Genomic DNA, 54272 nt, shown 5'->3' with positions numbered 1-54272 from the left:
GCTCTTCCGCCTGTCATTGCGATTGATGAATATAAAGGTGATACAAATGAAGGGAAATACCAGGTGATTATCGCTGATCCTGTTAACCGTCGACCGCTAGATATTCTCCCGAATCGTAAAGTAGAAACCGTTAAAAAATACTTACAGGAGAAAGGTCATCAAGTGGAAATAGTCGTTATGGATATGAGTCATAGCTTTAAATCAGCTGTGAAAAAAGCTCTTGGAAAGCCGATCATCATCGCGGACCGGTTCCATTTTTGTCGTTATATTTATTGGGCATTAGAAAAGGTTCGTAGACAAGCTCAAAAAGAATTTCACGATTATGATAGAAAAGAAATGTAAGCAAATGAAACATGTCTTTAATAAGAGAAAGAGAGATTTATCGAAGAAGCAACAGTGGTATTTAGAGAGGTACCTTTCCATGTCTAAGGAGCTGAAACAAGCTTACGAGCTTAAAGAAGCTTATTGTGAATGGTTTGAAATGGCCAAGCAAAAAGGGTCTACAGATATGATTTCCGTCAAAGAAGGTCTTTATAAGTATTATGAGAAGGTTGAGGCTTCTGGTATTGATGCGTTTCGTTCTGCCATCGAAACATTTAAAAATTGGCAGTCAGAAATCTTCAATAGCTTTGCGTTCGGTTATTCAAATGGTTTTGTGGAAGGGTTGAACAATCAAACAAAGGTAATTAAGCGTAATGCATTTGGGTTTCGCAGATATGATCGTTTTAGGATGAGGGTTTTACTCCATCATCAATGGAAAGGAATTCAAAGTCATATAGGGTAGGGAGTAGGCACATAGCCTACCCCAACATTTGATTTAGAACCATAAAATGCAAAGAAGATAGCCAAAAGGCTATCTTCTTTATTTCTAATCTATAGCAAGAAACAGGCAACTGATAACCTCAACTATCTTTTCTTAGGGCCGCCACCATTATTACCTCCGCCATTATTGTTACCGTTTCCTCTCGTCTTTTCGACCACAGGTTCTTCTACTGGTTCTTCTTCAACGACAGTTGTAGGTTCAACAACGGGTTCTTCTTTTATTGGTTCAGGTTCTGTTGGTGCTGGGGGTTCCGTATCGATTGGTTCTGAAACAGGTTGATTGACAGGGATGAATAAAACTTGTCCAAGAAATAACATGTCAGATGTTAAGTTGTTCGCTGACTGAATAGCATCGACTGTTGTTCCATATTGAAGGGATAGTCTCCACAACGTATCACCTGAAACTACCGTGTGATACACACCTGAGGTTGGCGTATCCTCTTCTTTTTGTACATCCTCGATGACATCGTGACGGTATAAATCCCACTGATCCATGAGTTTACCGACTACTTCTTGATAATAATCCCCGCCTAAGTGATTGTAGCCAGCGTTTGCAATGTCATATAGATACTCTCTTGAAGCATCCTCAACATTCCAACCGTTTGCTATTCGATCTTGATAGTTTTCTATCGCAAAATGATAGCGTTGGTTGACTAACAGATTACCCGTTAAAAATTGTACAGAATGCTCATAAGAATCGAAATGACGGTACCAATTATCTCGTCTTTGTGTTTCATCAAAAACGATTCGATCAGGACCATAGTTAGCAATTACAGGTATTGATCTATCAAAATCTTCATCAGGCTGCCCTTTTAACTGCCATGCATTAGGTGGGTTAAATCCCCATACTTTAATGCCGAAAAGGTTGTTTGCAAAGTGGGCTGTTCTTGTTGTTCCATAACCACTTTCAATAATCGCCATACCGATAATCGCACTTGCTGGCATGCCGTATTGTTTGCTTGCCTGAATTCCGTATTCCGTCATTTGGTTCACGAAGGCTTCTTTTTCGTCTTCCGTCGGGGCTTGAGTTTTACCTAAATAGGCATGTGAGTTTCTCCCTAAGTCTGCATCTTCGAACGGAAGAGGACGAAACAGGCTTGAAGCCTCTACATTTGTTGTTTGTCCAAGTGGAATGAAAGAAGGCTGAAAAACTCCTAAACTAAGAAAAGAAGCTATGATAACAGCAGTTGTTATTCTTTTAATTGACAATATAATAACCCCTTTCAAGATGTATAAGATATGATGTTGTCTTTTGGACAAACAAGTGATCACGCTAAAAAGAAGCGCTAAGATTAATTATAATTATTTAATAGAGCTTGCCTAGTAGTGAAAAATTGGAAGTTTCATAGATTGTGATTTTATATGAAAAAGGGGTATAAGGAGATGGGGGAAAGGTCAATGCATCCCTCAATAAAAGCGTTGCTGGGAATGACAAGGTAGCCTACCACGGACGGAATCTCCCCTCTTTTCAAACAAAATGCTCATAGGTCCCTAGGGGGGCTGTAGAAGCTGCTTTCACATGTATTCCGCGGGCATAATGAATGCGTTCACTTAAGTCTTGTCTCTTTGTGAAAAATAAGGGAGATGTCACGTTTTGTTGAAAAGTCACCTTAAGAACCTTCACATTAGACTGGTCGACTTTTAAAGAATAGAAGGAATTGGAGGAATATGAAATGGTCAATAAGCAGGAGTATCAATTATCATGAATCTTATAGTAGAGGGTGGAGGAGAATAGAAAGATGTCAATTCCTAAAGCGGAGTGGTTATGGGCAAGAGCATTTATGACATTTTTACAAGCGTCATAGTGACATTTCGATTAGTAGAAAACACAATCGCTCACAACTCCTAATAAACAAATAAAAATCTCCTACTACCTGATGGGGATAGAAAGTTCACAGCTAAGCCTCAGGCACTTTTCGAAAAAAGTTGACATTTTTTAAATTTTGAGAGGTTTCTCATCATAAATGTCGAAATCTTATATAATATATGGCTTATTCTTCCACAAGGGATTTATTGCAATAAAGTACGTAGATTAACAAACTTTCATAGATTGATTAACTTTTATTCGACAAATAGATTTAGGAGATTGAATGATGGGTAATATATTTAAAAAAAAGTGGTTTAAAAAAGAAGAAAAACAACAAAAAGAAAAAATCGAACAACAATTGGAGAAAACAGAGACATCGAGTGATCACTATGATGCTGTAATTGGACGAATGGCAGCTTTTTTTGCCCATGAAATTCGAAATCCTTTAACATCAATTATGGGTTTCACACAAGTGCTAGAAAACAAACCGAATATCAAAGAGAACCCGGATACTTCTCATTATATTTCTATTATTAAGGAAGAAGCAACACGGATGGAATCGTTAATTCAAGAGCTTCTTAGTTTGTCGAATTCGCACATACATCAAGACAATCTCTCGCTTATTGATGTGAATCATAGTATTGAAAAGATTGTAACCATCTATCAAGTCCACGCTGCTGAAAAAAACATTGAAATAAAAGCGGATTTATCCGATGAAACGTATATTTTTGGGAATGCAAACCGTTTTGAAAGAGTAGTCATCAATTTAATTAAAAACTCAATCGAAGCGATTGAAGAGCATGGGGCTATTGATATCAAAGTTACAAGAGAGAATAAATGGGTTACGATATCAATGATTGATACTGGACCTGGTATTCCTAGTGATCAACTTGAGCAAGTTTTTTATCCGTTCTATACGACTAAAGACGAAGGGACAGGGATTGGACTATCTATATGTAAAACGATTATTGAGACGTTAAGAGGAACACTAGAGATTCAAAACAAACCTCCTAAAGGTGCACATGTGATGATCAAAATTCCAGAAAGTCAGAATTCCCCCTTTAACAAATAAGCAATAACTGTTCATAGTAGTAGATAGGAGAAAAATCAATATGAACTATATCGTACCGTTTATAGTATCCTCATTTGAATGGATTGCCCTTTTATCGATTCCCATCGTCTTTCTAGGGTACTATTATCGTAATTATCTCAAACCAATAATTTTATTAGCATTTATTATGAGTTTGCTTTCGATATTGCTACGGATGACACCATTGCATGTAGCAATCATTATTGGGATCCAAATTTTGATCTTACTATTTCTTGTGAAGTTTTTCTTTAAAGTTAACTTTATGCAAGCTTATGTCATCACTAGTATGGGATATGGGTTTTATAATTTTGTACAAATGCTAATTATCGAAGCCGTTGTTCAAGCTTTGGAATTTCCATATGTTCAAATTTATTTTTCTTTACCAGTCACAGCAACGATACAACTATTTACCGCGGCTCTTATTTTAGGGATATGCTATGGTGCCCATTTGATTAAATTCGAATTGAGTGAGCTACGATATTTGATAGAAGATCGATCAATGAGTAAAAGCTCAAAAAACATCCTAGTTCTCCACTCTGTCTTAATGTTTGTATTTATCTGCCTAATTAACTTTATTTTCCTGACCGAAAATTTTGTTTTTAAATTTTTTACAATCATCATTACGCTAATTCTCACGTTTGTTATGTTGACAGTCTATATCATTATACATAGCCAATTTCAGCAGAAGAGGATCACAGAAGCAAAGAAGTTTTATTTAGATCAAGAACAACAAACAGCAACGATTGTAAAGAAATTGAGTGAAGATTATCAAGGACATTTCAAAGCCATCTCTAAGCTTTGCGAGAGTGATTCCTCTCATTTAATTAAAAAGTATTTGGATGAAAACCAGTTGTATCATAATCCAGCTCCACCTCCAGGTTTACTGGAAACTAACCATCGCTCTGGGTTAGGTCAGTTAGATGAAATGCTTTATGCGCTTCTTATTAATAAACGAAAACTAGCTGCTTTTCTCAACGTTTCTATTGATGTTACAACTGACATTAAAGATGAAGTACAAATTACTTTAGAGCAAGTAAGAAACCTTAGTATTATTTTAGATGATTTAATTTTAGTTCTTTACCAATCGCCCGAAGACCGAGAGAAACGAATTGATTTTCATATCGAAATTAACAATCAAGGGATTCTTTATGAGATATCTAGTCCTATTCATATAAGGGAAGAGCAATCCGCAGAAATGCAGCTATATGATGCCCTTTTACGATTCAAGAAAGGTGATGGGACTGTTCATACGGAATTGAAACCTGTCCATATACGCATCTATGTCCCTTTAACAAAAAGTGGGGGTGTTGAGTTTGTTTGAGAGATGGGCGATGGCCTGTGCCGACCATATAAAAAAGTCTAATCCTGATGAAACAGAGCCGCATGATATTCTTGTATTCGGATTTACGATCGTCATTAATTTGTTGTTTACTTTTTTATTAGCACTAGTATTGGGTGCATTACTAGGTGTATTGGCATTAACATTACAAGTGATCCTATCATTTATGCTCCTTCGTGTTTTAACTGGAGGAGCTCACCTTGAAAGCTCGCTTGCTTGTTCAATTGCGTCTCTATTTTTAATTAGTGCTTTTGTGTGGCTACCTGTCTCTCCTTGGCTCATGTATGTTTATTTTATTAGTACGATCATTTTAATAGTCTTATATGCACCTTACTATGAGCCACATCAAGTACAGCATTCAACAGAGTGGGAGAGGAAAAAGAAATACGCTGCTATCGGTTCTGTTTGTATGGGTATGCTTATCTATCTACTTTTTGGACAACCTGGTTTTGTTTTTGGTTCACTACTACAAGCTTTGTTACTAACACCAGCTAGTATTACATTAACGTATAAACTCAATACATTGATCAATAATGGGAGATGAGAATTGTGAAAAAAGCTGCAAAATACGCATCACAAATGACGCTTGCCCTATCTAAGGTATTTGTTAGTGCTTCTAGTCCCGCATTACATGCTCCAAAAATTCCCGAAAGCTTAAAGAAAGCGAAATAAGAGATATCGCATAGAAGTACGATTTAGTCTCATATAAAGAGGAAGGCTTCTTGACTGAAGTTTGTTCAAAATTTGAACAACAGGATGAGAGGAAGTTACTGTCGATGAATGTATGGCAAAAGTAACAGGCAGGCCTATTCATAAAGGGCACGGAAAAAGTGAATTTCACACTTTTTCCGTGCCCTTTCACTTATGATAGAGAAACCCGTTCACAAAGTACGTGATGATTTCTACATCGTCTTCAGTTACCTCACGCTCGAAATACGCGGACATGTCTGTTTTGATTTTCTCTAGATCTCCTTCATGTTTCTTTGTTAATCTAGCACTTGTTTCCAATATTGAAACAAAGCTAGCAAATTTAGCCTTTGTTAATGGTGCTGGGTGATGAGAGAGAAAGTAAATTTCTGCATCATAACCTTTGATCGCCTCTAGCAGCTTACTCATCTTTTCAATCGTATAGTGCCACTTTTCTGCGTACATATTTGCATAAAGGCAGTCACCGAGAAACAGCGCTTTTTCCTCTGGGATATAGAGGAGATTCGAGTCAGGTGAGTGATCTCCGCCGATATGTTCAATGATACAAGTAATCCCACCGAGATTTAGTTTTAGTTGCTTTTCAAAAATAATCGTCGGATCTGGTATGATAACCTCTCGCTTACTTCCGAGCTCTAGTTTTATCGCGTCTGCACAAAACGGAATTTCAATCCCTGCTTCGACACGTTCATCTAACGGCTTGTCTTCCCATGAAAACTTCTGTAGTTCATTTATTTTATCACTGGTGATGACATTGGCGATGGATGGCATATCCATTTCATACAAGCCAAAGACATGATCCCAATGCCAATGGGTAAGAGCGAGAAGATCTCCGCTAACATGATAGGAAGCTAATTGCTCTTTGAATCGTTTAGCATGACGAGAAGAATTCCCAGCATCAATCAACAGTGTTTGCTCGTCTCCGACGACCGCTGCCAATATCGGGCGATCTGTTTTTTGATATGGAGGGAGGTATAAGAGGCGATTGGAAAGCTTTTGTACTGTTTGCATGTATTCGAACTCCTTCAAGAATGGTTGTACCGTTATCATTATATCCTAATTCTAAGCTGACAAACCAACCTTGCAGTGGCTGGTTCTACAACGATAGCGTAGGGAGCTGTTCAAGTACTGACAGCGTTCAACAAGGCCACCACAACAAACAAAAAAGCCCCCACCAACAGATGTGTTGATGGGAGCAGCTTGGACTTATGATTGCTTTAAAAATTCGATTTCTACTTCATTTCTTCGTGGTTCACGTTTGAACAGATATTCGCCATTACGAATCGATGCTAGTACTTCTGCACGCTCACGGATCGCTTCATAGGCATCTTGTGCGTCTAAGACGATAAAGTTAGCTGGTTTGCCGGCTTCAATGCCATATTCATCGTTCACTCTCATAATGTTTGCTCCGTGGTAGGTGATCAGGTCAAACGCCTTATTAATTTCATCAATGTGTGTATAATGAGCGAGGTGGATCCCATTGTCTAAAATGTTCATCATGTTTCCATTCCCTAATGGGTACCAGTAATCGGCAATTGAATCTTGAGCAAACGCGACATGATTTCCGTTATTTAAGAGCTCTTTTACTCGTGTGAGGCCACGGCGTTTAGGGTAATTGTCACCTCGACCTTGTAAATGGGCATTTTCAGTAGGACACGAAATAAAATTAATTTTTGATTCTCTAAATAAACCTAACATTTTATTCGCATAACTGTTCTCGACCGCACCAAAGCTACATGTATGACTGGCTGTCGTATATTTCCCATAGTTTTTTTCCATAACAAGCGCATTTAACACTTCTAGAAAGCGACTATTTGGGTCATCATTTTCATCACAGTGAATATCAATCATTACGTTATATTTTATCGCCAGGTCTACGATGCGTCTTAATGATTCAACCCCATGCTCATAGGAAATTTCAAAGTGAGGGATCCCTCCGGCTACATCAGCTCCCATTTCAAGTGCTTGTTCCATTAAAGCTTCGGCCCCTTCATATCTGAAGAATCCTTCTTGAGGAAAGGCTACAAGTTGTAATGTAACGACATCTTTTAATTCTTCACGTAGTTTGATTAAAGCTTTCATCCCTGTTAAGTTTGGATCGGTAATATCTACGTGTGAACGAATGAATTGGATCCCTTTATTTACTTCTTTTTGAATTCCTTTGATTGCTCGCTTACGTACCATCTCTTCGGTCAATGATTTCTTATTATCACTCCAGCGCTGAATCCCTTCAAATAATGTACCTGAGACGTTTGCATTTCCTTCGCCTAGCCCTGAAAAGATATAATCTAAATGTAAATGAGGATCGACATAAGGTGGCAATACTAAACGGCCCTCTAAATCAATCACTTCATCCGCGTTTTCTAAATCATGACCTATTGCTTTAAATTGACCGTTTTCAACTAGAATTTCATTAGAATCTGGCTCTCCATATATCGTCGCATTAATAAATTTTTTCATAGTTACTGACTCCTTTACATCCTTTTAATTACATTTGTAAATAGAACTTTATCCATAATGGTGCCAGGCACCCCAAAAAGGGTGCCTGGCACCATTATTAATTTCGGCGACCCCTAAACTCCTTTTGCAAATTTTTAGGCGATAAATTATATTCCTTTTTAAAGAGTCTATAAAAGCTAGAATAATCTTGAAAACCGCATTGAATGGCGATCTCTTCAATGGAGAGCTCGTTCTTCTTAATTAACGTAACAGCTGTGGCTAGCCGTTTCAATAATACATATCGATAAAAGGGCACCTTCATATGGGTCTTAAAATAATGAGAAAAATAATATTTACTTAAATGAAAATGACTGGAAACGTTGTCCAAATTCATATCTGGATCAGTCAAGTGCGTCTTAATATAATCAATGATTGCGTTTAAGCGTTGATCGTGTTCATTTCTTAAATGATTAGTTGGCTCTCCACTAGCAGGATGTAAGATCATTTGGAGACCTTGAAATAATAGGTAATGTAAGGCAAATGAATGGTGATCACCATTTTCTTTTTTACGATCACTTATTTCTTGAAATAGTGAGAGAATCTCCTTTAAGTTTTTGGCATGGAGGTGAACAACATAAGAACCTTGAGTCTTATGGTAAATAAGGCTTTCATTCATGGAAGGAGAAATCGATAAAAATTCTGCCAATAGCGATTTGCTGATGGTGGATACGATTCTCTCATAGGTATTAAAGTCAGTCACTTTTGCTTGATGTACTGCGTACGGGGGAATGATGACAACGTCCCCTTTGGTGAGGGAATAGGTTTTACCTTCACAAAAAAATTCACATTCTCCTCCTAAAAATACGAGAATCTCCATTGCGTCGTGACTGTGCGTTCGAAATAGCGGCTCAATCTCGGAATAGTTCTCCAACGATTTGTCTGGTTGCCTACTCCAATAATGTGATCTATACTTTTTGCTCCAGTAAAAAACCTCAAAATTCTTATTGATCACTGGCATAAATGTAGATTCTTTCATATAGTGCTCCTCTTTTTTATAGCAAGATATACAATATTTTTAGCAAAAACAGCAATATATTTTATTTGTTTAATTGATATTATATCACTATATATGACAGTTAATAAATTTCCGATGAAATGTAAGCCCTATCTTTTTGGGGGGAAGGGTGCAGGACACTTGAGCCTCAGCGATAATATTGTCCTTTCATCTGTTCAACTGGGTGATCATTTCACCAGTGGATGAAGTCGTCACGATATCTGATGATGGGGCTGACATTCATCTGTATTAAGAGCATGCAATTTCATTTGAAGAATAAATCGTTCCCTTTCGATGTCAACGAAGGGAAGTTAACATTAAAACCGATTAGGGGGAGTTCACGTGCATAAGCAACCAGAGTTACAAGTGAAAACGAAGAAACTCATTGAACAGGATGGTTTCATTTTTAAAGATTTAAATAATAATGGAAAGCTTGATCCATATGAGGATTGGCGTTTAAGTCCGAAAGAGCGTGCAGAGAATCTTGTTTCTTTGATGACTATCGACGAAAAAATCGGGATGATGCTCATTAATTCACGTAAAATGGGTCTTGCTCAAGAGGATAAAAGCAAGACAAGCCATGATGGTGTATTAGATGAAAGTATTATTGAAAAAGGTGAAACGATTTTCGCTGTTAGCAAAGTCTATGGAACGACGCATACGATTGAAAACAGGCACCTACGACATTTCATTTTAAGAGATAACTTCAGTCCAGCTGAGATGGCGGAATGGGTGAACAAGCTAAATGAAGTAGCGGAGGAAACACGCCTAGGGATTCCTGTTATCATTGCCTCAAACTCTAGAAATGAAAATGGAGAAGCTGTTTTCGGCATGAATGATGCCATTGGGATCTTCTCTACCTGGCCAGGAACGTTAGGGCTGGCAGCAGCGGCAAAGGGCGATATAAAAAATGGTGGCGATGCCTCTTTAATTAGTGATTTTGCAAGAATCGCGAGGAAAGAGTGGAATGCGACTGGTTTAAGAAAAGGTTATATGTATATGGCTGATGTTGTTAGCGATCCGAGATGGCAACGTACGTATGGTACGTTTGGAGAGGATCCGGAATTTATTGCAGATGCGATTGGGCGCATTATTGACGAATTCCAAGGAGAAACACTAGGAAAAGATAGTATCGCGATGACAACGAAGCATTTCCCAGGTGGGGGATCGAGAGAAAATGGGTTTGACCCTCACTATGCAGAAGGAAAATGGAATCTATATCCAACGCCAGGCAGCTTAGAAAACTATCACCTCCCACCTTTTAGGGCTGCGGTTGAACATGGGACATCTTCTATGATGCCTTATTACTCGATTCCAAGTATTAAGAAAAGTGTCGTTCAGGAATTTGAGGAGGAAGATATTCCATTCGAAGAGGTTGGATTTACATTTAATCACTATTTCCTAAATGATATCCTGCGTGGCAAGCTTGGATTTAAAGGCTATGTAAATAGTGACAGTGGGATTATCAATAACATGAGCTGGGGTATGGAAGATCGAAGTGAGGCAGAACGTTTTGCTAAAGCGATTAATGCAGGAACTGATTTGGTCGCCGATACAAACGATATTGAAAATCTTAAATTGGCTGTCAGCAAAGGCTGGATAAGTGAAAAGCGAATTGATGAAGCTAATGTACGACTTTTAACAGAAATGTTTGCATTAGGTCTATTTGATGACCGTACGTACAATGAGCCAGAAAAAGCAACAGAGGTGATTAGTACAGAGGAGCATTGGGACAAAGCGTACGAAGCTCACAAAAAATCAGTGACTGTACTGAAGAATTCAAATGAAACCTTACCATTGACAGCGGACAAGCTCGATGGGAAAAAGGTTTATGTTGAAGTGTTCCATAAGGAAGCGGAAAGAGCCACTTTCTATACAGACAAAGCGAGAACGGAAGCGGAAACGCTTGGACTCTTTACGTTGACAGATAACTACGAAGAAGCCGATACTGCCATTCTGTTCTTACATCCTAAATCTGGATCATACTTTAATGCCACACCAGGGCTGTTGGAGCTTGAGATCTGTGAGGACAAAGTCAACTACGCTCTGGATGGCTCATTGTATCAGGAAACAACCCTTACTGGGATGGACCATCTCCAAGAAGTAGCCGATAGCATCCATAGCCGCGGCGGAAAGGTCGTCATGAGTGTGAATGTCATCTTGCCATGGATCTTAGGAACTGTAGAACATATGGCTGATGCATTGATTGCAGGCTATGACACCTTCTTCGATGCACAGTTTGAAGTGATCGCTGGACATCATAAACCAACAGGTGTCTTACCTTTAACCTTACCGGCAAGTGAAGAGGTTATTGCTGTTTACCAAAATGGCGAATGTGTATCACCGAATGATGTACCAGGCTATGATAAAGACAAGTATATGCCAGCAGGAATGACCTATGCCTACAAAGATCGTGACGGCAATGTTTATAAGCTAGGTCATGGATTGAGTTATTAAGGATAGGGGTGCCAGGCACCATGACATGGCACCATGACAAAAAGCAGAAGGTTAACACTATGAGTTAACTTCTGCTTTTTTTGTCTAGCTCAGGCGCCATCGGCTCGAGGTCACTCAGATTATTTTGTGGATAAGTCTTGATGTGCGGTGCCAGGCACCACAATAAAAATATATAGAAAAAGTTTTATATACCCATAAAAAAATACCGAATTGTCATCAACCCCCAAATGTAAGCGCTATTTTAAAAAATCTAAAAATTTAAATTGACTGAAAACTGAAATTATATTATTATTTTACTATTCTATCATAACGAAAATTCATACTATCAGAGAAAGTAAGGTGTTCCTTATGTCGCAGATGTTAGCTTTAGTCATTTTAACTTTTATTTTATTTATTGGAGATTTTGTATCAACGCGCACAAAGGCCTGGGTACCATCGGTTTTCGTATGTGCGGCGCTGTTCCTTATAGGATATTGGACATTCTTCCCTCAAGATATCGTAGCGATAGCGGGTATCCCGCCGGTCGTCGCGACGATGGCAATGTATCTACTAATAACCAATTTAGGAACATTGCTTTCCCTTAATGAATTGAAAAAACAGTGGAAGACGATTTTGATTGCCCTCTCTGGGATTCTAGGGGTTGTTGCGATCCTAATGACAGTTGGAACGCTTTTATTCGGCTATCAAACGATGATTGTTGCGGTTCCACCATTAGTAGGTGGCGTTGTTTCTTCATTAATTATGTCGGAAGCAGCTGGTGCTGCAGGGCTCACCACTCTAGCGGTATTTGCCATTGTCATCTATGTCATCCAAGGTTTTGCCGGCTACCCAATTACATCGGTCCTCTTAAAGAGAGAAGGAAAACATCTATTAAATCTATATCGCAATGGACAACTTGAAAAGAAGCAGCTCACTGAGGAGGAAGAAGTGGCTGCCACAGTGGAAGCAGGTGCAACGAGATGGAAAATGCCTGAAAAGTATAATACTAATTTCTATAAATTTTTCAAGCTTTCTCTAGTAGCTTACCTAGCTTACCTTACGTCGACGTTACTAGCACCAGTTGTTGACATTAGTCCATTCATCCTTTGCTTATTGTTCGGGGTCATTGCCTCCAGTGTCGGTTTCCTTGAAAAGCAAATATTGCAAAATGCAAATGGTTTTGGCTTTACCCTTCTTGCGTTAATGCTATTCATCTTTGATGGGTTAAACCAAGCAACTCCAACGATGATGTTGGGTATCTTGTACCCGCTTATCGGTACGATCATTATCGGTCTGATCGGCATGTATATCTTCTCTGCGATCGTCGGCAAGATCTTAAAGGTGAGTAAGAATATGGCATTTGCTGTTTCATTAACGGCACTATACGGTTTCCCAGCTGACTACATCATTCCGAGAGAAGTTGTCCATTCATTAACGGAAGATGAAAACGAAAGAGACGTGTTACTGAGTCATATGCTGCCACCAATGCTTGTTGGAGGGTTCATTACGGTAACGATTGTATCGGTTGTATTAGCTGGAATCTTCGTTGGCTTTTTATAAAAAATGGAGGGTTTTATAATGAAGGAATTATTAAAAGAACAGATTACACAACATATAGAGGAATTAAGTAAATATACAGCAACACTAGGTAATGGGACGACTCGGCTTTCCTACAGTCAGGAGGACTTAAAAGCACGAAATTATCTCAAAGGACAGATGGAAGCATCAGGGTTGACGGTTCGTGAAGATGGGTTTGGAAATATCTTTGGAAAACTTGAGGGAACGATCGAGGGGGCACCGAGTGTGCTGCTCGGCTCACATTTTGACTCCGTACCAAACGGTGGAGACTATGATGGCCCTGCCGGTGTCGTGGCTGCACTTGAAGTTGCACATCTTTTTCAAAAAGAGGGCCTCAAACCGAAGTACCCACTTGAAGTCGTAGCACTTGTTGAGGAAGAGGGCTCGCGATTCGGTGGTGGCCTGATGGGCTCAAGGGGAATGACCGGCCTCCTTAGTGAAGAGGAGTTTAAAGGCCTACAAGACAAGGATGGGGTTTCAACGGTAGAGGCGATGAAAGAGATCGGACTTGATCCTACGCTTCCAAAACGAAGAGAACCAGGAACAATAAAATCCTTTTTAGAATTGCATATCGAGCAAGGTCCGATTTTAGAAGAGAAGAACATTCCGATTGGCGTAGTAGAAGCGATTGTTGGCTTAACACAATATCAAGTAACAGTTACGGGACAGGCAGGTCATGCAGGTACCACTCCAATGGACCGACGCACAGACGCCTTACTTGCGGCTTCGAAAATTATTAGCCGCTTGCCAGAGCTCGCGACCGAAGAAGGGAACGGAACAGTGCTTACGGTTGGTCGCATGAATGTATATCCCAATGGTGCAAATGTTATCCCTGATAAAGTGGTGTTTACCGTTGACATTCGCTCGGGAAAAGAAGAACATGTGCAAAACGTCATCAAAAACATGGAAAGAACCCTTGAGGAGCATAACGATAACGGAATTGAAATCGAAGCAGAACAGATGCTATATATTCAACCTAAAGCGTTAAATCAGGGGATTCGCTCGCTTTTAAAAGAGATGAGCAGTGAGCTCGACACTCCGTATTGTTCGATCAATAGTGGGGCAGGACATGATGCCATGGTCTTTTCTGATGTTACTGATGTGGGAATGCTGTTTATCCCAAGTAAAGCAGGGCTAAGCCATTGTCCGGAAGAATGGTCTGATGCACGTCATATTGCTCAAGCGGTTCAAATTTTTTATGAAGCAGCGAAGAAATTAACGGAGGTGCAGTCGTAATGATTCATCAAAAAATTAAAGAAGCAATCAGCGAGTATAAGGAAGAACTAACGGCACTACGAAGAAAGCTCCATAGTGAACCAGAGTTATCTTGGCAAGAAGAAAATACGACAAGATTTGTTTGTGAGTATTTGGAGAACCTAGGAATCTCTTATCGACGGGCAAAACCAACAGGGGTGATTGCAGAAATTACTGGTGGCAAGCCTGGTAAAACAGTAGCCCTTCGTGCGGATATGGATGCCTTATCTGTTGAACAGTTGAACAAAGATTTGCCTTATGCGTCCAAAGAGGACGGGAAGATGCATGCTTGTGGCCACGATGCGCATACGGCGATGTTATTAATTTCCGCAAAGGCTTTGAGTGAGAGCAAAGAGGAGTTACCTGGGAATGTTCGCCTGATCTTCCAACCGGCTGAAGAAGTGGCAGAGGGAGCGAAAGAACTTGTGAAGCAAGGGGCTGTGGAAGGCGTCGACAATGTATTTGGGATTCATATTTGGTCGCAAATGCCAACACATAAGGTCAGCTGTCATCCGGGACCTTCCTTTGCTTCGGCAGACCTTTTTACGGTCACATTTAAAGGAAGAGGTGGCCATGGTGCCATTCCTCAAGACTGTGTTGATGCAGCGGTTGTAGCTTCATCGTTTGTGATGAATGTTCAGCCAGTGATTTCAAGAACGATTGATCCGCAGCAACCAGCGGTATTAACAGTTGGAAAAATGACGGTTGGCACTCGCTTCAATGTGATCGCAGAAAATGCCGTCATTGAAGGAACCGTTCGTTGCTTTGATCCTGCGACACGCGATCATATTGAAGAACAACTCACTCATTACGCAGATCAAGTAGCTGCTCTATACGGGGCAACTGCAACTGTTGAATACATTCGCGGGACACAGCCAGTCATTAATGATGAATCAAGTGCGAAACTTGTTCAAAAGGTAGCAGCAGAAGCCTTCGGTGAAGACGTTATCTATTACGAAAAACCAACCATGGGCGGTGAAGACTTTAGCTTCTACCTAGATGAAGTACCTGGAAGCTTTGCATTAGTTGGTAGTGGTAATCCAAACAAGGATACCGAGTGGGCTCATCATCATGGGAAGTTCAATATCGACGAAGACGCTCTTGCCACAGGGGCGGAGCTGTATGCTCAATATGCGTGGGCCTATTTGAACGACTGAACGACTCTTCTTTGAAAGGGAGAGGTTATTAACATAAAGAATGCGATGAACCCCAAATCTCAAAGTGGTTTGGGGTTTTTATGCGTTTGTGGACTATTGCAATTCACAGTTGTGAGAAATTATAATGAATGGATATCAAATAAACGATTGGAAACTATTTTATGAATAAAGGAGGAAAGAATCTATACAAGTGAAACTGGCAGATATAATTGAAGGAATGGAGCTTTCGAAGATTTAATGACAATGTCATTCGGTTAGGAATTGCTGAACAATGGTATGACTACCGGACCATGGGTGCCAGGCACCATTTTATGGTGCCTGGCACTGCAAGAAAATTAAGGTGAAAAGGTGTGTTTAAATGAGCGATCGTAAAATTGATCTAGCTGATGTAATAGTAGAACTCAAAGAAATGCAGAAGGATTTAAGGGAAAAAGAGAGTCGAATAACCGAAATATTAGAACAGCTAGAAGAGACGAGTGATCAACCGGTAGTAGTTGAAAGCAAGTCGGACCACTCTCAGCTTTTTTATGATGTATTGAATCGTGTAGAAGCGCAAATTTCAGGGCCATCGTTTGCGACGTGGTTTAGCAATTTGGAAGGGTCTTTTGAAAATGATACTCTAACCATTACTTGCAATAACTTATTTCAGCGTGATTGGGTGGAGAACAGGTATAGACCAATGATTGAAGATTCGATTAAGGAAATAACTGGCGGGAACGATATAACTGTAGAGATAGCTTCACTAGATGATCAAGGTAAATTCTTAGCATCAGATCATACGTTACCTAGTAAAAAGGTTGACGTTGAGGCGAAGTTCGATAGTTTAGAATCAAAGCTAGATGAGGTTTTAAGTTATCTTGAAGAAACAAGGGGTAATAAGTAATCTTGGGTGCCAGGCACCATTTTATGGTGCCTGGCACCCAATCATTTCTCCCCGACATACTTCAGCGACTGTATATGCGTTTTCGACAAAACAATAACCTCTTTAATAAACTCTTCTAGAGACTCATGGAACCCTGTTGTAATCCAATTTGAAATCAGCCCGTAAAATCCGAATGCAGTATAGCGGGTGAAATAATCCATATTAACCGGGATGTTGTGGATCGTTTCAAATATGAATTTCTCCTGATAGATGGTTAAAATCGTTTGTTGGAATTTTTTTTGTAAGCCCGGTATGGTGTCCTCGTATTTGATCAGCTCAAAAAAATCCCGGTTTTCACAGATAAAGGAAACAAAGTAGAAGGAATTGGCGTCGAGCTTAGATGTCGATATGGTTCGATCAGGGACATACGGTTTCCCTACCGATTCCTCAACCCCGGTAAACATCGATTCCATTAAGTCCTCTGCTAACTCGAATTTATCCTGATAATGAATATAAAAAGTACTACGGTTATAATCAGCTTTGTCTACAATGTCCTTTACGGTTACGGCGTGGAAGCCCTTCTCCTTAATCATTGCGATCAGTGCAGACTTTAAGTGTGTTTTTGTTCGATTTTTCCTCTTTGTTGTTATTTCCTGATTGCTCATATGTACAACCTCCAACAATTAGACAGAATGATAGAAAGTGTCTATTAAATAAGCATCTCAAAAGATATTGATGATTGGTTCCCGATAGTTACTGGCGTAAAATTAAATTGTAAGCATTTACAAAAGTGTATATACCTTTATTATACAGGAGGTTTTCATAGTGGGTAAATTACAAGATAAAGTAGCAGTCATCACTGGAGGTGCATCCGGTATTGGTGCAGCAACTGCACGCTTATTTGTTGCTGAAGGAGCGAAAGTAGTACTCGTTGACTTAAACGAGGAAAAAGGAAAAGCGATGGAGGAAGAGTTAAAAGGTCTCCAAGCTGAAGCGTTATTTGTAAAAGCAGATATTACGAGCGAAGAAGAAGTAACAAATATTTATAAACAAACAATCGATACATTCGGTAAAGTTGATATTGTATTTAACAATGCAGGAATTGGTCGTACGCTTCCGACGCATGAACTAGAGTACTCTGAATGGAGAAAGACAGTCAATGTTGACTTGGATGGTGTCTTCCTAGTAGCCCGGGGAGCGATCCGTGAAATGTTAAAAGCTGGTGGCGGTACAATCGTAAATACGGCTTCGATGTACGGATGGGTTGGTGCACCTGGAAACGCAGCATACAACGCGGCAAAAGCTGGTGTGGTCAACTTAACACGTTCTCTCGCACTTGAATATGCAGAGAACAATATCCGCGTTAATGCCCTATGCCCAGGATATATTGATACACCGATCATTCCAGAAGAAGTAAAAAATCAGTTGTCAGCGGCGACGCCAATGAAACGTCTTGGAACCTCAGAAGAAATGGCAAAAGCAGTACTCTTCATGGCTAGTGATGACTCGACATTTATGACAGGAAACAGCCTAGTTGTTGACGGTGGATTTACAGCACAATAATAATGAAGGAGCGATAAAGTGATGTTATTCGAAGATAAAGTCGTACTTATTACAGGTGCAGCGGGTGGAATTGGGATTGCTGCTGCAAAAGCATTCGCAAAAGAAGGTGCGAAATTAGCATTAGTAGATTTGAAAAGAGAACCATTAGAAAAAGCGGCAGAAACGGTTGATGCAAAAGAAAAATTACTATTAACAGCTAACGTGGCGAATGAAGATGAAGTGAAAGCATATGTTCAAGAAACAAAAAATCATTATGGCCAGATTGATGTCTTCATTAACAATGCAGGAATCAATGGTGAATTCAAAAACATTACCGAGCAAACAGAGGAAAACTTCCAAAATGTATTCGGTGTTAACGTGATGGGGGTATTCTTTGGGATGAAGTATGTTCTTGACGTGATGAAAGAACAAAAGAGTGGTGCTGTAGTCAATACGGCTTCTAACGGTGGCCTTTTAGGAGCGCCTGGAATGAGTGCATATGTTGCATCAAAACACGCAGTCATCGGCTTAAACAAATCAGCAGCTCTTGAAGTGGCAGAATACGGTGTTCGTGTCAATGCGGTAGCTCCATCTGGTGTAAACACAGAAATGATGCGACGAATTGAAACAAATGCTATGGGTGACAAATCAGAAGAAGCTAGAAAAGCTTTTGAAGCTTCTGTTCCAATGAACCGTTATGCGACGGCAGAAGAAATTGCAGACTTAATGGTATTCTTATCATCTGATAAGGCGTCCTTCCTTAATGGCTCATACTACAGAATTGATGGTGGACAAGGGGCTACATCGGTTTAAGGAGAGTTAATGAGGGTGTAGATGGGTGCCTGGCACCAAAAAAAGGTGCCAGGCACCCATTAACAATACAATGATAGTAATAAGGCTCAAACGATGATGTTTTGGCCTTTTTTTGTTGCTGAGATCTTCGTCTGCGTGACATTTATTACAAAACTTCTAGTTTGCTTGTTGTACAATATAAGGAAAAGGTAAAGAGGGTGGAAACATGGGTGACAAGTTAAAGACTCTGTATGATGAAATTGGTGGGCAAGAAATGATCGATAAGCTTGTAGATGCCTTTTATCCACGTGTTTATGCGGATCAAGAGCTCGAACCGCTATTTCAGGGAGATATAGAAGAGATCAAAAGGAAGCAGCGTATGTTTCTGTCACAATTTTTAGGTGGTCCAGCGCTTTACAGTCAAGAATTTGGACCGCCTGCAATGAAGGAGCGACACCTCGCCTTTGAAATTACACCGAAAAGAGCACAGTGCTGGTTAGATTGTATGAAAGAAGCGTTTCAGGAAGTAGGATTAGACGGTACACCAGCCGGAAAGGCCTTTTATGATCGTTTAGTTCAGGTAGCGGCAATCATGGTTAATAGTCAGGATAAAGAAAACCACGGAAGGTAACCGTGGTTTTCGAGGTGCCTGGCACCTCTTTTAGAAGTTATTCATCATACCACCTTCTCCGTGACACGCATTAAACATTTCCTCTTGCTGATCTGATGATAAGTTTGGATGCATTTGCTCAATAAAAGGTTTCATTTCTTCAAAGGTAAAGCCATCACTCCCATTAGAGTTTGCTGCAACAAATGTTGTACCTCCTAGTAATACGGCTCCGGTTAATACCCCAATGATTATTTTTTTCATAAGTATCATCTCCTTTCTTAACTTAAGAATACTGCTCATAAATGGAGATGCTGTGGTGAACTTATGTGGAAGTTGTGAAGATTGTAGTTTTCAGCCGATCGGATGGTACTATAGAGAACAAGAGGTGATTTGGTGACGAAAATTCTGATTGTTGATGATGAACATATGATCCTTGAAGTGTTAGAGGCTTACTTTGAAAAAGAAGGATGGCAGATCTTTCTCGCTAAGAATGGTGTAGAAGCGTTAAAGAAAATAAAGGAGAATGCCCCTGATATCGTTATTTTGGATCTCATGCTACCAGACATCTCAGGTGAAGAGGTCTGTAGATTAACGAGAAAAGAAAGTGATGTTCCGATTTTGATGCTTACGGCAAAATCAGCAGAAGAGGATTTAATTAATGGAATTGTCATCGGGGCAGATGACTATGTAACAAAGCCATTTAGTCCACGAGAAGTCGTCATTAGAGCTAAGGCGATTTTAAGAAGAGTAAAGAAAATCGGAATAGCGAATAAATTGTCATTCAATCATGGGGATATGAACATTGATCTAGCTAAAAAAGTGGTAGATATTGGTGGCAATTCCGTCATTTTAACCCCGATTGAATACAAATTATTGGTCGGCATGGCAAGTTATCCAGGTCGTGTGTATAGTCGAGCTGATCTTCTTGATAAAGTCCAAGAGGGTGGGGCTTATGTTGAAGGGTATGAACGGAGTGTTGATACACATATAAAAAACCTACGGAAAAAGGTTGAGGCAGATTCTCGTCATCCCGTATACGTTTTGACTGTATTTGGTATGGGGTATAAGTTCGGAGGGACACCAGATGCGTTTGACACTACGTTCTAAAATACTATTTTACCTGTTAATTGTGTCACTTTGTGGGGTTTTTCTGACAAGCTTTTCGATCTTATGGGGGTTTGAAAATCATTTTGATGACTATTTGCAAAAGAATAGGGAGGAAAGCAGTGGTCTTATCGAAGATGTGGCCATCCAATCCTACAAAGAAACAGGTGAACTTGTTGATGACCAACTAGTACATGTCATGCACCAACAGGCCATGACAGATCATTTATTTTATAGAATTTATAATGTGAGTGGTCAACCCGTAGCTGATACAACGATGATGCTCGGAATGCATGGCAATAGAGGGATGCAGTCAGGTGATGATCAGGCAATGGATTACGAGAGTAATTCTTATCAACTAACACTTGATGGCGGGAACATTGGTACGCTAGAAGTTTATTATCCAAAGGAAATGATAGGCGAGGATGTTGCCTTTTTAGATACGATAAAAAAGAACATTTATCTAGCCATTATCGTGACAGTTATTTTAGCGTTTTTGTTTAGTATGTATTTTTCGAGACGTTTAACAAATGGATTTCAAAAATTTTCAAAAGCGATTCAAGAACTACAAGGTCATAATTGGCGAACACGAGTCCCTGTTCAGGAAGTAGCGGATGAGTTGAAGCCACTTGGTGAATCATTTAATCAACTTGCAGAATCATTAGCGAAAGAAGAATCGCTTCGGAAGCAGTTCACCGCAGATTTTGCTCATGAAATAAGGACGCCGTTAGCGACGTTAAGAAGTCAGCTTGAAGCATACCTAGATGGTGTATTTGAGCCAACGACGAAACGATTACATCAAAGCCATAATGAATTGATGCGGTTGGTTCGCTTGGTGAATGAATTGGAAGCGTTAATTGCGGCTGAAAACCCACAAATAAAGCTAAACAAAACACAATTAAATATGCGCAAGTTATTCCTTTTCATAGAAGAGCAATTTCAACCAGCTTTTCACGAAAAGGGTGTTCAATTCACTATTGAAATGCCCAAAGATGATGAGTGGCTAACTGCGGATCATGATCGCGTCGTACAAATGTTAACGAATATCATAAATAATGCTCTTCAATATACCCCATCAGGGAATGAGGTATTAATTAAAGCCGTGAATGCTGATGATTATCTAGGATTTTCTATTGAAGATGAAGGAAGTGGGATTGCAGAAGAAGATCTGCCTTATCTTTTTGAAAGGTTTTACCGTGGAGATAAATCAAGGGATCGGAAAACAGGTGGAATAGGAATAGGATTATCAATTGTAAAGGCGTTAATAGATGCACACGAAGGGAAGATTCAAATCGACAGTAAGGTGGATGTTGGTACAAAGGTGACGGTTGTTTTCCCTAAGGATAAAAGTTGATGTAAAGAACGTGATGAGGTAGAACAAGCGCTACGGTGGTTTAGCCAAGGGAATATAAGATAAGATCGCAATAAATTAAGATCAAGCCCTTTACAAACCATACGATAGGGGGGTATAGTGTATGTGTGAGGTTAACAAATGACTCAAACATTCCTAGAAATTTAATAGAACATAGATACTCCTTGAACGTAAGAAGAGATAAACATTGGGGAACCGTCTGACGGACCGTGCGACATGAAGGGCTATTGCTCAATGTTACTAGAGTTTTTTATAAGAAGGGAAGGTATGAGTTAGTTTCTAAATGGGAGGGGAGAGCTCCATGAGTGAGGAGAGACATATAACCGTTGGTGTAGCGGGGATGACTTGTGCCGCCTGTTCAAACCGAGTGGAAAAGGTATTAAATAAAATGGACGGGGTAGACGCACAAGTGAACTTGACAACAGAAAAAGCAAGCATCGATTATGACCCGTCAACAACGACAATAGAAGATATCGCCGCCAAAATTGAAAAAATAGGGTATGGGGTACAAACGGAAAAAGTCGAGTTCGATGTAACCGGAATGACTTGTGCTGCTTGTTCAAGTCGAATTGAGAAGGTGTTAAATAAACAAGCAGGAGTAAAGCTTGCTAGTGTTAATTTAGCTACCGAAAGTGCAACGATAGAATATAATTCTGGATTAATAGAAGAACAAGACCTTATTGGTAAAATTCAGAAGCTAGGTTACGATGCTAAACAAAAAGCTGATGAGAAAGAGAAACAATCACATAAAGAGCTACAGCTAAAAAACATGAAATGGAAGCTTGTGATATCAAGCATTCTTTCAGCCCCTTTACTGATCACGATGCTCGACCATTTGTTTGGGATGAATCTCCCACATATTTTTATGAATCCATGGTTCCAGCTCGTTCTAGCAACTCCAGTTCAATTTATCATCGGCTGGCAGTTCTATGTCGGTGCGTATAAAAGCTTACGTAATAGCGGTGCCAATATGGATGTGCTCGTTGCACTGGGTACAAGTGCAGCGTATTTCTATAGTCTCTACGAAGGGATGCGAACGATTGGTAACGTTGGTTATCACCCACATTTATACTTTGAAACGAGTGCGATTATTATCACGTTGATTTTATTTGGAAAGTACTTAGAGACGAGTGCGAAGAGTAAAACGACATTAGCTATTTCTAAGTTGCTTAATTTGCAGGCAAAGCAAGCACGAGTGCTTAGAAATGGTGAAGAAGTTATGATTCCTGTTGAGGATGTTAAGGTTAGCGATCGCTTGGTCGTTAAACCAGGTGAAAAAATCCCTGTAGATGGATTTGTGGTGAAGGGTAGAACGTCTGTCGATGAATCGATGATCACAGGAGAATCGATCCCGATTGAAAAGAATATCGAATCAATGGTTATCGGTTCCACTTTGAATAAAAATGGAACGATTGAAATGGAGGCCACTAAAGTTGGTAAAGATACAGCTCTTGCATCGATTATTAAAGTCGTCGAGGACGCCCAAGGGTCCAAGGCGCCGATTCAACGCTTAGTCGATGTGATTTCAGGGTATTTCGTACCGATTGTTGTCGTTATTTCGATTGTTACATTTATTGTTTGGATTTTATTTGTGACTCCAGGCCATATGGAAATGGCTTTAATGGCTGCGATTGCTGTTCTTGTGATTGCATGTCCATGTGCGTTAGGTTTAGCAACACCGACCTCAATTATGGTCGGAACCGGAAAAGCAGCCGAAAATGGTGTTTTGTTCAAAGGTGGGGAACACTTAGAGCGTACTCATCAATTAAATGCCGTTATTTTTGATAAAACAGGAACGATTACAAAAGGGAAACCAGAAGTAACTAACTTCACCGGTGATGCCGAGGCATTGAAACTGTTAGCTAGTGCAGAAAAAGGTTCAGAACATCCACTAGCAGAGGCGATTGTCGCTTATGCGACCGAGCACGAAGTGGAGTTGGTTGAAACCGATGATTTTTCCGCCATACCAGGCCATGGTATTCAAGCATCTATTTCTGGTGAACAAGTCCTTGTTGGTACGAGAAAGTTAATGAATGATCATCATATTGATGTAAGTGATGTTGAAAATGAGTTATTGGAGTATGAAACGGAAGGTAATACGGCAATGCTAGTCGCGATCAATGGACAATATCGAGGAATCGTTGCTGTAGCAGATACCATTAAAGAAACGGCTGTTGAAGCGGTTAGCCAGCTAAAAGAATTAGGGTTAGATGTTATTATGCTCACAGGTGATAATGAACGAACTGCTCAAGCGATTGCCAAACAAGTAGGAATTGATCAAGTCATTGCTGAAGTGTTACCAGAGGAAAAAGCAAATAAAGTTAAAGAAGTGCAGTTAGAAGGGAAAAAGGTAGCCATGGTTGGTGATGGGATCAATGATGCCCCAGCGCTTGCGACTGCAGATATTGGGATCGCGATTGGCACAGGTACGGAAGTGGCGATTGAAGCAGCTGATGTGACACTTCTCGGTGGAGAGTTATTACTCATTCCAAAGGCAATCAAGTTAAGTAAAGCTACGATTAAAAATATTCGCCAAAACTTATTCTGGGCTTTCGCCTATAACAGTGCAGGAATTCCAATTGCCGCCATCGGTTTATTAGCCCCATGGGTCGCAGGTGCTGCGATGGCGTTTAGCTCTGTTAGTGTTGTTTCTAACTCCCTTCGCTTGAAGAGGGTTAAAATATAAAAAACATGGATATTGAAAGGAGAACGAGAGTATGAATACGACATTAAATGTAAAAGGTATGACTTGTGGTCATTGCAAGAAGGCAGTAGAAGGTGCCCTTCATGAATTAAATGGAGTAACAAGTGTTGAAATTGACTTAAGCTCTGGTAAAGTGGAAGTAACTTATGATGAAGCAAAAGTTACCGTAAAAGAGATGAATGAGGCTGTTGAAGATCAAGGCTATGATGTTGTAGCCTAATGAGCCGGGACAAAGGGCTGGGGCAAAAGGTAAACAAACCTTTTGTCCCAGTTTTTTCATTGATCGACATCGTTTTAGTGGACGGGCGCGTAGGTATTTTCCTAGCGATGACGGTCTGTAAAAAAGCTATTTCTGTATGGAATATATTTGTTATAATAAATATCTGTTGAAAAAAATGTCGAATAAAAACAACTTGGGGGGTACAGATGAGAAAGTGGTTTGTTTTTCTATTAATTTACGTAGTCGTTGTGCTAACAACGGGGTGCTCGGAAGAGGAGACGACCTCGATTGTGGATGAAAAGATTAAAATCGGCGTGATGTTGTCGGACGTCGGACTTGGTGATCAATCATTTAGTGATTCGGCTTTTTCGGGTTTAGAACAAGCAAGGGATGAATTAGGCATTCTTTTTGATTATCGGGAATTAGACAAAGTAGGTGACTATGAAACTGGTTTGAAACAATTAGTAGAACAAGGGAATGATCTTATCATCGGGCTTGGTTTCATGATGGAAGAAGAGTTGGTAAAAGTCGCTGAAGCATATCCAAATCAACAATTCGTTCTTGTTGATAGTGTGATTGATCTACCGAATGTAACGAATGTAACGTTCAAGGAACATGAAGGCAGCTTTCTGATCGGGGCGATAGCTGGAATGAAAACAGAATCGAATGTTGTTGGATTTGTTGGAGGAATGGACTCTCCGCTTATTAGAAAGTTTTACAATGGATATAAACAAGGGGTAGAGGCGGTGAATCCACATGCAGAAGTTATCTCAAGGTTTGCCGGTGATTTTGGTGACGATCAACTTGGAGAAAGCATTGCAGACGAACTAATAAAAGAAAGAGTAGATTACATATATCCATCAGCAGGTTTTACTGGTGTAGGAGTTATTCATAAAGCACAAGAAGAAGGGATTTACTCGTTTGGGGTTGATTCCGATCAATACTTTTTAGGTGAAGAAACGGTTGTAACATCAATGCTGAAAAATATTGATGTCGCTATGCTAAACGTTGCAGAAGAGCTATATGAAAATGGCGAGCTCAATGGTGAGGATTTAATATTAGGTTTAAATGAAGATGGTGTAGGGCTTGCACCTATTCGTGTCCTTTCTCTCACACCTGAAGAAAATGACGAAATAAACAACTTGATTAATGATATAACGTCAGGGGTCATTACGGTTAAAGAATAAGTGGAAAGGACGAGGATCATGAAGCTAAAACAAAAATTGATGTTAAATGCACTATTACCTTTAATGATTGCTTGTATCATTATTGGTTTTATCGCTTTTCAGATGACACAGGTACAATCGTCAAATGAGGAAAATGTCGATCAGTTAGTATATGTTGAAAGATTAGCTAGTTCTGTTTTATCTGTTGAACAAGGACTGAGTAGTTTTGCTTTAACCCAAACCGATTCAAGTGTCCACTCTGTTCAAGTAAATGTAGAAAATACGCATGAGATACTTCGCCAATTAGCTGATTTATTGGATGAAGAACAGGCACTAACAGTCGTTCGTAAAATTGAAGAAAAGCTCATAGACCTAGAGAATGATGCTATAATCGCTTTAGAGAATTATAATGTTGCAGAAGCAAGTAGACAATCAATTCGAACAAGTGGGATACAAAATGATATTCACTTATTACAGTTAATGATCGATGAAAATTATCAACAAGCGCAAACAGCGTTAACAACGAATATTGAGTTTATTATTGGATTTGCCATCGTGGCAGGTTTGATTTTATTAGTTGGAACAAGTACTCTCTCTTTCATTATGACAAATAGAATCGTAAAGCCAATTTATGTATTAGCTAATCATGCTGATGCAATTGCGAGCGGTAATCTTAAAAAGACGTTAAATAAGACTACTAGAGAAGACGAAATTGGTCAGTTACATAATAGTTTTGTCCGGATGAATAGTGACTTGAAAGCGTTAATTTCAAACGTATTAGATACTACGCAAAATGTAGCTGCTTCTGCAGAACAATTAAGTGCAAATGCCGATGAAGCATCGAGTGCAACAGAACAAATCTCCAGTGCTATTCAGGAAGTGTCTACAGGAACTGAAGATCAGTTGGTTAATGTTGATCAATCGAATCGTAATGTTGCTCTAATTTCTCATGACATTGAATCAATTTCAAATCAAATTGAACGTGTGACAAAATCATCGCAGGAAGCATCATTTCAATCATCACAGGGGATGGAGACAGTAGGCCGAGTGATTGATCAAATGGATATCATTAATCGTAATGCTGAAAATACGAGTAGTGTGATTGAAGGGTTAAATCAACATTCAAAAGAAATTGGTCAAATTATAGAACTAATTACTGACATTGCTGAACAAACGAACCTGCTAGCCCTAAATGCTGCGATTGAGGCTGCACGTGCAGGGGAGCATGGTAAAGGATTTGCGGTTGTCGCTGATGAAGTGAGAAAATTAGCTGAACAATCGAGCCAATCAGCTCAGCAAATAAATGATTTAATTTTACTTATACAAGAGACAACGAGGAATGTCGTTGACTCCATGGAAGATGGCAATATAGCTGTTAAAGAAGGATCAGCATTAGTTACCGAAGCGAGTCATTCTTTCAGGAGTATTACTACGACCGTTTCAAGTGTAGATGAACGAATGAATGAAGTGACAGTATCACTCAACCAAATTATTAAAAATAATCAAGCATTAATTACGTCCATGGCCAGTGTCTCTGAAATTACAAAGTCAACGTCTAGTCATTCACAAGAAGTCGCTAGTGCAACTGAAGAGCAAACGGCCTCTATTCAAGAAGTTTCAGCTGCAACAAGAGCATTAGCAGATATGGCTCAAGGACTCCAAGATAAAATAAGTAAATTCAAGATTTAATTAAAAAAAGCTTTAGGGGGGGAGTTTGTGTCGGTTCAAACTAAACGTGCATATGAAGACATTGCAGCCAGTGATGGGATTCGAGTATTAGTTGATCGTATTTGGCCACGAGGGATATCCAAAAGTCAGTTAGCAATCAATTTCTGGTATAAAGATATTGCACCATCCACCGACTTGAGGAAGTGGTTCAACCATGATCCGGAAAAGTACCCTATATTTAAAGAACGGTATAAACAAGAATTAAAAGACGATTCACTCAAAAACCAAAAACTTTTAGAACTAAAGAGTTTAGTTAGAGAAAATAAGCAAGTAACCTTAGTCTATGGTGCTAAGGATCGGAACTACAATCAGGCAGAGGTTTTGAAGGAACTTCTATCTGATTCATAACAACTGTAAATCGTTAACCACTGTGAACCAATGATAAAAACCCCCTATCGATAAGACAACTGCTGTCTACATCGATAGGGGGTTTACTTACATAGCTTTATTTCGAGATTTTAAACTGATTTACTTCATTTGTAAGCTGTTCAGCTAGTTTTTCAAGTTGTGTAGCACTGCGTTTTACCTCTTCCATTGAGGTTAGAGACTGTTCCGTTGAAGCCGCTGTTTCCTCTACACCAGAAGCGGATTCTTCTGAAATCGAAGAAATTTCTTCAAGAGAAGTATTGATATTCGTACTTTCTTCGGTAATTTCTTGTAAATGACTTGACACACTTTTTACCATGTCTATCATGTGATTTACCGAATCGCTAATCGAGACAAAGGTATCGCCAGTTGTTGCTATTTGGTTCGATCCCTCATTCACTTCTTCATATCCTTTTTCTAACGCATTAGCTACGTTATTAGATTCTGCCTGGATATTACTAACAATGCTTGTAATTTCACCAACAGATGATGAAACTTCTTCTGCGAGTTTCCTTACCTCATCTGCCACAACAGCAAAACCTTTACCGTGTTCTCCGGCACGTGCAGCTTCAATCGCTGCATTTAACGCTAAGAGGTTCGTTTGCTCGGCGATTGCCTGAATCACCTCAACTAACTTTGAAATTTCTTGTGACTGTTTATCTAATCCTCGAACTTTTTGGACCGTACCTTGAACAATTTCGTCAATGATCTCCATCTGTTGAATCGATTGTTCCATCATTTGACGACCATTTTCCGTTTTTTCAAATACTCCTTTAGATTCTAATGAGACTTTTTCTGTATTTTCATTTGCATCTTTTACCTTTTGCACAAAATCTTCCATCAATTCAGATAAATTGCTGACGCTAGTCGCCTGCTCTTCCACCCCAGATGAAAGGTCTTGCATAGTTGATGCTATTTGCTCACTACCTTCACGCACTTCATTAGCTGACTGAGCAAGTTCTACACTTGCACTAGAGACACTATTTGTCGCATTTGAGACACTCTTTATTACACTTTGTAGATTATCTTGCATTTGGTTTGTTGCATCTGCAAGTTCACCTAATTCATCTTTACGTTTAAGGGTGATATGATCTCTTCGTAAGTCTCCAGAAGCAATCTCCGTTAATCGTGAGGCTAATAATTTTATCGGCTTCCCGATACTACGTCCCATGAATAGACCTATAATAATTGCACCAGCTACAGCAAGTACAACCGTACCAATAATTAAGTAAAACATTCGATCAAAAGCATTTGAACTCTCTGTGTAATGATCTTGACCAATACTAACATTTAGGTCAGTCAGCTGTTGTAAATCTTGTCGAGCCTCTCTAAAATATCCCCCAGAAACAACCATGTTAGTAAGCGCTTGTTCGTATTGTCCACTTATAATATACTGTGCATTTTCTTGAACAGTAGACGAATATTGGTCCCAATTTTGTTGGAGATCGACAAATATTTCTCGTTCACTATCTCTTAAGTTTGAAGAAGCGTAAAGATCTAAATAGTAATTGAGATGCTCTAAGTTATCTAGTGCATTTTGTACTCTACTTGGATCTTCCTCAGCTATTCCTGATAACATTTGAACCCGAGTATTTTCCATGATACGAACGATGTTTGTTAAATACCCTAGTGGCTCCATACGATTTTCATACATTCTTTCGTTGTAATCATTTATCGTGTACATTCCAACTATTGCCACTGCACCTAAACAAACTAATAAAAAAACAATGATTAAATAAGAAGTGATTAGCTTCCCTGTGATCTTCATTTAAACCTCTCCTTATAATGGTTGAAGTGCCCTCGTTAAATTCCACATATGTATATCATAGCTATCAGTATTTTCATTTAGGTCGTCTACTATAGATTTCGGCTATAGTAGGTCATTCTCTGATGTAAGGAATTGTTGATAGTTAATTGGTAAGATGACGCAAAACAGTGAGGGGAATATTATAGTACAAAGAGTTTAGAAATATGGATATTTCTATAGTGTCTTCTAATTTTTTTAGCATTTACACTGATAAAATAGTACTATAGTTACCTCTATTAAAGAAGTGATTACCTTATTTTCATAATTTTAAGTTTTGTAAACGGAGACAAAAAAGTTAGTAAGTAGCCCATATCCAACATGAAGGGGGCTAAAAGACTTTTATAATTATGATAAAAGGCACTTGTATATTTGATTGAAGTGTGAACAAAATCACCTTTCCATTTTTAATAAAAAGTGGTACTATCTACATAATCTTTACATATTATTTACATTGTTTACATAAATTTTATATCCAAGGGGGCCATTCAACTTGTCAGTCGTGTTGTTATCTAATGCAATTCATTACGATAATGCCTTAATCGGTTCAAAAGCTATGAACTTATCAAAAATTAAAACCGTTTTAAATAATATTCCTGATGGGTATGTCGTAACTTCAGAAGCGTTTAAGGAATTTTTATCGTTTAATAATATTCAAACGGATAGTAATGAAAATATCAGTTCAGAAATATTGAGTGCCGAATTTTTCGACGAGCTAAAGGAAGAGATTGTTAAACACTATGAAAATCTCAAAAGTCATGTAAACTATGCGGTAGCTGTACGTTCTTCGTCTGCACTAGAAGACCTTGAAGGTGCTTCATTTGCAGGTCAGTATGAAACGATTTTGAACGTAAAGAACGAAGAAGACCTTTTACATAGTATTAAACGCTGTTGGGCTTCTTATTTTTCATCTTATGTACAAGAATATGCTCAGCATAACAATATTTCTCTTGCAGATGTTCAAATGGGCGTGCTTGTACAAGGGATGGTTAACGCTGATGTATCTGGTGTCATTTTTAGTTCCAATCCGGTAACCCACAATCAAGATGAGATACTGATCAACGCCAGCTATGGTTTAGGAGAAGCGATCGTTGATGGTAGTGTAACACCAGATATGTTTATCATTCATAAACAAAGCAAGCAATTGACGAAAGAATTAGGACTTAAAGAAGTAAAAACAATTCCTACAGAAGATGGGAATGAAACGATTGATGTTCCTACTGATAAGCAGGAAGTATTTTGTATTGAAGAGACGATGATCGAACAATTATATACGCTTACGAAAGAAATTGAATATTACTACAGACATCCAGTCGATATAGAATTTGCTATTCATAATAATCAGATATTTATCTTGCAATCGAGACCTATTACGACGCTACTAGGAGGGAAAGTTTAATGAGTATTTTAATAAGTGGAGAAGAATTTAAGGACTTCAAAACAAATTTATTTATAGCAGAAGAAGAGAAGAATTTATTTTGGCAGTTAGATGGGGCACATTTTCAAAAGCCATTAACTCCATTGTTCTCTTCCTATATAGCGCCTGCAGTATCGGCAGGAACATTAGAAGCCTTTGAAAAGTTGAAATTACCGGTTAAACAATTTCGTGTGAAAATGGCAAAAGGTTATTATTATCAAACCGTTCCGTTACACGATAATGTAGAAGAGCGATTAAAAGAGCATCAAGAGGCAATGACTTCAGTTTTTCCAAGGTTAATGGAAATTTTTAATGAATACGTTGAGGAAACCATTTTACCTTTTTATGAGCGTTTGGATGAATATCAAAAACAAAACTTAACATTGCAAGAGGCGGAACAAAAAGTAATCGAGCTAGATAACATGTACAAGAGAATTTGGTCGATTCATTTTGAAGTTGTTATGCCACGATTATCAATGGGAGTAGCTATTGAAGAGGTTTATGGAGAATTATTAAATACTAAAAACACGGCAGAAGTCTATGATTTGTTATTAGGGACTATGAATAAGTCACTAGAAACGGATCGAGAACTATGGAAGCTATCTCTACTTGTAAAAGGCTCGTCAGTATTAACTAAAATCTTTAACACTACTAACGCCGAGCAATTACAAGCTACACTTGAGGAAGTGGAAGAAGGACGCAAGTTTTTAGATTCTGTTCAATCCTTCCTCGATGTATATGGGTATCGTACAGCAAACAGCCATGAATTTGCAGATGAGACATGGATAGAGAACCCGTTCCATGCTTTGAAAGTTATCAAAAACTATCTTGAAAAAGATTTTGATTTTGAAGCTGAACTGCAGGAGGTTATATCTAAGCGAGAAAAGAAAGTCGGCGAAGCTCTTTCTAAAATGCCAGAGGGCGAACTAAAAGAGCAGTTCAAATCATTACATGAGATGGCATTGAAAATGTGGGGGATCGATGAGGATCATCATTTCTATATCGACGCCATGCTACCTGCAAAAGCTCGTCCGTTCTTATTAAATGTTGGGCAAACGTTAGTAAAGCACTCAGTAATTGAACAGAAAGAGGATGTAGTCTTTCTATATTTAGATGAGCTAGTAGAAGTGTTGAGAAATCCTAAACCATCACATGATCTCATTAAAGAGCGAAAAGAAGAACATAAGTACAATGAATCTCTCACGCCTGCTCCATTCTTTGGAGAACCTCCAGAGGGGCCAGTTGACCCTATAGTTGAGCGAGTATTTGGGAGCAAAACCAATGAAATTAGTGAAGAAATGAAATCATTCTCTGGTTATGCAGGTTCTCAAGGAAAGCATACGGGAACTGTAAAGGTTGTTAGTGGTCAACATGAATTTGATAAAGTTAAAAAAGGGGACATCCTCGTTTGCAAAACAACAACCCCTCCTTGGACCGTGTTATTTAATTTAGCTGGTGCTATTGTCACTGATGTAGGCGGCATCCTCTCCCATGCAGCTACTGTTGCTAGGGAATACGAAGTTCCTTGTGTGATTGGAACAAAAGTCGCAACATCTACACTAAAAGATGGCGACGTAATTACAGTGGATGGTACAAAGGGAGAAGTTATCATCCATGAACAAAACTAAACAAAATTTAATATTGATGGGCATATTAACAGGAACCTTTTTGGTTCCTGTTAATTCTACTATGATAGCAGTTGGCTTACCTACAATTTCGCAAGATTTAAATGTCTCGGTTACTAATGTTACTTGGGTCGTTACAATTTATTTGATTGTTATGGCAGCAGCTCAGCCGATCGCTGGTAAACTAGGTGACATCTACGGCAATAAAAAAGTCATGCTGTTTGGTTTTAGTTTATTTTTCGTCTCATCAATAGCATGTGCTTTTTCATTTAATTTACTTTCTTTAATTGTATTTCGGTCATTACAGGCTCTGGGTGGCGCATTAGCCACACCTAATGCAACCGCTGTGATGAGGCATGTGATGCCAAAAGATAAACTAAGTAATATATTTGGTTTTTTCGGTCTTGCAATGGGGCTAGGTGCGGCAATCGGGCCTATGCTTGGTTCAGGCTTGATCACTCTCTTTAGTTGGGAAGCGATCTTTTGGGTCAATGTTCCATTTCTATTAATCTCAATGACCCTTACGTGGTTTATCGTTCCTAGTGTAGAAGGGATAAGGAATCATTCATTAGATATATTAGGGTCTATATATTTAGGTACAGTCCTAACACTGTTTACGCTAATCGTTACTCATAGAGAATATCTTAATGTATTAACTTTACTTTCACTACTTGTTGCGATAGCTTTATTCATTTATCAAGAGAAAAGGGCGAAAGTGCCACTTATTGAATTTCAAATGTTTAAGAACCTTCAATTTTCTGGTTCGAATATCTCAATATTAATTAATAACTTTGTGATGTACAGTACAATACTTTTCGTACCACTTTTATTTGAGACTTTTCATTTCAATATCAATATGATTGGGGCTTTGTTGTTCGCCTTTTCTTTAGCAATGTCCCTATCGTCATTGCTAGGTGGGAGGTTGGCAAATAAATATGGCAAAGGGAATGTGATCAGCTTATCTTTTGGGCTATTATCGTTAACAACGTTGTCCTATTTCTGGTTTACAAATGAAGTATCTGTGATCTATACGCTGATCGTTCTCATCTTTGGCGGGTTCTCAGTAGGGATTGGTGTTGCATCAATGCAAGCAGCAAATATTGAGTCTGTATCGAAAGAGAAGTCGGGAACAGCGTCTGGTATCTATTCAACATTTAGATATATGGGGGGGATGATCGCCTCTGCGGTCGTGAGTGTCTTAGTAGGCACAAGTATGTTATATATCCTGCTATTAATCTTCTCGTTGGTTGGTCTACTCATTTCCATTATATTGGTCCAAAAATCAGGTGTGGAGCAAAAAAGTACATTAACTGGATAAGAGAAAATTAGATCACGACAACATACGATCCTTCACTCATATGTTGTTTTCGAAAACTTTAATTGATTATAAATAATTCAGCCAATACTTTGAGGAATAATCAGAGTATTGTTTTTTTTGGTCTGAGTAATAGTTTGGATATAGTATCATAGTCTCTTCTCAATTAATTAAAGTAGTCCATTTTGTGTATAGCAAAAATATCATGTATATAGGTTCACCTTTTTAAAAATAAATAAAATTTATTTTAGGCTCTTTCCACCATAGAGTTTTTTTGATATAGTAAACAAAGTCTATAAAAATACATATTAATGAATGATTATTAATAGTTTAGGAGGAAACAGCATGAAGAGATTGTTTATGGCATGGTTAGTACTGGTGCTTGCATTAAGTCCAGTCTTGCCAATGTCACTAACTGGTCAAGCGAGTGAGCAGGAGACTGGATCAGTAGTAGAACAAATGGAGTTAGAAGTGAGTCAGTCATTATTGTCATTGACTGAAGTTCGTACAGTCGATGTGACGTTTGAAGCTGGCGAACTTGTAAATCTAGAAGAAATGGATTGGAATTTTGGAGGTAAGAGTCTTAGTGAATGGAAGAAGTGGGACTCTGAATCTAGTGAATACAGTGGTGAATCTTTTATTCAAGTTGTAGAAGATCCTCATTATGTTGATGATACGACGGTGGAAGCAACCTTACGATTTGACTTACCGTATGACACGGAAGATTTATCTCCACGTACGATTCGTGTTCTATACCCAGAATTAATGGGGGAATATGAGCTAGCACTTGTTGATCCTGAAAGTGGCTTAAAAGCAGCTACGACTGTAAAGCTGAATGTATATGATGAATTCCTTGAATATGATGAGATTAAACCTGCGATTGATAATATTTTTCTAGAAGCAAATGATCAAAATGACCGCTTCTTAGAATACAAGTCGTTAGGGGAATCTGTTGAAGGGCGAGATATTCATTTTGTTGTGTTAGCTAGAGACGAGGAAGCAGTGACGAACTATTTAGATGAAATGTTACCAACTGCGCTTGAAGATCCAGCGGATGTACTTGAAAAGCTAGAAAATGGAACAGCTGGAGACTATCAAATTCCTATTTGGTTTAATAACATTCATCCTGATGAAGTTGAAGGTGTCGATGCACAGGTTGAATTATTAAAGAAGTTTGCGTTAGAAAATGAAGTAACATTTCATTCGACGGATGAGGATGGAGAAGAATCTGTTGTTACATTTGACGTTGATGATGTGCTTGATGATGTAATCTTCTTATTTAATTTCACTACGAATCCGGATGGACGAGTGGCGAATACTCGTGCCAATGCAAATGGATTTGATTTGAATCGTGATAACGCGTACCAAACACAAGTAGAAACAATTGCAGTAAATGAAGAAATTGCAAAATGGACGCCATTATCATTTATTGATATGCATGGGTATGTAGAAGGTTTTCTCATTGAACCTGGGACGCCACCTCATAACCCTAACTTCGAATATGATTTACTTATTGAAAGCATGATGGAGCAAGCGCATGAAATGGGACGCACGGGTGTGGCGAACTCTGATTTAGAGTCTTACTTTATTCCGTTAACCGATTGGGGTAGTGGTTGGGATGATATGACGCCAGCCTACACTGCCATTTTTGCGATGTTGCATGGGTCACTAGGTCACACTGTTGAAGTACCTACATTAAGTCAAGATTCATTATATGCAATGGAACATGTAGGGATCGGTGCAACAAAATACGTGATTGAAAATAAAGATGAATTGTTTAAAAAGCAGCTCGAGATCTTTAAACGTGGTGTGAACTCTGTAGACGACAGAGCCGTTGACGAGTGGTTTGTGAATGCTGACGGAGAAGAAATTGGCCGTGTTCGCGGTGATAACGAAAACTTTTTCCCTGAATACTATGTCATCCCATTTGATGAGGATAGACAGAAAAATAAACTTGAAGCCAATGAAATGGTAGATTACTTGATTCGAAATGGTGTTCAAGTTGAAAAAACGACCACTGCTGTCACTGTAGCTGGAACAACGTATGAAGAAGGGACCTATATCGTTTCAATGAACCAAGCCAAACGTGGTTTCGCTAATGCGATGTTATATACAGGAGACAACGTTTCTGATTGGGATGCGATGTATGATCCAATTGTCGTCAATTTCCCAGCGTTACGTGGGTTTGATGCAGATGACGTTCGTGTTGAGGGTACCTTTACAGGAAAGACAGTCGAAGTTGAGACTGCTGAGACGTTAACAAGTGATGTTGATCAGTCTACTGACAAACAAATACTTTCAAATTCAACAAATGATGTGATTAAGGTTGTTAATAACCTATTAGCGGCTGGAAAAGACGTTGAAGTCGTTGTCGAAGAGAGTGATGTGGCAAGTCAAGGAGACTTCATCGTTTCTACGAATGATCTTCTTCTGTACGCGAGTGATTATGTATTTCATGCGTCACCACTAACAGATGAACTAATGACAGAAACGCTTGTACAACCGCAAGTAGCTGCCATTGGATCAGACCAAAACAAATTTGTTTTACAACAGCTTGGTTTTGAGCTTGTTGATGTAGAAGATGCGGATGTTGTCGTTGATGATACCGGAGCGGTTGACGTAAGTGAATTATCTGGTAAGACGTATGTCGGCATCGGTGGTCGTTCCCTTCAAGCGGTTGAAGATGCTAGCTTACTAGAAGGGTTTGACGTTCAAACGACTGCATTATCTCATGAAGGCCTTGTAAAAGCTAATATGAATTTTCATTTACTAACGTCTGGCTATCAAGCGGATGAATTACTTTATATTACTACTGGTTCATGGATTTCTTCTGTCCCAGCAGAGGCTGAAGTTCTGGCAACGGTCGTTGATACAGATGACTTCTATGTTGCTGGTTGGTGGCCTGGTCATGAAGGAGCTAAGGGGCAGACACTTGCCTTTACAACGGATCTAGAGGACACAACTTTCACTTTATTTGCTAATGAATTAGCGTTTCGTGCTCATACGAAACATAGCTACCCTTTATTAGCCAACAGCATTTTTGCTTCAATGGTTGACGACGCTGAAGTGCAGGAACCATCTATCCCTGCTAACCCGGTATTCCCTGATGTAGCAGAAAGTCATTGGGCACAGGAACAAATTGAATCCTTACATGAAGCAGGTGTCATTAACGGTCATCAGGATGGAACATTCCAACCAAGTCAATCGTTAACTCGTGGACAGGCAGCTGAGTTAATGACGAAGGCACTTGATTTAGAAATGATTCAAGAGCGTGCGACCCCTTCTTTTAGTGATTTATCATTAGATCATTACTATGAACCGTTTGCATCTGCGGTAAAAGAAGCTGGAGTCTTTAGTGGTCACTATAATGGTACATTCGGTGCTAGTGAAGGATTAACGAGGGAACAAATGGCGACGGTTCTCGTAAATGCGTTTGACCTTGAAGCGACAGGTGACGACGTAACATTTACGGATGCAAGTGCCATTGCAAGTTATCATCAAGACGATGTGAAAGTGCTTGCTCAACATGGAATTACGACGGAATCAGAATACCGCCCTACCGATTCAGTGACGAGAGCAGAATTTGCGGCATTCTTATACCGTGTGTTAGGTAATAAGTAGGCATATATGAAGTGATTAGAACTTGAAGTGTCCTTCATCGGTTAGATGAAGGACATTTTTGATGAGATTAGAGCTGTGATTGTCCTTCATAGGTAGTGTGAAGGACATTTTTGATGAGATTAGAGCTGTGATTGTCCTTCATAGGTAGTGTGAAGGACATTTTTGATGAGATTAGATTTGATGAGATTAGAGCTGTGATTGTCCTTCATAGGTAGTGTGAAGGACATTTTTGATGAGATTAGAGCTGTGATTGTCCTTCATAGGTAGTGTGAAGGACATTTTTGATAGGAATAGAGCCCGAACTGTCCTTCATCGCCAGTATAAAAGTTCAGAAGGCTTACTCGCATCTCCTTCATATGATAAGTACACTTGACATTATACCTACTAGGGTATATGATAATCATATCACATCAATTCAATAAAAATAGACATGCGAGTAGGTGGAATATGGTACTTATAGGTTCTATCGTCATCGTCATCTTGATTTTTTTGTATAATAGATATGTGCCAATCATGGGTCTTGAGCACATCGAATTAGAAACTATTGATCAAGACCGTAGTACTCTACTTGATGTTAGGGACTTTTCCGCTGCTTATCATCAACCTGTTGAAGGGGCGATCAATATTCCGTTAGCTTATTTGAAGAGATATTACCGCGATGTGGGAGCGGAAGATGTTTACATTCTCTCAGCTGAAACGATTGATGTAAACATGAGTGGACGGCTTTTATCAAAGAAGGGGATCCGTGTTAAGGGGTATCATTTAATACAAACGTTCACTGCAAATCAATCAACATGTAGAAAGGGGAGCGAGTCGTATGGAATACAATGATCAAATGAAACATCGAGTCAAACGAGTAGAAGGACAGGTTAAAGCGATCTTACGGATGATGGAAGAAGAAAAAGACTGTAAAGATATTGTTGTACAAATGTCAGCAGCGAGGAATGCATTAGATCGAGCGATTGGTGTAGTGGTAAGCACGAACCTTGAGCAGTGTGTTCGGGATCAAATTGTTAAAGGTGAAGATACAGAAGCTTTCATCCAAGAAGCTGTAAACCTACTTGTGAAAAGTAGATAAGTATGGGTACCCACTCTTGTACGATAAGTAAATAGATATATTTCTTTTTATACCATACGAGGTAATTAGGGCGATGGTTGACGTATAATTAACGTTGTACGTCAAAATTTTTTGTTTTCATATATACCCATATCGGTATTTAGGTGAGAGGGAAAAAGGCTAGATTAAACGGCATCGACCATGATACTCGGTCATTTAGCCAACCGTAGCTGAATAAATAGATACTAAACGTGGAGGGATAAAAATGCATTCAGATAAAGTGTTAGATGCAAAAGGTTTTGCCTGCCCGATGCCAATCGTTCGTACGAAAAAAGCCATGACTGAGCTAGAGTCAGGTCAAGTGTTAGAAATCCATGCAACAGATCAAGGGGCTAAAAATGACTTAGCGGCCTGGGCAAGCTCTGGTGGTCATCAGTTGGTAGCAGATGCTGAAGAAAATGGCATCTTAACGTTTTGGATTAAAAAAGGCTAAAGGAAAGGGCTGTTCTAAGAGGTAAATCGTAACCTTTTTTAGGGCAGCTATCTTTTTCTTGAAAGGAGATTGTAAAGTGGATATTACATTTATAATTGTTATCTTTTTGATTGGTTTTATCGGTTCGTATCTTTCGGGGATGCTGGGGATTGGTGGGTCGATTATTAAGTATCCAATGCTTCTCTATATCCCCCCACTATTTGGTCTCGCAGCCTTTAGTGCGCATGAAGTCTCAGGGATTAGTGCGATTCAAGTATTCTTTGCCACCCTTGGTGGTGTATGGGCATACCGAAAGGGTGGCTATCTAAATAAAACTCTAATTACGTATATGGGCGTTAGTATTTTAATTGGTAGTTTTATTGGTGGTTATGGTTCGAAACTAATGAGCGAGGCTGGCATTAATATTGTTTACGGAATGCTAGCTTTAATTGCAGCGATTATGATGTTTGTACCAAAAAAAGGAATTGATGACAAGCCCCTTGATGAAGTGACATTTAATAAGTCACTAGCGGCATCTCTTTCTTTTATTGTAGGGATTGGTGCCGGGATTGTCGGAGCTGCTGGTGCATTTTTATTAGTACCGATTATGCTCGTGTTTTTAAAAATTCCAACGCGGATGACGATTGCATCCTCATTAGCGATTACGCTTATCTCATCGATCGGTACAACAGTTGGAAAAATTTCTACGGGTCAAATTGATTATTACCCAGCATTTATTATGATTGTTGCTAGTTTAATTGCATCTCCACTTGGGGCGATCGCGGGTAAGAAAATGAATACGAAACGCTTACAACTCTTGTTAGCGATCATGATAGCAGCGACAGCGATCAATATTTGGATGGATATTTTGTAGAAATGTTCTTTTTCTAGGTCAGTTTCACCATTGTCATATACACGTTTTATAAAAAAACATGCAAAGTGTGATTTTTATCACATCATACGCAGGAAGATCGGTGTAATATATACTATGTAGGGTATATACCCCATAAGGTAATTAGAGGAGGCTATCATAATGAATCATAAGAAAATTGTCATCGTCGGTGGCGTTGCCGGTGGGGCGACTGCAGCAGCACGTTTAAGAAGAATAGATGAAAAATCAACAATTGTAATGTTTGAAAAAGGTGAATATATTTCATTTGCCAACTGTGGTTTGCCATACTACATTGGTGAGACGATCACCGACCGAGAAAAGTTATTGGTGCAAACCGTTGAAGGAATGTCAAAAAAGTTTAACTTAGATATTCGTAACTTAAGTGAAGTGGTTCGTATTGATCGAGAGAATAAAACGGTCATTGTCAACGATTTACAGTCAGGGACGACCTATGAAGAAACCTATGATGAGTTAATCTTATCCCCTGGTGCACGTCCAATTGTTCCACCTATTCCGGGGTTAAATGAGGCAAAGTCAACCTTTACATTACGAAACATTCCGGATACAGACAAGATCAAGGCCTATGTCGATCATGAAAAACCGCAACGAGCTGTAATTGTTGGTGGTGGATTTATTGGACTAGAGATGGCCGAAAATTTATATGATCGTGGGATCGACGTGACGATCATTGAAATGGCTGATCAAGTGATGGCGCCCCTTGATTATGAAATGGTAGCATCCATCCATGCCCACTTGGAAGAAAAGGGTGTACAGCTTATTTTACGTGATGGCGTAAACTCGTTTGCCGATGAAGGAAGTAAAGTCATCACTCAAAATGGAAAAGAAATTGAAACGGATATGATTATTCTATCGATTGGTGTTCGTCCTGAAAATGAGTTAGCGGTAAATGCAGGGCTAGATGTCGGTGAACGTGGCGGCATTCAGGTGAACGAATATTTACAAACAAGCGACCCTCATATTTACGCGATTGGTGATGTCGTTGAAGTTAAAGATTATGTCAATAACCAACCTACAATGATCCCCCTAGCATGGCCAGCCAATCGACAAGGGCGGATTGTGGCCGATAACATTTATGGGAAGCAAGTAACCTATAAAGGCACGCTCGGCACATCGATTGCTAAAGTGCTTGATTATACAGTCGCAACAACAGGAAATAACGAAAAAACGTTAAAACGCTTAGGTATTCCTTATGAGGTTGTTCATTTACACCCTGGTTCACATGCTGGCTACTATCCTGGTGCAGCCCCAATCGCGCTAAAACTTATTTTTGATAAAGAAACGGGTGACATTTACGGCGCACAGGCAGTAGGGACAACTGGGATTGATAAGCGTATTGATGTGATCGCAACAGCCACTAAAGCAGGATTAACTGTCATGGATCTTGCAGACCTAGAGCTAGCCTATGCTCCTCCATATTCTTCAGCAAAGGATCCTGTCAATACGGCTGGATATGCAGCTACGAACATTGTCGATGGTGTAATTGAAACCGTTCAGTGGCACGAAATTGATGAGGTTGTTACAAGCGGTGGGACATTAGTTGATGTGCGTAATCCAATTGAATTAGAGATGGGCTATATCGAAGGTGCCATCAATATTCCTCTTGATGATTTACGAGATCGATTAGCTGAACTTCCGCAAGGAGAAACGATTTATGTCAACTGTCAAGTAGGGTTACGTGGTTATTTAGCGTCACGTATTTTACAAGAGAATGGCTTTGAGGTGAAGAATCTAGACGGCGGTTGGAAAACTTACTCAGCGGCGTTTTATAAAAACCAACAAGATTGCAACATCAAAACCGATGATTCAGGTGTTGCCAAGGTCGAACGTAAGGAAATGATTGACCAAAAGGCAGACGTGAAAATTGATGCAAGTGGGTTGCAATGTCCTGGACCGATTATGAGTGTAGTAAAAGCTGTAAAAGAGATGGAAACAGGTCAAATCCTTGAAGTATCGGCCACAGATGCTAATTTTGTACGTGATTTACCTGCATGGTGCGAAAAGAATGGTCATGTCTTACTTGAGCAACAAACGAATCATAAGACGATTAAGGCCTATATTAAAAAGCAATAACTTCAACTTGAAAACATACCCTTATAGGTATATAATATCTATAAGGGTATGTTTGTATGTATGAAAGGGAGATGGATGATGGATAAGGACAAAGTCTGTACAACAAAACAGTGAGGGCTCAAAGGTAGGGAAACAGACGGGGAAAAGGTGAAAACCAAACCACCAATATGACCTGCGGTTTACCTTTGGCTCCTGGTAGGAGTCATTTTTATCCTTTATAGTGTGGGTGGAGCTTTCCTGTCGCTATTTTAGCTAAACAAAGCAGAAGTGCATCATCATGGTGTGCTTCTGCTTTTTGTTCATACCCCCGCTTTCCCCTGGCGACGCTCGATTGTGCAGACTGAATCTCTCTAGAGCGGAGGAACATAGATATAAAAAATGGTATAAAGAGAATAGCTTCTTAAACGTTTCTTAATATTTAAGACGTATCATAACATATAGTTTGAAGGGGGAAAACGATGGGAGAATATTTGGAACTAGGACAGATCCGTCTTCCTGTTCAATGGGTGTTTATTGGCTTGGGACTTCTCATAGCTTATCTCGTGATAAACAGTCGTGTGAAGAAAACGGATTTGAATAATAAGCACGTGGTCGATGGTCTGTTTAATGCACTTTTTTATGGATTCATTGTTTGGAAGTTGAGTTATGTACTCTTTTATCCGATCTATGCATTTACATACCCAGTAGGCATTCTTTATTTTGATGGAGGCAGACGAGGTGTCTTATTAGCTTTACTAGTCGGAATAGTATACATCTATAGGTATGCACGTAAGCGACAGATTGGTCTGTTACCATATAGTGAGCTTATCATGGCGGGGGGGTTTGCAGCTTCAGCTGTTTACTTTATTCACGTTACGGTGATGAATCCTCTTTTTTATGTCGGTCAGATCATGTTAGCTCTTGGTTTACTTGTTGTCATTTATAAAGAGCAGCAAGTAGGACAAGTGAAGACAATCAGTAATGTGGCCTTAATGTATAGTTTAGCTCAACTCTTTTTACATTACTTTTCACAGCAGCCACCGTTATTTCTAGGACTTACAGCGTGGCAACTCATATTTGCGATAGTAGCAGTTGTGATCATTATTTTACAGCAGAAGGGAGAAGGTTATGAAAAAGCTTAAAAATGTGTTTGTGATTGCGCTTTTAGCCGGGTTAATTGGTTGGGGGTTACTAAATGCTGGAGAGGACAATGCAATTGATACACCTGTTAATTCGGATTTATCCGATGTAGAGGTGGGAATTGAGCAAGGCAACCTCGCACCTGATTTTGAGTTAGAAACCTTAGAGGGAGAGGCGTTAAGACTATCTGATTTTCGTGGTGAAAAAGTGATCTTAAACCTGTGGGCTACGTGGTGTCCACCTTGTCGAGCCGAAATGCCGCATATGCAGGATTTTTACGAAAAAAATAAAGATCAGGATATGACGATCTTAGCTGTCAATTTAACAACGCAAGAAAGAAATACGAGCGCAGTAGAGCCATTTGTTTATGATGAATTCCAGCTAACTTTTCCGGTCGTATTAGATGTCGACGGTGATGTCGGAACGATGTATCAAGCGTATTCGATTCCAACCACGTACATTATTGATACTCAAGGGCTGATTCAAAATAAGGTCGTTGGACCAATGTCGTATGAATTAATGGAAACATTGATGGATTCGATCGATTAAATGCAGGTGGGGGTTAATAGTGAATACGAAAGGAAAGTCGATTTTAATTGTAGAAGATGATCCGAAGATTAGACAATTAATAAAGATATATCTTGAAAACGATGGGTATGAAGTGTGGGAAGCCGAGGATGGCAAACAAGCGATTGACATGTTTGAACGCTATGATCCATGTTTTGCAATTATTGATTTAATGCTCCCAGAAGTTAGTGGTGAAGAGGTTTGCCATTGGATAAGGGTAGAGAAAAAGAGTGATAGCCCAATTATTATGGTGACAGCAAAAGTCGATGAGAAGGACCGCATTCATGGTCTCAAAATCGGGGCTGACGATTATATCACAAAACCATTTAGTCCAAATGAGCTTGTCGCTCGGGTTGAAGCGGTGCTTAGACGCACAGCCAATCGTTGCAGTAAGATCAGTTACCAAGGGATTACTTTAAAACCATTTAAGGGTGAGGCAAATTATCGGGGAGCGAACCTTTCATTAACGAAAAATGAAACGAAACTTTTACATCTATTCATGCAGCATCCTAATCAAGTGTTATCGAGAGAACAAATGATTGACTATTTATACCCCCATGCTGAAAAGGACATTACAACTCGTACCATTGATGTCCACGTTCGTCACTTGAGGGAAAAGTTAGCGCAAGTCGATGCCCCAGATTGTATTCAAACGGTACGAGGAATGGGGTATAAGTTTGTTGCCTTTTAGCTATTTTTTTCGACCATGGTTTCACGTGAATTTGATGTGGAGAATTACAATTGTCAATAGCCTAGTTATTGGCGTTGTTATTTGGATCGTAGGGATCTCAGTAAAGGACTATGCATGTTATTTAATTGAACAGGAAAACACACTCACTGCCGCACAACGTGCCGCATTTATTAACCAAATGGATTCATATCTCGTTTTTGCAGTCATTCTCGCAGTGATTGTTGCGGCGATTGTTCATTTTTATTTTATCCATTCCTTATTAGATCCGCTACGTACACTAACGGAAGCGACGAAAGAGATGACAAACGGTCATGAACCTAAACCAATTCCGATTGCAAACGATGATGAGATTGGAAAGTTAACGGAGCACTTTAATCATATGGTTCAACAAATAAAAAGAAACGAGGACGCTCGTGAAAAGTTGACAAGGAATGTTGCTCATGAATTACGCACGCCGCTAACGAATATTAATGGCTACCTAGAAGCACTACGCTCGGGAGTGATTCAAGGTGATCGCAAACTGTATGATTCTTTATATGAAGAATCATCACGATTAACGGAATTGGTCGAGCAGCTGCAACAAATCAACATATGGCATGCAGGGACGCAAACGTCTCAGGATGAGTACGAGCGCTTGTCGATGAAAGATTTAATTGAACAACAAATCGAACATTTTCAGCTACAACTTCAAAAACAAGCGATTGAGGTTAGGACCTCAATCGAAAATAAAGAGGTAACCGCTAGTGAAGGTGGTCTTAAGCAAGTATTGAACAACTTATTTGAAAATGTTCTTCGTTATGATCGAGGCGGCTGGATGGAGGTTCAAGGGATGATGACTGAAAAGGGCTATAAGGTTCAGGTGAGAAACGAAGGAGTTCCGATTCCTGTGACTAGCCCAGATCAGCCGTTTGAACGCTTTTACCGAGCTGATGGATCACGTAATCGAAAGCTAGGAGGGTCTGGTTTAGGCCTTGCGATTGTAAAGGAAATTATTGAGAGTCATGATGGAGAGGTTGGCTTTCAAACGAATGAAAACATACATACATTCTCGTTTACGTTACCGGTTAAATAGTTTTTGAAGTGGTTTCAAAATAGTTAATTTTACAGGGGTGTCCTAAATTTAGGGCACTCTTTTTTTATGATGTGAAGAATATGGCAGGGACGATTTAGGGTTAGAAAGGTGAGTTAGCGTGAAAATAAACAGGGGAGGTGAGGTTATTGGAAGTAGAAGTTAATAAAACGTTAGATGCCAAAGGGTTAGCATGTCCGATGCCAATTGTAAAAACGAAAAAAGAAATGAACACACTTGAACCTGGACAAGTCATCGAAATTCAAGCAACGGATAAAGGGTCGACCGCGGATATCAAAGCCTGGGCTGAGAGTACAGGTAACCAATATCTTGGAACAGTAGAAGAGGTTGGCATTCTAAAGCATTATCTTCGCAAAGCAAGTGCCGAGGAAGAAGTGACAGAGAATAAGCACCCTGATTTGATTAGTTTCGACGAATTAGCAAAGAAAATTGAAGGTGAAGAAAAAATCACCGTCCTAGATGTCCGAGAACCTGCGGAATATGGATTTGGACATATTCCAGGTGCGATTCATATACCACTTGGTGAACTTGAACAACGATTTGAAGAGTTAGAAAAAACGGATGATATCCATGTGATTTGCCGTACGGGAAGGCGTAGTGACTTCGCCGCACAGAAGTTAGCAGACAAAGGGTACAAAAATGTGAAAAATGTCGTGCCTGGCATGCAAGAATGGACAGGTCCAATCAATACCAATCATTAAAAAAGGAGTTGTCACTAATGAAAGTTGCAATTATTGCTGCGAATGGAAACATGTTTGATGCGTATAAAGTGTTTAACATTGCAACAGCAGCTGCAGCAACGGATGCTGAAGTAGGGATTTTTTTTACCTTTGAAGGCTTGAACTTAATTCATAAGGAAGCACATAAAGCTTTACCAATGCCAGAAGGGACTGAGCATTTTCAAGAAGGGTTCCAAAAGGCAAATGTTCCAGCAGTGGATGAGCTTGTTGGAATGGCAAATGATATGGGTGTAAAAATGATTGCATGTCAGATGACAATGGATGTGATGAGCCTTGAAAAAGAGCAGTTCATTGATGGTATTGACGTAGGTGGAGCGGTTACATTTTTGACTTTTGCCAAAGATGCTGATGTAACACTTACATTTTAATGAGGGAGGTTCATTATGGCGCAAGCAACAGCTATAAAAGGAATATCGGTCGAGGAACTTACGAAAAAGATTTTAAATGGAGAACAAATCTTTATCTTGGATGTGAGGAACACTGGTGATTTTGATGATTGGAAAATTGAGGGTGAGAATGTTCATATTATTAACCAACCTTATTTCGATTTAATCGATAGCATTGATCCGATTATGGAACATTTACCTAAAGGCGAACCAATTTATGTGATTTGTGCCAAAGGTGGCTCCTCAGAGTTTGTTGCCCAACAAATTGCTGAGGCGGGTTATGATCATGTCTATTCAATTGAAGGTGGAATGAAAGCATGGAGTGAACATTTAGAGCCGATCAAAGTTGGAAGTTTAACTGGTGGCGGATCGATTTACCAGTTTGTAAGAATTGGTAAAGGTTGTCTCTCGTATTTGATCGAATCCAATCAAGAGGCCGCGGTTATTGATACAGCCCGTATGATTGAACCGTATGAGAAGTTTATGAGTGAACATCAGGTAAAGCTGACGCACGTCCTTGATACACATCTGCATGCGGACCATATCTCTGGAGGTCGTGTTTTAGCTGAAAAGCTCGGAGCAACGTATCATTTACCGCCAAAAGATGCCGAAGAAGTGACGTATTCCTATGCTAAGCTTGAAGATGGTGAAGAAATAAAGGTAGGGAACGTTACGATCAAAGCGATTTATTCACCAGGGCATACGATCGGAAGTACGTCCTTTATCATTGATGACCAGTATCTGTTAACTGGTGATATTTTATTTATTGACTCAATTGGACGTCCAGATTTAGCTGGGAAAGCAGAAGATTGGGTAGGAGACTTAAGGGATACTTTATATAGTCGCTATAAAAAATTAGCCGATGAGTTAATGGTTCTTCCTGCTCATTATATGGGGATTAAAGAAATGAACAAAGATGGAAGTGTTTCTGCAAAGTTAGGCAAGCTATATAAAGAAAATCATGGGTTAAATATTTCTGATGAAAATCAATTTAGAAAAACAGTTACCGAGAATTTACCACCACAACCGAACGCTCATCAGGAAATTCGAGAGACGAATATGGGTAAAATAAGTCCTGACCTTGAGGCGCAACGAGAAATGGAAATTGGACCAAACCGTTGTGCGGTGCGTTAGGAGGAATCGATATGAATGCTGATAAAGTGGTAGATGCTAAGGGACTCGCTTGTCCGATGCCGATCGTAAAAACAAAGAAGGCGATTGACGAGTTACGATCTGGGGAAGTGTTAGAAGTGTTAGCAACTGATAAAGGAGCTAAGAGTGACCTTGCTGCCTGGGCAAGCTCTAGTGGGCATGAATTTATTAGCGATAGCGAAGAGAACGGTGTTTTTACATTCTATATTAGAAAAGCTTAAACCACTTGGGGGCCTCACCTCGAGGCCTTCCTTTTACATATTGGTTAAGTTGCAAAGTTGAGATGACGAGAGGGAGGTGATTCATTGTTAAAAAAATTTATACCTGCATTAAATTGGTTGCCGAACTATCAGCTTGACGATTTACGAGGTGATATATCGGCAGGAGTAATAGTAGCGGTTATGTTAATTCCACAAGGTATGGCGTATGCGATGCTAGCAGGGTTACCACCAGTCGTTGGATTATATGCATCTACTATCCCTGTGATCGTTTATGCCTTATTTGGAACGTCACGGCAATTGTCGATTGGACCAGTGGCGATGGACTCCTTATTAGTGTTTGCTGGTGTCTCCTTACTAGCAGAACCAGGTACAGATCATTATCTTTCATTAGCGATAACGTTGATGTTGATGGTTGGACTGATTCTATTCCTAATGGGTGTGTTACGACTCGGATTTGTTGTCAATTTCTTATCGAATGCGGTGATTAGCGGATTTACATCGGCAGCCGCCATTATTATCGGATTAAGTCAATTACAGCATTTACTTGGCGTTAATTTAGAGGCAGATCAAAATGTATTTGATATTGTCTGGGAATCAGTAAATAGAATTTCTGACATTCATTGGCTTACGCTTGTGATTGGTGTATTAGGGATTGTCTTATTAATTGGTTTAAAACGATATCCGAAGATTCCTGGCCCCCTCGTTTTAGTCGTCGTCAGCATTTTAGTTGTATTCTTTCTTCGTTTAGATCTTCGAGGCGTCAACATTGTCGGGGAAGTGCCAAAGGGGCTACCGGCATTTAGTATGCCTGTTTTTTCAATCGAGGTGATCCGTTCACTACTACCGATTGCTTTAACGATCTCATTCATTGCATTTATGGAAGCAATATCGATAGCAAAGGCATTTGCCACAAAAGAAAAATATAAAATTATTCCTAACCAAGAGTTAATAGGGATTGGACTAGCGAATGTAGCGGGGTCTTTCTTCTCTGCTTACTCAGTAACAGGTGGTTTTTCTCGTTCAGCGGTGAATTATCAAGCAGGAGCACGTACTCCACTAGCCTCACTGATTACGGCAGTATTAATTATTTTGACATTATTATTTTTTACAGGCTTATTTTATTACCTACCAAATGCTGTTCTTGCTTCGATTATCATGGCAGCCATTTATAAATTGATTGATGTGAGAGAAGCGAAGAAACTATTTACGATTCGTAAAGCAGATGGTTGGACGTGGGTTATTACCTTTTTAGCAACACTTGTATTAGGCATTGAAGTTGGCATTTTGCTTGGGATTTTGTTCTCATTACTTGTATTTATTGGTCGAAGTGCCTACCCTCATGTGGCCGAACTAGGATATATCAAAAACGATCGTGTATTTCGAAACGTCGAACGCTTTCCAGAAGCAAAAACCGATGAAGAGGTGCTTATTTTTCGAATCGATGCTTCGCTTTACTTTGCTAATATGACGTTTCTAGAAAGTAAATTATCTGAGGCGATAGCCGAGAAAAAAGGGATTAAATGGGTCATTTTAGATTTTTCAGGTGTCAACTCCATTGATGCTGTTGCTATTGATTCATTGGAACAAATCATGAAGAACTCCCGCAGTGGTGGCATTAAGTTCTTATTTGCTGCTGTTAAAGGACCAGTGATGGATTTATTAAAAAAAGCTGAGTGGGATAAAAAATATTGTGAAAACCTAAAATATCACTCGATCCAACAAGCATTAACTGCGATCGACAAATAGGAGGAACTATAAATGTTTGATTATACAGTAGAAACCCAACGTAGTATCGATGAGGCGATTGAAAACTTAAAGGCGAGTTTGATTGATGAGCAGTTTGGTGTGCTTTGGGAATTTGATATTGAGGCGAAATTACAAGAGAAAGGCCTAGATTTCAATCAACCTTATAAGGTGTTAGAGGTTTGTAATCCACATGAAGCGAAACGGGTGTTGGATAAAAATAAAATGGCTGGATATTTTTTACCTTGTAAAATTGTTGTCTATCGTGACCAGGAGGTAACGAAAATAGGTATGCCAAGACCAACCGCGTTGATCAAAAATATCAATAATGAAGATTTAAATGAAGTCGCAGCTGATATTGAGAAAAGACTTGAACAAGCCATCAATCAAAGCATTTAAATAAGATAAAGTCTCTTGGGGGGACGCGAGACTGCTGAAAACATAACAGGCAAGCTAAAGGGCACTGAAAAAGTGAATGTCACACTTTTTCAGTGCCCTCGGGTACTCGAGAAGCTTTTTTATAGTACTGACTAAAGGTTGTTGACAACATACCCTTATGGGTATATACTGTAGATACAGTGTTAATGCAGTTGACTTGTTTCAAAGAGCAGCAATTACACTTAAAATATAGACTTGACAGTTGATAGTCGTCATTGTATAATACCCCTACAGGTAATCAAGAGATATCAGATGATATTCAACCGTCAAAAAAATAAGTAAGCATAAATGGCTATATTTTTTTGATCAATAATATACCCTTACATGTATATGTAAGAAAAAATTAAAGGAGTGGAAATTATGTCAGAAAAAAAGAAAACAACGATTATTCTTTTTAGCGGGGATTATGATAAAGCGATGGCTGCATTCATTATTGCAAACGGAGCAGCAGCTTATGATCATGAGGTAACGATTTTCTCAACATTTTGGGGATTAAATGCGTTTCGTAAAGACGAGCATGTTCCTGTGAAAAAAGGCTTTTTAGAAAAAATGTTTGCAAAAATGATGCCAAGAGGTACAGATCACATGGGGCTATCGAACATGAACTTTGCTGGAATGGGACCGAAGATGATTAAGCATGTGATGAAGAAACATAATGCCATGCCTCTTCCTGATCTCGTTAGCATGGCTCAAGAACAAGGCGTGAAACTCGTTGCATGTACGATGACGATGGATCTGTTAGGATTGCAAAAAGAAGAATTAATCGATGGTCTAGAATATGCAGGTGTAGCTGCTTACCTTGCTGATGCTGAAGAAGGGAACGTAAACTTATTTATTTAATTAACGTAAGGAGATAAGTCGATGGATGCAGTGATTAATGGCGTACTATTTTTGCTCGTTGTCCTTTTTATTGTCAATCGTTTTTTGCCTGTCAAAGGGGTTACTCAAATATCAACCCAAGATTTAAAAACAAAGTTAAGAAAAAAAGACGTTCAATTCATTGATGTTCGAACACCAGGTGAATATACGAGAAATCATATCAAGACGTTTGAGAATATTCCGCTTCATGAACTCGCAAAGAATGCAAAGCTCTTGTCAAAAGAAAAAGAAGTTGTTGTTATCTGTCAAAGTGGGATGCGAAGTACGAAAGCAACTAAGGTTCTTAAAAAACTAGGTTTTCAAAAGATCACCAATGTCAAAGGCGGTATGAGTGCTTGGAGATAAGCGAAACGGAGGTTGAGATTATGAAAGAAATCACACCTGAGAAAGTCGTAACGTTACCACAATCATCAATCATTGACGTACGTGAGCCTGATGAAGTGGCTGCTGGGAAAATTCCTGGAAGTATCAATATCCCGCTTGGATTATTGGAATTTCGTCTACATGAATTAGATAAAACAAAGGAATATATCCTTGTTTGTCGCTCAGGGTCTCGAAGTGCAATGGCGACGAAATTTCTTGAAAGTCGAGGCTATCATGCTACGAATATGGTTGGAGGCATGATCGAGTGGAGAGGTCAGATAGATTAAATTTTTTTAAATTTTAATATACCCCATAATGTATAATCTGAGGAGGAGTTATAATGGAAACCATTAAAACAGATCAAGTGATTGATGCAAAAGGGTTGGCATGCCCAATGCCAATCGTGCGTACAAAAAAGGCAATGAATGATCTCGAGCCTGGTAAGGTGATGGAAGTGCAAGCGACAGATCAAGGATCAACAGCTGACCTTAAAGCTTGGGCAGAGAGTACAGGTCATCAGTATTTAGGAACAATTGAGGAAAATGATGTTTTAAAACATTATCTTCGCAAATCAACCGATGAAGAAAAAGCTGAAAAGAAACATCCACATGTAGCAAGTAATGAGCAGCTTCAAGAGACGTTAGCAGCTGGGGAGAATGTTGTTGTACTAGATGTACGTGAATCAGCAGAATATGCATTTGGCCATATCCCTGGAGCAAAGTCTATTCCGCTAGGTGAGTTAGAAGACCGTGCTACTGAACTTGACAAAGACTCTAAGATTTATGTCGTTTGTCGAACTGGAAGTCGTAGCGATTTAGCTTCTCAAAAATTAACCGAAGCAGGTTTTAATGATGTATTCAATGTAGTCCCAGGAATGAGTGAATGGTCTGGTGAGACTTCAAAATAAATGACGTTAATGAGTTTTTGGCGATATAAAATATAAGGGGGCAATAACATGTCAGTACGTCCAATGAATGCAAAAGAAGTAGCAAACAAAGTCATCAATAAAGAAGCATTTTTTATTTTAGATGTTCGTAATGAAAGTGATTTCGCTGATTGGAAAATTGAAGGCGAACAGATTGAATACTACAATATCCCCTATTTTGAACTATTAGATGGGGTCGAAGAAATCCTTGATAAGGTTCCAACGGATAAAGAGGTTTTAGTTGTTTGTGCAAAAGAAGGCTCTTCAATGATGGTAGCAGAGATGTTATCTGGACAAGGCTTAACAGTCGCTTATCTTGCCGGGGGCATGAAAGCATGGAGTGAGCATCTTGAGCCGATCAAAGTCGGTGACTTAAAAGATGGTGGAGAGCTATACCAATTTGTTCGTCTCGGTAAAGGTTGTCTTTCTTATATGGCCGTCTCAAACGGTGAGGCAGCGATTATCGATGCGACTCGAATGACCGATGTGTATCTTACCTTTGCTGATGAAATCGGTGCAACAATTACACATGTGTTTGATACACATCTCCATGCCGATCATATTTCTGGAGGCCGAACCATTGCTGAGGCAACAGGTGCCACATACTGGCTACCTCCTAAGGATGCAACAGAGGTTGTTTTCAAGTATGAGCCATTAGAAGGCGGAATGGATGTTTCGATTGGGAACACAACGATAAATATTCACGCCCTCTATTCACCGGGGCACACGATCGGGTCGACGTCATTTGTTATTGATGAGAAGTACCTATTATCTGGTGATATTCTGTTCATTGACTCGATTGGAAGACCTGACTTAGCGGGGATGGCTGAAGACTGGGTTGCTGACTTAAGGAATTCATTATATAAGCGATACCGTGAGCTTTCAGAAGAACTAGTGGTGCTCCCAGCACACTTTATGATTATCGATGAAATAAATGATGATGGCAGTGTGTCCGAGAAGTTAGGTACATTATTTGAGAAAAACCATGGGTTGAATATTGAAGATGAACAAGAATTTAGAAAAATGGTGACGGAAAACCTACCACCACAACCAAATGCGTATCAAGAAATCCGTGAGACAAACATGGGTAAGGTAACACCTGATGAAGATAAACAGCGAGAAATGGAAATTGGGCCAAATCGCTGTGCAGTCAGATAACAAAATAAATTTTAAAAATAAACTGGAGGTTTTAGAATATGAATTCAAATAAAGTATTAGATGCAAAAGGGTTAGCTTGTCCGATGCCGATTGTTCGTACAAAAAAAGCAATGGAAGAGTTAGAATCTGGTCAAGTTTTAGAAGTTCATGCGACAGATAAAGGGGCTAAAAATGATTTAACTGCTTGGGCGAAGTCAGGCGGACATGAATTAATTGAAGATCGAGAAGAAGATGGCGTTCTAATGTTCTGGATTAAAAAAGGATAAAACAAAACTAGTCGAGGCTGGGACAAAATGAACTGCCCCCTGTCAAGTAGACAGTGGAAATAATAAAAATGACCTAAGCGGCTTTAGCTCTAT

General features: G+C 39.3%; 51 protein-coding genes and 1 pseudogene. 45 read left to right on the top strand and 7 right to left on the bottom strand.

Translation table 11 applies throughout. The features are described from left to right. A pseudogene (locus tag KH400_RS19250) lies at positions 1-784 on the top strand (ISL3 family transposase); the annotation flags it as partial. A 122-nt stretch (positions 785-906) separates the two neighbouring features. Here KH400_RS19250 and KH400_RS19245 read toward each other — a convergent pair. Then, complete coding sequence (locus tag KH400_RS19245) at positions 907-2031, bottom strand: glucosaminidase domain and LysM peptidoglycan-binding domain-containing protein (RefSeq protein WP_217227495.1); 1125 nt, start codon at positions 2029-2031, stop codon at positions 907-909. Positions 2032-2912: 881 nt separating this feature from the next. Between KH400_RS19245 and KH400_RS19240 the strand changes: the two genes are divergently transcribed. From KH400_RS19240 to KH400_RS19225, 4 genes are read left to right on the top strand one after another with little or no spacing between them, the layout of a single operon-like run. Beyond that, on the top strand, positions 2913-3701 hold the full coding sequence (locus tag KH400_RS19240) for a sensor histidine kinase (protein ID WP_217227493.1): 789 nt from the start codon (positions 2913-2915) through the stop codon (positions 3699-3701). A gap of 40 nt (positions 3702-3741) precedes the next feature. Then, the gene (locus KH400_RS19235) at positions 3742-5040 is read left to right on the top strand and encodes a hypothetical protein (RefSeq protein ID WP_217227492.1); all 1299 of its coding nucleotides are present in this window, start codon (positions 3742-3744) and stop codon (positions 5038-5040) included. Next, the gene (locus tag KH400_RS19230) at positions 5033-5602 is read left to right on the top strand and encodes an accessory gene regulator ArgB-like protein (RefSeq protein WP_217227491.1); all 570 of its coding nucleotides are present in this window, start codon (positions 5033-5035) and stop codon (positions 5600-5602) included. Before KH400_RS19235 ends, KH400_RS19230 begins: the two co-directional genes overlap by 8 nt. Before the next feature lie 5 nt (positions 5603-5607). Continuing rightward, a complete protein-coding gene (locus tag KH400_RS19225; RefSeq protein WP_217227490.1) occupies positions 5608-5730 on the top strand; it encodes an AgrD family cyclic lactone autoinducer peptide in 123 nt (40 codons plus the stop codon). A gap of 186 nt (positions 5731-5916) precedes the next feature. Here KH400_RS19225 and KH400_RS19220 read toward each other — a convergent pair whose 3' ends face one another. The 3 genes from KH400_RS19220 to KH400_RS19210 form a co-directional block, all read right to left on the bottom strand. Next, a complete protein-coding gene (locus KH400_RS19220; RefSeq protein WP_217227489.1) occupies positions 5917-6774 on the bottom strand; it encodes an MBL fold metallo-hydrolase in 858 nt (285 codons plus the stop codon). Positions 6775-6969: 195 nt separating this feature from the next. Beyond that, complete coding sequence (locus tag KH400_RS19215) at positions 6970-8223, bottom strand: amidohydrolase family protein (RefSeq protein WP_217227488.1); 1254 nt, start codon at positions 8221-8223, stop codon at positions 6970-6972. 97 nt (positions 8224-8320) lie between these two features. Then, positions 8321-9238, bottom strand: coding sequence for an AraC family transcriptional regulator (locus KH400_RS19210; protein WP_217227486.1), 918 nt, complete (start codon positions 9236-9238; stop codon positions 8321-8323). Between the two features lie 360 nt (positions 9239-9598). On the opposite strand from KH400_RS19210, the gene KH400_RS19205 reads away from it, so the two are divergent. The 5 genes from KH400_RS19205 (at position 9599) to KH400_RS19185 (ending at position 16564) form a co-directional block, all read left to right on the top strand. Beyond that, entirely contained in the window at positions 9599-11713 is a 2115-nt protein-coding gene (locus tag KH400_RS19205; protein ID WP_217227485.1) for a glycoside hydrolase family 3 protein, read from the top strand. A gap of 348 nt (positions 11714-12061) precedes the next feature. Continuing rightward, the gene (locus tag KH400_RS19200) at positions 12062-13252 is read left to right on the top strand and encodes a hypothetical protein (protein WP_217227483.1); all 1191 of its coding nucleotides are present in this window, start codon (positions 12062-12064) and stop codon (positions 13250-13252) included. An 18-nt stretch (positions 13253-13270) separates the two neighbouring features. After that, positions 13271-14506, top strand: coding sequence for a Zn-dependent hydrolase (locus tag KH400_RS19195; protein ID WP_217227481.1), 1236 nt, complete (start codon positions 13271-13273; stop codon positions 14504-14506). Then, positions 14506-15681: an amidohydrolase gene (locus KH400_RS19190; RefSeq protein WP_217227479.1), complete on the top strand. Its 1176-nt coding sequence runs from the start codon at positions 14506-14508 to the stop codon at positions 15679-15681. Before KH400_RS19195 ends, KH400_RS19190 begins: the two co-directional genes overlap by 1 nt. Before the next feature lie 358 nt (positions 15682-16039). Further along, positions 16040-16564 carry a DnaA N-terminal domain-containing protein gene (locus tag KH400_RS19185; protein ID WP_217227478.1) on the top strand — a complete coding sequence of 175 codons (525 nt, stop codon included), beginning with the start codon at positions 16040-16042 and terminating at the stop codon, positions 16562-16564. Positions 16565-16605: 41 nt separating this feature from the next. Here KH400_RS19185 and KH400_RS19180 read toward each other — a convergent pair whose 3' ends face one another. Beyond that, positions 16606-17208 carry a TetR/AcrR family transcriptional regulator gene (locus tag KH400_RS19180; protein ID WP_217227477.1) on the bottom strand — a complete coding sequence of 201 codons (603 nt, stop codon included), beginning with the start codon at positions 17206-17208 and terminating at the stop codon, positions 16606-16608. A 160-nt stretch (positions 17209-17368) separates the two neighbouring features. On the opposite strand from KH400_RS19180, the gene KH400_RS19175 reads away from it, so the two are divergent. From KH400_RS19175 to KH400_RS19165, 3 genes are all read left to right on the top strand, one after another. After that, positions 17369-18106, top strand: a complete 738-nt coding sequence (locus KH400_RS19175; protein ID WP_217227476.1) for an SDR family NAD(P)-dependent oxidoreductase — start codon at positions 17369-17371, stop codon at positions 18104-18106. Between the two features lie 21 nt (positions 18107-18127). Beyond that, on the top strand, positions 18128-18898 hold the full coding sequence (locus KH400_RS19170; protein ID WP_217227499.1) for an SDR family NAD(P)-dependent oxidoreductase: 771 nt from the start codon (positions 18128-18130) through the stop codon (positions 18896-18898). A 205-nt stretch (positions 18899-19103) separates the two neighbouring features. Beyond that, a complete protein-coding gene (locus tag KH400_RS19165) occupies positions 19104-19508 on the top strand; it encodes a globin domain-containing protein (RefSeq protein WP_217227475.1) in 405 nt (134 codons plus the stop codon). Between the two features lie 30 nt (positions 19509-19538). Here the strand turns inward: KH400_RS19165 and KH400_RS19160 are convergent, their stop codons facing one another. Then, positions 19539-19748 carry a hypothetical protein gene (locus tag KH400_RS19160; protein WP_217227474.1) on the bottom strand — a complete coding sequence of 70 codons (210 nt, stop codon included), beginning with the start codon at positions 19746-19748 and terminating at the stop codon, positions 19539-19541. 132 nt (positions 19749-19880) lie between these two features. On the opposite strand from KH400_RS19160, the gene KH400_RS19155 reads away from it, so the two are divergent. The 7 genes from KH400_RS19155 (at position 19881) to KH400_RS19125 (ending at position 28129) form a co-directional block, all read left to right on the top strand. Further along, entirely contained in the window at positions 19881-20594 is a 714-nt protein-coding gene (locus KH400_RS19155) for a response regulator (protein WP_217227473.1), read from the top strand. Further along, entirely contained in the window at positions 20572-21945 is a 1374-nt protein-coding gene (locus KH400_RS19150; protein WP_217227472.1) for a sensor histidine kinase, read from the top strand. Before KH400_RS19155 ends, KH400_RS19150 begins: the two co-directional genes overlap by 23 nt. Positions 21946-22264: 319 nt before the next feature. Continuing rightward, positions 22265-24649 (top strand): heavy metal translocating P-type ATPase, encoded by a 2385-nt coding sequence (locus KH400_RS19145; protein ID WP_217227471.1) that lies wholly within the window; start codon positions 22265-22267, stop codon positions 24647-24649. A gap of 31 nt (positions 24650-24680) precedes the next feature. Beyond that, a complete protein-coding gene (copZ, locus tag KH400_RS19140) occupies positions 24681-24887 on the top strand; it encodes a copper chaperone CopZ (RefSeq protein ID WP_217227470.1) in 207 nt (68 codons plus the stop codon). A gap of 206 nt (positions 24888-25093) precedes the next feature. Then, positions 25094-26074 (top strand): BMP family lipoprotein, encoded by a 981-nt coding sequence (locus KH400_RS19135; protein WP_217227469.1) that lies wholly within the window; start codon positions 25094-25096, stop codon positions 26072-26074. Between the two features lie 18 nt (positions 26075-26092). Beyond that, a complete protein-coding gene (locus tag KH400_RS19130) occupies positions 26093-27742 on the top strand; it encodes a methyl-accepting chemotaxis protein (protein WP_217227468.1) in 1650 nt (549 codons plus the stop codon). Between the two features lie 27 nt (positions 27743-27769). Beyond that, entirely contained in the window at positions 27770-28129 is a 360-nt protein-coding gene (locus KH400_RS19125) for a DUF488 domain-containing protein (RefSeq protein WP_217227467.1), read from the top strand. Between the two features lie 97 nt (positions 28130-28226). Here the strand turns inward: KH400_RS19125 and KH400_RS19120 are convergent, their stop codons facing one another. Continuing rightward, positions 28227-29915: a methyl-accepting chemotaxis protein gene (locus KH400_RS19120; protein WP_217227466.1), complete on the bottom strand. Its 1689-nt coding sequence runs from the start codon at positions 29913-29915 to the stop codon at positions 28227-28229. A 538-nt stretch (positions 29916-30453) separates the two neighbouring features. On the opposite strand from KH400_RS19120, the gene KH400_RS19115 reads away from it, so the two are divergent. The 25 genes from KH400_RS19115 (at position 30454) to KH400_RS18995 (ending at position 54179) form a co-directional block, all read left to right on the top strand. After that, positions 30454-31350, top strand: coding sequence for a PEP/pyruvate-binding domain-containing protein (locus tag KH400_RS19115; protein WP_312889280.1), 897 nt, complete (start codon positions 30454-30456; stop codon positions 31348-31350). After that, positions 31350-32996 (top strand): PEP-utilizing enzyme, encoded by a 1647-nt coding sequence (locus KH400_RS25375; protein ID WP_217227464.1) that lies wholly within the window; start codon positions 31350-31352, stop codon positions 32994-32996. Before KH400_RS19115 ends, KH400_RS25375 begins: the two co-directional genes overlap by 1 nt. Then, the gene (locus KH400_RS19105; protein WP_217227462.1) at positions 32983-34311 is read left to right on the top strand and encodes an MFS transporter; all 1329 of its coding nucleotides are present in this window, start codon (positions 32983-32985) and stop codon (positions 34309-34311) included. Before KH400_RS25375 ends, KH400_RS19105 begins: the two co-directional genes overlap by 14 nt. A 342-nt stretch (positions 34312-34653) precedes the next feature. Beyond that, entirely contained in the window at positions 34654-37929 is a 3276-nt protein-coding gene (locus KH400_RS19100) for a M14 family metallopeptidase (RefSeq protein ID WP_217227460.1), read from the top strand. Positions 37930-38376: 447 nt separating this feature from the next. Continuing rightward, positions 38377-38760, top strand: a complete 384-nt coding sequence (locus KH400_RS19095; protein ID WP_217227458.1) for a rhodanese-like domain-containing protein — start codon at positions 38377-38379, stop codon at positions 38758-38760. Continuing rightward, positions 38747-39007 (top strand): metal-sensitive transcriptional regulator, encoded by a 261-nt coding sequence (locus tag KH400_RS19090; protein WP_217227456.1) that lies wholly within the window; start codon positions 38747-38749, stop codon positions 39005-39007. The genes KH400_RS19095 and KH400_RS19090 overlap by 14 nt, the downstream gene beginning before the upstream one ends. Before the next feature lie 244 nt (positions 39008-39251). Beyond that, positions 39252-39479: a sulfurtransferase TusA family protein gene (locus KH400_RS19085; RefSeq protein WP_217227454.1), complete on the top strand. Its 228-nt coding sequence runs from the start codon at positions 39252-39254 to the stop codon at positions 39477-39479. Positions 39480-39555: 76 nt separating this feature from the next. Beyond that, positions 39556-40332, top strand: coding sequence for a sulfite exporter TauE/SafE family protein (locus tag KH400_RS19080; RefSeq protein WP_217227452.1), 777 nt, complete (start codon positions 39556-39558; stop codon positions 40330-40332). Between the two features lie 159 nt (positions 40333-40491). Further along, positions 40492-42441, top strand: a complete 1950-nt coding sequence (gene cdr / locus KH400_RS19075) for a CoA-disulfide reductase (RefSeq protein ID WP_217227450.1) — start codon at positions 40492-40494, stop codon at positions 42439-42441. Positions 42442-42899: 458 nt separating this feature from the next. Continuing rightward, complete coding sequence (locus KH400_RS19070) at positions 42900-43562, top strand: prolipoprotein diacylglyceryl transferase family protein (protein WP_217227448.1); 663 nt, start codon at positions 42900-42902, stop codon at positions 43560-43562. Next, positions 43549-44109, top strand: coding sequence for a peroxiredoxin family protein (locus tag KH400_RS19065; protein ID WP_217227446.1), 561 nt, complete (start codon positions 43549-43551; stop codon positions 44107-44109). The genes KH400_RS19070 and KH400_RS19065 overlap by 14 nt, the downstream gene beginning before the upstream one ends. Positions 44110-44128: 19 nt before the next feature. After that, positions 44129-44818, top strand: coding sequence for a response regulator (locus KH400_RS19060; protein WP_217227443.1), 690 nt, complete (start codon positions 44129-44131; stop codon positions 44816-44818). A gap of 34 nt (positions 44819-44852) precedes the next feature. Continuing rightward, positions 44853-45890: a sensor histidine kinase gene (locus KH400_RS19055; protein ID WP_217227441.1), complete on the top strand. Its 1038-nt coding sequence runs from the start codon at positions 44853-44855 to the stop codon at positions 45888-45890. A 197-nt stretch (positions 45891-46087) separates the two neighbouring features. Continuing rightward, the gene (locus tag KH400_RS19050) at positions 46088-46609 is read left to right on the top strand and encodes a sulfurtransferase TusA family protein (RefSeq protein ID WP_438821128.1); all 522 of its coding nucleotides are present in this window, start codon (positions 46088-46090) and stop codon (positions 46607-46609) included. Between the two features lie 17 nt (positions 46610-46626). Next, positions 46627-47016: a DsrE/DsrF/DrsH-like family protein gene (locus KH400_RS19045; RefSeq protein ID WP_217227437.1), complete on the top strand. Its 390-nt coding sequence runs from the start codon at positions 46627-46629 to the stop codon at positions 47014-47016. Positions 47017-47031: 15 nt separating this feature from the next. Continuing rightward, on the top strand, positions 47032-48168 hold the full coding sequence (locus KH400_RS19040; RefSeq protein ID WP_217227435.1) for an MBL fold metallo-hydrolase: 1137 nt from the start codon (positions 47032-47034) through the stop codon (positions 48166-48168). An 11-nt stretch (positions 48169-48179) separates the two neighbouring features. Then, the gene (locus KH400_RS19035; protein WP_217227433.1) at positions 48180-48407 is read left to right on the top strand and encodes a sulfurtransferase TusA family protein; all 228 of its coding nucleotides are present in this window, start codon (positions 48180-48182) and stop codon (positions 48405-48407) included. 84 nt (positions 48408-48491) lie between these two features. Beyond that, on the top strand, positions 48492-50153 hold the full coding sequence (locus KH400_RS19030) for a SulP family inorganic anion transporter (RefSeq protein ID WP_217227431.1): 1662 nt from the start codon (positions 48492-48494) through the stop codon (positions 50151-50153). Between the two features lie 12 nt (positions 50154-50165). Further along, a complete protein-coding gene (locus KH400_RS19025; RefSeq protein ID WP_217227429.1) occupies positions 50166-50549 on the top strand; it encodes a DUF302 domain-containing protein in 384 nt (127 codons plus the stop codon). Positions 50550-50948: 399 nt separating this feature from the next. After that, positions 50949-51428 (top strand): DsrE/DsrF/DrsH-like family protein, encoded by a 480-nt coding sequence (locus tag KH400_RS19020; RefSeq protein ID WP_217227427.1) that lies wholly within the window; start codon positions 50949-50951, stop codon positions 51426-51428. A 21-nt stretch (positions 51429-51449) separates the two neighbouring features. Continuing rightward, positions 51450-51812, top strand: coding sequence for a rhodanese-like domain-containing protein (locus KH400_RS19015; protein ID WP_217227425.1), 363 nt, complete (start codon positions 51450-51452; stop codon positions 51810-51812). A 20-nt stretch (positions 51813-51832) separates the two neighbouring features. Further along, positions 51833-52117: a rhodanese-like domain-containing protein gene (locus KH400_RS19010; RefSeq protein ID WP_217227423.1), complete on the top strand. Its 285-nt coding sequence runs from the start codon at positions 51833-51835 to the stop codon at positions 52115-52117. Between the two features lie 53 nt (positions 52118-52170). Beyond that, entirely contained in the window at positions 52171-52737 is a 567-nt protein-coding gene (locus KH400_RS19005; protein WP_217227421.1) for a sulfurtransferase TusA family protein, read from the top strand. A 48-nt stretch (positions 52738-52785) separates the two neighbouring features. Next, a complete protein-coding gene (locus KH400_RS19000; protein WP_217227419.1) occupies positions 52786-53913 on the top strand; it encodes an MBL fold metallo-hydrolase in 1128 nt (375 codons plus the stop codon). 38 nt (positions 53914-53951) lie between these two features. Then, positions 53952-54179: a sulfurtransferase TusA family protein gene (locus tag KH400_RS18995; protein WP_217227417.1), complete on the top strand. Its 228-nt coding sequence runs from the start codon at positions 53952-53954 to the stop codon at positions 54177-54179. Positions 54180-54272 lie beyond the last annotated feature (93 nt).

This window comes from Desertibacillus haloalkaliphilus, assembly GCF_019039105.1.
GTDB classification, from domain to species: domain Bacteria; phylum Bacillota; class Bacilli; order Bacillales; family KJ1-10-99; genus Desertibacillus; species Desertibacillus haloalkaliphilus.
Note: the sequence above shows the minus strand (reverse complement) of the source record. Positions and strands in the feature narration are given on the sequence as shown.

Bases quoted from the DNA above. Each gene is read 5' to 3' on its own strand.
- KH400_RS19240 (WP_217227493.1), top strand. From the start codon at position 2,913: ATGATGGGTAATATATTTAAAAAAAAGTGGTTTAAAAAAGAAGAAAAA.
- KH400_RS19235 (WP_217227492.1), top strand. From the start codon at position 3,742: ATGAACTATATCGTACCGTTTATAGTATCCTCATTTGAATGGATTGCC.
- KH400_RS19220 (WP_217227489.1), bottom strand. From the start codon at position 6,774: ATGCAAACAGTACAAAAGCTTTCCAATCGCCTCTTATACCTCCCTCCA.
- KH400_RS19215 (WP_217227488.1), bottom strand. From the start codon at position 8,223: ATGAAAAAATTTATTAATGCGACGATATATGGAGAGCCAGATTCTAAT.
- KH400_RS19210 (WP_217227486.1), bottom strand. From the start codon at position 9,238: ATGAAAGAATCTACATTTATGCCAGTGATCAATAAGAATTTTGAGGTT.
- KH400_RS19200 (WP_217227483.1), top strand. From the start codon at position 12,062: ATGTCGCAGATGTTAGCTTTAGTCATTTTAACTTTTATTTTATTTATT.
- KH400_RS19195 (WP_217227481.1), top strand. From the start codon at position 13,271: ATGAAGGAATTATTAAAAGAACAGATTACACAACATATAGAGGAATTA.
- KH400_RS19190 (WP_217227479.1), top strand. From the start codon at position 14,506: ATGATTCATCAAAAAATTAAAGAAGCAATCAGCGAGTATAAGGAAGAA.
- KH400_RS19185 (WP_217227478.1), top strand. From the start codon at position 16,040: ATGAGCGATCGTAAAATTGATCTAGCTGATGTAATAGTAGAACTCAAA.
- KH400_RS19180 (WP_217227477.1), bottom strand. From the start codon at position 17,208: ATGAGCAATCAGGAAATAACAACAAAGAGGAAAAATCGAACAAAAACA.
- KH400_RS19170 (WP_217227499.1), top strand. From the start codon at position 18,128: ATGTTATTCGAAGATAAAGTCGTACTTATTACAGGTGCAGCGGGTGGA.
- KH400_RS19165 (WP_217227475.1), top strand. From the start codon at position 19,104: ATGGGTGACAAGTTAAAGACTCTGTATGATGAAATTGGTGGGCAAGAA.
- KH400_RS19160 (WP_217227474.1), bottom strand. From the start codon at position 19,748: ATGAAAAAAATAATCATTGGGGTATTAACCGGAGCCGTATTACTAGGA.
- KH400_RS19150 (WP_217227472.1), top strand. From the start codon at position 20,572: ATGCGTTTGACACTACGTTCTAAAATACTATTTTACCTGTTAATTGTG.
- KH400_RS19145 (WP_217227471.1), top strand. From the start codon at position 22,265: ATGAGTGAGGAGAGACATATAACCGTTGGTGTAGCGGGGATGACTTGT.
- copZ (WP_217227470.1), top strand. From the start codon at position 24,681: ATGAATACGACATTAAATGTAAAAGGTATGACTTGTGGTCATTGCAAG.
- KH400_RS19135 (WP_217227469.1), top strand. From the start codon at position 25,094: ATGAGAAAGTGGTTTGTTTTTCTATTAATTTACGTAGTCGTTGTGCTA.
- KH400_RS19130 (WP_217227468.1), top strand. From the start codon at position 26,093: ATGAAGCTAAAACAAAAATTGATGTTAAATGCACTATTACCTTTAATG.
- KH400_RS19120 (WP_217227466.1), bottom strand. From the start codon at position 29,915: ATGAAGATCACAGGGAAGCTAATCACTTCTTATTTAATCATTGTTTTT.
- KH400_RS25375 (WP_217227464.1), top strand. From the start codon at position 31,350: ATGAGTATTTTAATAAGTGGAGAAGAATTTAAGGACTTCAAAACAAAT.
- KH400_RS19105 (WP_217227462.1), top strand. From the start codon at position 32,983: ATGAACAAAACTAAACAAAATTTAATATTGATGGGCATATTAACAGGA.
- KH400_RS19100 (WP_217227460.1), top strand. From the start codon at position 34,654: ATGAAGAGATTGTTTATGGCATGGTTAGTACTGGTGCTTGCATTAAGT.
- KH400_RS19095 (WP_217227458.1), top strand. From the start codon at position 38,377: ATGGTACTTATAGGTTCTATCGTCATCGTCATCTTGATTTTTTTGTAT.
- KH400_RS19090 (WP_217227456.1), top strand. From the start codon at position 38,747: ATGGAATACAATGATCAAATGAAACATCGAGTCAAACGAGTAGAAGGA.
- KH400_RS19085 (WP_217227454.1), top strand. From the start codon at position 39,252: ATGCATTCAGATAAAGTGTTAGATGCAAAAGGTTTTGCCTGCCCGATG.
- cdr (WP_217227450.1), top strand. From the start codon at position 40,492: ATGAATCATAAGAAAATTGTCATCGTCGGTGGCGTTGCCGGTGGGGCG.
- KH400_RS19070 (WP_217227448.1), top strand. From the start codon at position 42,900: ATGGGAGAATATTTGGAACTAGGACAGATCCGTCTTCCTGTTCAATGG.
- KH400_RS19065 (WP_217227446.1), top strand. From the start codon at position 43,549: ATGAAAAAGCTTAAAAATGTGTTTGTGATTGCGCTTTTAGCCGGGTTA.
- KH400_RS19055 (WP_217227441.1), top strand. From the start codon at position 44,853: ATGTGGAGAATTACAATTGTCAATAGCCTAGTTATTGGCGTTGTTATT.
- KH400_RS19050 (WP_438821128.1), top strand. From the start codon at position 46,088: ATGCCAATTGTAAAAACGAAAAAAGAAATGAACACACTTGAACCTGGA.
- KH400_RS19045 (WP_217227437.1), top strand. From the start codon at position 46,627: ATGAAAGTTGCAATTATTGCTGCGAATGGAAACATGTTTGATGCGTAT.
- KH400_RS19040 (WP_217227435.1), top strand. From the start codon at position 47,032: ATGGCGCAAGCAACAGCTATAAAAGGAATATCGGTCGAGGAACTTACG.
- KH400_RS19035 (WP_217227433.1), top strand. From the start codon at position 48,180: ATGAATGCTGATAAAGTGGTAGATGCTAAGGGACTCGCTTGTCCGATG.
- KH400_RS19025 (WP_217227429.1), top strand. From the start codon at position 50,166: ATGTTTGATTATACAGTAGAAACCCAACGTAGTATCGATGAGGCGATT.
- KH400_RS19020 (WP_217227427.1), top strand. From the start codon at position 50,949: ATGTCAGAAAAAAAGAAAACAACGATTATTCTTTTTAGCGGGGATTAT.
- KH400_RS19015 (WP_217227425.1), top strand. From the start codon at position 51,450: ATGGATGCAGTGATTAATGGCGTACTATTTTTGCTCGTTGTCCTTTTT.
- KH400_RS19010 (WP_217227423.1), top strand. From the start codon at position 51,833: ATGAAAGAAATCACACCTGAGAAAGTCGTAACGTTACCACAATCATCA.
- KH400_RS19005 (WP_217227421.1), top strand. From the start codon at position 52,171: ATGGAAACCATTAAAACAGATCAAGTGATTGATGCAAAAGGGTTGGCA.
- KH400_RS19000 (WP_217227419.1), top strand. From the start codon at position 52,786: ATGTCAGTACGTCCAATGAATGCAAAAGAAGTAGCAAACAAAGTCATC.
- KH400_RS18995 (WP_217227417.1), top strand. From the start codon at position 53,952: ATGAATTCAAATAAAGTATTAGATGCAAAAGGGTTAGCTTGTCCGATG.